Annotated in this window: 52 protein-coding genes and 3 tRNA genes (2 of these 55 cut by a window edge); 29 read left to right on the forward strand and 26 right to left on the reverse strand. The window is 59.7% G+C overall.

Annotated elements, in window-relative coordinates; all coding sequences use genetic code 11:
* From BKX98_RS10430 to BKX98_RS10445, 4 genes are all read right to left on the reverse strand, one after another.
* Positions 1-845, reverse strand: partial view of an acyltransferase family protein gene (locus BKX98_RS10430; RefSeq protein ID WP_233125345.1) — the 5' portion only. It extends 1,252 nt beyond the left edge of the window; 845 of the gene's 2,097 nt are visible here — the first part of the coding sequence; its start codon is at positions 843-845; the stop codon falls past the left edge of the window.
* Positions 846-954: 109 nt separating this feature from the next.
* The gene (locus BKX98_RS10435) at positions 955-1,446 is read right to left on the reverse strand and encodes a helix-turn-helix domain-containing protein (protein WP_038992774.1); all 492 of its coding nucleotides are present in this window, start codon (positions 1,444-1,446) and stop codon (positions 955-957) included.
* 140 nt (positions 1,447-1,586) lie between these two features.
* Positions 1,587-2,138, reverse strand: a complete 552-nt coding sequence (locus BKX98_RS10440; protein ID WP_073707273.1) for an LURP-one-related/scramblase family protein — start codon at positions 2,136-2,138, stop codon at positions 1,587-1,589.
* Positions 2,139-2,233: 95 nt separating this feature from the next.
* On the reverse strand, positions 2,234-3,514 hold the full coding sequence (locus BKX98_RS10445) for a M18 family aminopeptidase (RefSeq protein WP_073707166.1): 1,281 nt from the start codon (positions 3,512-3,514) through the stop codon (positions 2,234-2,236).
* Between the two features lie 241 nt (positions 3,515-3,755).
* Here BKX98_RS10445 and BKX98_RS10450 point away from each other — a divergent pair, with 241 nt between their 5' ends.
* Positions 3,756-4,142, forward strand: a complete 387-nt coding sequence (locus BKX98_RS10450; protein ID WP_073707167.1) for a lipopolysaccharide assembly LapA domain-containing protein — start codon at positions 3,756-3,758, stop codon at positions 4,140-4,142.
* Positions 4,143-4,211: 69 nt separating this feature from the next.
* On the opposite strand, the gene BKX98_RS10455 is transcribed toward BKX98_RS10450, so the two are convergent.
* The 7 genes from BKX98_RS10455 to BKX98_RS10485 form a co-directional block, all read right to left on the reverse strand.
* Positions 4,212-4,955, reverse strand: a complete 744-nt coding sequence (locus BKX98_RS10455; RefSeq protein WP_073707168.1) for a response regulator transcription factor — start codon at positions 4,953-4,955, stop codon at positions 4,212-4,214.
* On the reverse strand, positions 4,913-6,208 hold the full coding sequence (locus BKX98_RS10460) for a sensor histidine kinase (protein ID WP_073707169.1): 1,296 nt from the start codon (positions 6,206-6,208) through the stop codon (positions 4,913-4,915). Before BKX98_RS10460 ends, BKX98_RS10455 begins: the two co-directional genes overlap by 43 nt.
* Positions 6,209-6,242: 34 nt before the next feature.
* Positions 6,243-7,085 carry an ABC transporter permease gene (locus BKX98_RS10465; RefSeq protein ID WP_052253942.1) on the reverse strand — a complete coding sequence of 281 codons (843 nt, stop codon included), beginning with the start codon at positions 7,083-7,085 and terminating at the stop codon, positions 6,243-6,245.
* A gap of 4 nt (positions 7,086-7,089) precedes the next feature.
* On the reverse strand, positions 7,090-8,016 hold the full coding sequence (locus tag BKX98_RS10470) for an ABC transporter ATP-binding protein (RefSeq protein ID WP_073707170.1): 927 nt from the start codon (positions 8,014-8,016) through the stop codon (positions 7,090-7,092).
* Positions 8,017-8,165: 149 nt separating this feature from the next.
* Positions 8,166-9,197: a YdcF family protein gene (locus tag BKX98_RS10475; protein ID WP_083586747.1), complete on the reverse strand. Its 1,032-nt coding sequence runs from the start codon at positions 9,195-9,197 to the stop codon at positions 8,166-8,168.
* Between the two features lie 3 nt (positions 9,198-9,200).
* Positions 9,201-10,634 (reverse strand): NAD(P)/FAD-dependent oxidoreductase, encoded by a 1,434-nt coding sequence (locus tag BKX98_RS10480; protein WP_073707171.1) that lies wholly within the window; start codon positions 10,632-10,634, stop codon positions 9,201-9,203.
* Positions 10,631-12,094, reverse strand: a complete 1,464-nt coding sequence (locus BKX98_RS10485) for a glycosyltransferase family 87 protein (RefSeq protein ID WP_073707172.1) — start codon at positions 12,092-12,094, stop codon at positions 10,631-10,633. Before BKX98_RS10485 ends, BKX98_RS10480 begins: the two co-directional genes overlap by 4 nt.
* Before the next feature lie 240 nt (positions 12,095-12,334).
* Between BKX98_RS10485 and BKX98_RS10490 the strand changes: the two genes are divergently transcribed.
* The 7 genes from BKX98_RS10490 to BKX98_RS10520 all read left to right on the forward strand — a co-directional run bounded on the left by BKX98_RS10490 (position 12,335) and on the right by BKX98_RS10520 (position 20,493).
* Positions 12,335-13,519 carry an acylneuraminate cytidylyltransferase gene (locus tag BKX98_RS10490; RefSeq protein WP_073707173.1) on the forward strand — a complete coding sequence of 395 codons (1,185 nt, stop codon included), beginning with the start codon at positions 12,335-12,337 and terminating at the stop codon, positions 13,517-13,519.
* Between the two features lie 12 nt (positions 13,520-13,531).
* On the forward strand, positions 13,532-14,425 hold the full coding sequence (locus tag BKX98_RS10495) for an N-acetylneuraminate synthase family protein (protein ID WP_073707174.1): 894 nt from the start codon (positions 13,532-13,534) through the stop codon (positions 14,423-14,425).
* An 87-nt stretch (positions 14,426-14,512) separates the two neighbouring features.
* Entirely contained in the window at positions 14,513-15,508 is a 996-nt protein-coding gene (locus BKX98_RS10500; protein WP_083586748.1) for a glycosyltransferase family 2 protein, read from the forward strand.
* Positions 15,505-16,848 carry a polysialyltransferase family glycosyltransferase gene (locus BKX98_RS10505; RefSeq protein WP_083586749.1) on the forward strand — a complete coding sequence of 448 codons (1,344 nt, stop codon included), beginning with the start codon at positions 15,505-15,507 and terminating at the stop codon, positions 16,846-16,848. Before BKX98_RS10500 ends, BKX98_RS10505 begins: the two co-directional genes overlap by 4 nt.
* The gene (locus BKX98_RS10510) at positions 16,845-17,870 is read left to right on the forward strand and encodes a hypothetical protein (protein WP_073707175.1); all 1,026 of its coding nucleotides are present in this window, start codon (positions 16,845-16,847) and stop codon (positions 17,868-17,870) included. The genes BKX98_RS10505 and BKX98_RS10510 overlap by 4 nt, the downstream gene beginning before the upstream one ends.
* A gap of 8 nt (positions 17,871-17,878) precedes the next feature.
* Positions 17,879-19,111 (forward strand): DUF6716 putative glycosyltransferase, encoded by a 1,233-nt coding sequence (locus tag BKX98_RS10515; protein WP_073707277.1) that lies wholly within the window; start codon positions 17,879-17,881, stop codon positions 19,109-19,111.
* 296 nt (positions 19,112-19,407) lie between these two features.
* A complete protein-coding gene (locus BKX98_RS10520) occupies positions 19,408-20,493 on the forward strand; it encodes an inositol-3-phosphate synthase (protein ID WP_073707176.1) in 1,086 nt (361 codons plus the stop codon).
* Between the two features lie 186 nt (positions 20,494-20,679).
* Here BKX98_RS10520 and BKX98_RS17345 read toward each other — a convergent pair whose 3' ends face one another.
* Together BKX98_RS17345 and BKX98_RS10525 are read right to left on the reverse strand one after the other, a co-directional pair.
* A complete protein-coding gene (locus BKX98_RS17345; protein ID WP_255209577.1) occupies positions 20,680-20,802 on the reverse strand; it encodes a hypothetical protein in 123 nt (40 codons plus the stop codon).
* A gap of 583 nt (positions 20,803-21,385) precedes the next feature.
* On the reverse strand, positions 21,386-22,837 hold the full coding sequence (locus BKX98_RS10525) for a CCA tRNA nucleotidyltransferase (RefSeq protein WP_073707177.1): 1,452 nt from the start codon (positions 22,835-22,837) through the stop codon (positions 21,386-21,388).
* A 124-nt stretch (positions 22,838-22,961) separates the two neighbouring features.
* On the opposite strand from BKX98_RS10525, the gene BKX98_RS10530 reads away from it, so the two are divergent.
* The 5 genes from BKX98_RS10530 to trxA all read left to right on the forward strand — a co-directional run bounded on the left by BKX98_RS10530 (position 22,962) and on the right by trxA (position 28,376).
* Complete coding sequence (locus BKX98_RS10530) at positions 22,962-23,501, forward strand: NUDIX domain-containing protein (RefSeq protein ID WP_073707178.1); 540 nt, start codon at positions 22,962-22,964, stop codon at positions 23,499-23,501.
* Entirely contained in the window at positions 23,485-25,242 is a 1,758-nt protein-coding gene (gene murJ / locus BKX98_RS10535; RefSeq protein ID WP_223308844.1) for a murein biosynthesis integral membrane protein MurJ, read from the forward strand. Before BKX98_RS10530 ends, murJ begins: the two co-directional genes overlap by 17 nt.
* A gap of 126 nt (positions 25,243-25,368) precedes the next feature.
* Positions 25,369-26,958 (forward strand): hypothetical protein, encoded by a 1,590-nt coding sequence (locus tag BKX98_RS10540; protein ID WP_143181091.1) that lies wholly within the window; start codon positions 25,369-25,371, stop codon positions 26,956-26,958.
* 100 nt (positions 26,959-27,058) lie between these two features.
* Positions 27,059-28,024 carry a thioredoxin-disulfide reductase gene (gene trxB / locus BKX98_RS10545; RefSeq protein ID WP_066142780.1) on the forward strand — a complete coding sequence of 322 codons (966 nt, stop codon included), beginning with the start codon at positions 27,059-27,061 and terminating at the stop codon, positions 28,022-28,024.
* Between the two features lie 28 nt (positions 28,025-28,052).
* A complete protein-coding gene (gene trxA, locus BKX98_RS10550) occupies positions 28,053-28,376 on the forward strand; it encodes a thioredoxin (RefSeq protein ID WP_038992752.1) in 324 nt (107 codons plus the stop codon).
* Positions 28,377-29,296: 920 nt separating this feature from the next.
* Here trxA and BKX98_RS16855 read toward each other — a convergent pair.
* From BKX98_RS16855 to rpmH, 9 genes are all read right to left on the reverse strand, one after another.
* Positions 29,297-29,488, reverse strand: coding sequence for a hypothetical protein (locus BKX98_RS16855; RefSeq protein WP_143181092.1), 192 nt, complete (start codon positions 29,486-29,488; stop codon positions 29,297-29,299).
* Positions 29,489-34,006: 4,518 nt separating this feature from the next.
* On the reverse strand, positions 34,007-35,200 hold the full coding sequence (locus BKX98_RS10560) for a ParB/RepB/Spo0J family partition protein (RefSeq protein WP_038992747.1): 1,194 nt from the start codon (positions 35,198-35,200) through the stop codon (positions 34,007-34,009).
* A 197-nt stretch (positions 35,201-35,397) separates the two neighbouring features.
* Complete coding sequence (locus tag BKX98_RS10565) at positions 35,398-36,321, reverse strand: ParA family protein (protein WP_073707181.1); 924 nt, start codon at positions 36,319-36,321, stop codon at positions 35,398-35,400.
* A gap of 176 nt (positions 36,322-36,497) precedes the next feature.
* Positions 36,498-37,139, reverse strand: a complete 642-nt coding sequence (gene rsmG, locus BKX98_RS10570; RefSeq protein WP_073707182.1) for a 16S rRNA (guanine(527)-N(7))-methyltransferase RsmG — start codon at positions 37,137-37,139, stop codon at positions 36,498-36,500.
* Positions 37,140-37,185: 46 nt separating this feature from the next.
* Positions 37,186-37,713, reverse strand: a complete 528-nt coding sequence (locus BKX98_RS10575) for a R3H domain-containing nucleic acid-binding protein (protein WP_038992744.1) — start codon at positions 37,711-37,713, stop codon at positions 37,186-37,188.
* 2 nt (positions 37,714-37,715) lie between these two features.
* Positions 37,716-38,690, reverse strand: a complete 975-nt coding sequence (gene yidC / locus BKX98_RS10580) for a membrane protein insertase YidC (protein ID WP_038992743.1) — start codon at positions 38,688-38,690, stop codon at positions 37,716-37,718.
* Positions 38,690-39,067, reverse strand: a complete 378-nt coding sequence (gene yidD, locus BKX98_RS10585) for a membrane protein insertion efficiency factor YidD (RefSeq protein ID WP_038992741.1) — start codon at positions 39,065-39,067, stop codon at positions 38,690-38,692. Before yidD ends, yidC begins: the two co-directional genes overlap by 1 nt.
* Positions 39,067-39,420: a ribonuclease P protein component gene (gene rnpA / locus BKX98_RS10590; protein WP_073707183.1), complete on the reverse strand. Its 354-nt coding sequence runs from the start codon at positions 39,418-39,420 to the stop codon at positions 39,067-39,069. Before rnpA ends, yidD begins: the two co-directional genes overlap by 1 nt.
* 64 nt (positions 39,421-39,484) lie before the next feature.
* The gene (gene rpmH / locus BKX98_RS10595; protein WP_073707184.1) at positions 39,485-39,622 is read right to left on the reverse strand and encodes a 50S ribosomal protein L34; all 138 of its coding nucleotides are present in this window, start codon (positions 39,620-39,622) and stop codon (positions 39,485-39,487) included.
* Between the two features lie 516 nt (positions 39,623-40,138).
* On the opposite strand from rpmH, the gene dnaA reads away from it, so the two are divergent.
* The 11 genes from dnaA to BKX98_RS10645 all read left to right on the forward strand — a co-directional run bounded on the left by dnaA (position 40,139) and on the right by BKX98_RS10645 (position 51,186).
* Entirely contained in the window at positions 40,139-41,575 is a 1,437-nt protein-coding gene (gene dnaA / locus BKX98_RS10600) for a chromosomal replication initiator protein DnaA (protein WP_038992740.1), read from the forward strand.
* A 466-nt stretch (positions 41,576-42,041) separates the two neighbouring features.
* A complete protein-coding gene (dnaN, locus tag BKX98_RS10605; protein ID WP_038992738.1) occupies positions 42,042-43,169 on the forward strand; it encodes a DNA polymerase III subunit beta in 1,128 nt (375 codons plus the stop codon).
* 57 nt (positions 43,170-43,226) lie between these two features.
* Positions 43,227-44,390, forward strand: coding sequence for a DNA replication/repair protein RecF (gene recF, locus BKX98_RS10610; RefSeq protein WP_038992737.1), 1,164 nt, complete (start codon positions 43,227-43,229; stop codon positions 44,388-44,390).
* Positions 44,383-44,940, forward strand: a complete 558-nt coding sequence (locus BKX98_RS10615; protein ID WP_073707185.1) for a DUF721 domain-containing protein — start codon at positions 44,383-44,385, stop codon at positions 44,938-44,940. Before recF ends, BKX98_RS10615 begins: the two co-directional genes overlap by 8 nt.
* A 343-nt stretch (positions 44,941-45,283) precedes the next feature.
* Positions 45,284-47,287: a DNA topoisomerase (ATP-hydrolyzing) subunit B gene (gene gyrB / locus BKX98_RS10620; protein ID WP_210416711.1), complete on the forward strand. Its 2,004-nt coding sequence runs from the start codon at positions 45,284-45,286 to the stop codon at positions 47,285-47,287.
* A gap of 57 nt (positions 47,288-47,344) precedes the next feature.
* On the forward strand, positions 47,345-49,972 hold the full coding sequence (gyrA, locus tag BKX98_RS10625; RefSeq protein WP_073707187.1) for a DNA gyrase subunit A: 2,628 nt from the start codon (positions 47,345-47,347) through the stop codon (positions 49,970-49,972).
* Entirely contained in the window at positions 49,969-50,592 is a 624-nt protein-coding gene (locus BKX98_RS10630; protein ID WP_038992733.1) for a DUF3566 domain-containing protein, read from the forward strand. The genes gyrA and BKX98_RS10630 overlap by 4 nt, the downstream gene beginning before the upstream one ends.
* Before the next feature lie 121 nt (positions 50,593-50,713).
* A tRNA-Ile gene (locus tag BKX98_RS10635) sits at positions 50,714-50,787 on the forward strand.
* Between the two features lie 31 nt (positions 50,788-50,818).
* On the forward strand, positions 50,819-50,938 hold the full coding sequence (locus BKX98_RS17410) for a DLW-39 family protein (RefSeq protein ID WP_211286071.1): 120 nt from the start codon (positions 50,819-50,821) through the stop codon (positions 50,936-50,938).
* Between the two features lie 7 nt (positions 50,939-50,945).
* A tRNA-Ala gene (locus BKX98_RS10640) sits at positions 50,946-51,018 on the forward strand.
* Positions 51,019-51,113: 95 nt separating this feature from the next.
* Positions 51,114-51,186, forward strand: a tRNA-Ala gene (locus BKX98_RS10645).
* A 67-nt stretch (positions 51,187-51,253) separates the two neighbouring features.
* Here the strand turns inward: BKX98_RS10645 and BKX98_RS10650 are convergent.
* Entirely contained in the window at positions 51,254-52,396 is a 1,143-nt protein-coding gene (locus BKX98_RS10650; protein ID WP_198934363.1) for a glycosyltransferase family 1 protein, read from the reverse strand.
* A gap of 105 nt (positions 52,397-52,501) precedes the next feature.
* Positions 52,502-52,699 carry a hypothetical protein gene (locus BKX98_RS17270; protein ID WP_233125346.1) on the reverse strand — a complete coding sequence of 66 codons (198 nt, stop codon included), beginning with the start codon at positions 52,697-52,699 and terminating at the stop codon, positions 52,502-52,504.
* On the opposite strand from BKX98_RS17270, the gene BKX98_RS10655 reads away from it, so the two are divergent.
* Together BKX98_RS10655 and BKX98_RS10660 are read left to right on the forward strand one after the other, a co-directional pair.
* On the forward strand, positions 52,698-53,477 hold the full coding sequence (locus BKX98_RS10655; RefSeq protein ID WP_233125347.1) for a bile acid:sodium symporter family protein: 780 nt from the start codon (positions 52,698-52,700) through the stop codon (positions 53,475-53,477). The two genes, BKX98_RS17270 and BKX98_RS10655, sit on opposite strands and share 2 nt — an antisense overlap.
* 130 nt (positions 53,478-53,607) lie before the next feature.
* On the forward strand, positions 53,608-54,477 hold the full coding sequence (locus tag BKX98_RS10660) for a DMT family transporter (RefSeq protein WP_073707278.1): 870 nt from the start codon (positions 53,608-53,610) through the stop codon (positions 54,475-54,477).
* Positions 54,478-54,483: 6 nt separating this feature from the next.
* Here BKX98_RS10660 and BKX98_RS16860 read toward each other — a convergent pair whose 3' ends face one another.
* Positions 54,484-54,690 (reverse strand): hypothetical protein, encoded by a 207-nt coding sequence (locus BKX98_RS16860; RefSeq protein WP_128470857.1) that lies wholly within the window; start codon positions 54,688-54,690, stop codon positions 54,484-54,486.
* A gap of 171 nt (positions 54,691-54,861) precedes the next feature.
* Here BKX98_RS16860 and BKX98_RS10665 point away from each other — a divergent pair, with 171 nt between their 5' ends.
* Together BKX98_RS10665 and BKX98_RS10670 are read left to right on the forward strand one after the other, a co-directional pair.
* Positions 54,862-55,407, forward strand: a complete 546-nt coding sequence (locus tag BKX98_RS10665; RefSeq protein WP_038992728.1) for a peptidylprolyl isomerase — start codon at positions 54,862-54,864, stop codon at positions 55,405-55,407.
* A 232-nt stretch (positions 55,408-55,639) separates the two neighbouring features.
* The gene (locus BKX98_RS10670) at positions 55,640-56,365 is read left to right on the forward strand and encodes a rhomboid family intramembrane serine protease (RefSeq protein ID WP_066142746.1); all 726 of its coding nucleotides are present in this window, start codon (positions 55,640-55,642) and stop codon (positions 56,363-56,365) included.
* A gap of 482 nt (positions 56,366-56,847) precedes the next feature.
* Here BKX98_RS10670 and BKX98_RS10675 read toward each other — a convergent pair whose 3' ends face one another.
* Positions 56,848-57,465, reverse strand: coding sequence for a LysE/ArgO family amino acid transporter (locus BKX98_RS10675; RefSeq protein ID WP_052253937.1), 618 nt, complete (start codon positions 57,463-57,465; stop codon positions 56,848-56,850).
* A gap of 76 nt (positions 57,466-57,541) precedes the next feature.
* Here BKX98_RS10675 and BKX98_RS10680 point away from each other — a divergent pair, with 76 nt between their 5' ends.
* Positions 57,542-57,671, forward strand: the beginning of a protein-coding gene (locus BKX98_RS10680) for an ArgP/LysG family DNA-binding transcriptional regulator (RefSeq protein ID WP_073707190.1). The gene runs 749 nt beyond the window's last position; the window shows 130 of its 879 coding nt (coding positions 1-130); it begins with the start codon at positions 57,542-57,544; its stop codon lies beyond the right edge, outside the window.

The following is a 57,671-nucleotide window of genomic DNA, read 5'->3' on the forward strand; positions in this document are numbered from 1 at the left end:
CCCGGGAAGACCGTCTGTGCGTCGTAGCTGAAAGCAGCGAAGCAGATCGCTGCCAAGGCCACGAGCACGGCAAGGTTCCTGGCCTGCCAGCTGGTTGCCCAGGCCGGGAGCTTCAAGGCGCCGTTGGCGTGCGCCTGCACTGCCAAGGCCAGCAGTCCACCGACGGCGAGTTCCCAAATGCGCGTGGTGGTGATGAAGTATCCGGCGCTATTGCCTGAATAGCCGGCAAAGGCCGAGTACCCCAATGACAAAACGGTGGTGGCCCCGAACATGATCCAGAGCATGCGGCGCCGCGGAGCGAAAGCATCCGTGCCGCTAGCGTCCGGCCCCGGCTTGGCCATCAGGCAGGCGGCCAAAACCAGCAGCGGCCAGAACAGGTAGAACTGCTCCTCGACACCCAAGGACCAGAAGTGCTGCAACGGCCCGGGAGCCTGGTCCGCGGCCAGGTAATCGACGGAGTCGGCGGCGAGCACCCAGTTCTGCACCGAGAAGGCTGAGGCGATGGCTTGGGTGCCCAACTCGCCCCACAGGGTCTTGGGCAGGATCAGGAAACTTGCCGCGACCACTGCCAGGATCACCAGCATGGCCGCCGGGAGGATTCTCCGCGCTCGACCGGCAAAGAAGTTCGGGAGGCTGACCCGGCCGGTGCGTTCGGCCTCGCGCAGCAGGTGCGAGGTAATCAAGAAGCCCGAGATGACGAAGAAAATGTCGACGCCGATATAGCCGCCCGGAACCACGGATGGCTCAAGGTGATAGGCCACGACCAGCAGAACTGCCAAGGCGCGTAGCGCTTGGATCTCCGGACGGAAATTCTTGACCTGCGGGGAAATCGAACTCATAGTCATTGATCAGACCAGCAGGGGGTAAACGGCAGGTTATCAACGGGCAACAGGCACTCTAACGACCCGTGGGAACCTCATGAGCGGCCCGAGGTTCCCGCTTCAGAGCCCGCCCCTAGCTCAGTAGTTTCCGATTCGCCCTGGATAGCGGGTACTTGGCATCAAGCTTGGGATCGAGGCTCAACCGGAAGACGGCTTCAAGCAGGAGCTTCCCGACGCCCCAGTACACCGGGATCAGCAACCAGATGTACCAGCCGAAGTTGCCGGTGGTTGCCAAGATGACCGTGCCGAAAGTGACCAGGATGCCCACGCCGCGGAACACGAGCAGGATCCCCTTGGTGACCGAATCCCGGCGTTCTTGATCCGCTTGGGTTCGCGCTTCGAGCCCGTCCACGGCCTCAGAGAACTTTGGGGTTTGGACGCTCGTGAAGAGGTCTCCAACCGGCACATCCAGTGCCTTGGCAACCTGGGAGATGGTTTCCAAGCTCGCGTCGTTTCCGGCTTCGAGCCGTTGGACCGTCCTGACAGTAATGCCGCTTTCTGCGGCTAGGCGTTCTTGCGTCCAGCCCTTGATGCGGCGAAGCTGTGCGATGCGTGATTCATTCATGGGACTCACGCTAGCCAATGGCTTTGCGAAAGCACCACGACATCAACGCGAAAGTTACCCGACTGCAACACGACAGCGCCTCAGAACCGTTATTGGCCTGCTAAAAGGAAGTATTCCTGCCGGCGACTATTTCGATTCAGTCAGGAATTGCGCTGTTGCTTTTCACGGATCAAATCCAGCGCTAGCACCGAACCGATCACTGCTTGGCGTTGCTGCCTTGTGAGGTTTTCGGCCAGGCGCACGGCGTAGGTTGACTTCCCCATCAACGCGTTGCCCATTCCGGACCATTCCCGGGTCACGGTTCCCAGGACTCCCCCGGGACCGGTGATCTGGAAGTCGAAGTCCCAGATGCTGCCCAGCAGCTCGAGCTCTTCTCCCAGCATCGAGATGGAAACCTTCGTCTTGAAGAAGGTAATCCTCTTGACCAAGCTGGCCAGCGGGGAACCATTGCCGTCAAGGATTTCGAACCGATCGCGGCCCATGGTCATCGTGTCCTTGACGACGATCACCGGATTATCCGGACCATCGAAGACAGTAAGTTCGCGAGCCCCGACGAACATGCGCCCCAGCGTGCTTCCGCCGGTATCCACGTGGGCAATTTGCGTCCCGGAGGAATCCAGAATCGCGAAGTCGTTCTTCGAGAAGTTCTTCGTCTGCTGGAAGATCAACGTGTTCTGGGTGAAGATCGTCATGGTGCCGATTATGCCACCGATCAGGCGCGTCGGACGAGGTTCGAGCCGGGACACGGAAAGCCGGCCCGAAGGCCGGCGTTCCGCAATGCCATGCCCTAGGCTCCGAAGAACTCGCCAGAGACCTTGGACAGGTACCATGGGTCGTCGACGCCGCACATCTCGCGGGCCGAGTGCATGGACAGCAGCGCCACACCCACGTCAAGGGTGCGGATGCCCAGCCGGGTTGCGGTCAGCGGGCCGATGGTCGAACCGCATGGTACGCGGTTGTTGGATACGAACTCCTGGTAGGGAACTCCAGCGGCCTCGCACCAGTTGGCGAATGCGGCAGCACCCACCGCATCGGTGGCATAGCGCTGGTTGGCGTTGATCTTCAGCAGCGGACCGGCATTCAGCTGCGGGCGGTTGGCCGGATCGTGCCGCTCCGGGTAGTTCGGGTGAACCGCGTGGCCGGCATCCGCAGACAGGCATACCGAATTCGACAGCGCGCGGGCGGTGTCTTCAACCCCTGCTCCCATGGATGCCTGGATGCGGTTGATCAGTTCTTCCAGGAAGGGGCCGCAGGCGCCCGAGCGCGAGGAGGAACCCAGTTCCTCGTGGTCGAAGGCGGCAAGCATGGCAATGCGGTTGCCTGCTGGTTTGCGCGAATGTCCAATCAATGCGATCAGGCCTGCGTGCACCGAGGAGAGGTTATCCAGGCGGGAGCCGGCGAAGAAGTTCTTGCCTTCTCCGAAGACCTCGCCGCGCTGCGCTGGTGCGGTCAGGATGTCGTAGCCGGCGACCTGTGCCGGGTCGACACCTGCAGACTTCGCCAGGATCGCCAGGATGTCGGCATCCGCAAGGTCACCGGCGCCGAAGATCGGATTGGTGTGGGTCTGCTTGTCCAGGGTGAGGCCCTCATTGACCTGGCGGTCCAGGTGGATGGCCAGCTGCGGGATGCGCAGGATCGGTTCGGTCTGGGCCAGGTGCTCGGATCCATCCTTGAGCACCAGCCGGCCGGCAAGCACCAGTTCGCGGTCCAGCCAGGAGTTCAGCAGCGGTCCGCCGTAGACTTCAACTCCTGCCTGCCACCAGCCGTTGGAGCCGGTGGTCGGCTTCGGCTTGAGCTTGAAGCCCGGCGAGTCGGTGTGGGCACCGAGGATATGGAAACCGCTCGTCGCGGTGGCAGCTTCTGGCTGCACCCATGCGATGATCGCACCGTCGCGGACCACGTAGTAGGAGCCCGGGCCAAGGTTCCACGCCTGCTTCTCGTCCAGCGCCGTGAATCCAGCAGCGTCCAGGCGCTTGGCGGCCGAGGCCGCTGCGTGGTAGCTCGATGGCGAGGTTGCGACGTATTCGGCCAGATCTGCAATGTGGGCCATTGCTGCGGCTTGTGCCATGGCTGGTTGCTCACTTCTTTCTGTCAAGAGATGTTTGTCAGACGGTTCTTCAGGTTTTGGTTCCCGCCTGAAAAGTCGAGTTGCCTCCCAGCTTAGTAGCCTGAACCACATTTGCTGGTGTCCGACTGGACCTCCGGCCTCGCTGGCAACCTGCCGGACACCCCGATCCAGTCCTTGACTTGGCGGCTAGCTGTCGACGAAGCTGAAAGCAGTCCCGCCAGACGAGGAAAGCGAGTTCATCATGGCTACGGCTGATCGAACACCAGAGCAGAAGAATATTCCAGCAGCAGCACGCGAGGACGACGTGGAGCCCACCGCACCGGCGACTTCCACGGTCCAGCCGGCAAAACCTGCCGGCGCAGATAAGCTTCCGGTGACCAAGTTGGGCCGCATCTGGACTGCCACGATCTTCGGGTTGATCGTGCTGATCCTGCTGATCATCTTCATTGCCCAGAACCAGGAGCAGGTGACCCTCAACTACTTCGCGTACCAGGGACAGGTCAACCTCGGTCTGGCATTATTCTTCGCCGCAATTGGCGGCGCCCTCGTGGTGGCAATCGCCGGGGTGGCCCGCGTGATCCAGCTGCGCGCCACCGCGAAGAAGCGGAGCAAGGCCAAAAAGCGCTAGTAAACTTCACGGCCGCCGGCGGAACCCCTTCGGGTTCCACCGGCGGCCATTTTGCTGCCTCGGCGCCGCCTAGTAATCCAGGCCCTGGGATGGAATGACCAGCCCGGTCTCATAGGCGTACACGACCGCTTGGACGCGGTCGCGCAGGTGCAATTTGGTCAGGATGCGCCGCACGTGGGTTTTCACCGTCGCTTCGGACAGGAAGAACCGGTGGGCGATCTCGGCGTTGGACAGCCCCTCGGCGAGCGCACGCAGCACTTCCTGCTCACGCGGGGTGAGGTCATCAAGCAGCGGGTCGTGCGGAGTCTCGGCCGGCTGGCTGCGGTTCCCGGCGCCACCGTTGCGGACGTAGGTTTCCAGCAGGCGTGCGGTCACCCGCGGTGCCACGACTGCGTCGCCGGACGCCACCAGGCGCACCGCTTGGACCAGTTCTTCCGGGGCGACATCCTTGAGCAGGAATGCGCTGGCTCCTGCCTGCAGGCCCGAGAAGGCGTATTCGTCCAGGTCGAAGGTCGTCAGGATGATGATCTTCGTTTCCGGGTAGTCCTTGGCGATGCGTTCGGTGGCTTCCAGGCCATCCATGTTGGGCATGCGCACGTCCATCAGGACCACATCGGGTTTCAGCGCCGCGGTCTGGGCCAGGGCATCGAGACCGTCGACAGCTTCCCCGGCGATGGCGATATCCTCCTCGCCTTCGAGGATGAGGCGGAATCCCATGCGCAGCAGGGGCTGGTCATCGACCAGCAGGACCTTGATTTTCTCTTCCACGCTTATTCCTTCACTGCCTTCCGGCTCTCGTTCTGCAAGCTGCATTCGGGCAGCTGCAGGACCGCTTTGACGATCCATCCGCCGCTGGCTACCGGTCCGGCATCTACCGTTCCGCCAAAGAGCGCCGCGCGTTCGCGCATGCCGCGCAGCCCGCGCCCGCTGCCGATGCTCGGAACTCGCGTTGCATCGCCGTTGTCCATGATTTCCATGCGCAGTTCCCCGCGGCGTTGCTCCAGGCGCACCTGCACATCACTTACGTTACGGGCATAGCGCAAGGAATTGGTCAAGGACTCCTGGATGATGCGGAAGACCGTCAGCTGGAAGGTGGTGTCTTCCGGCAGCGGATCGCCCGCATGCGTATAGGTGACCGGCAGGCCCGCGGTACGGAATCCTTCGAGCAATTGCTCCACATTGCCGCCGGTAGGCTGCGGCGCGAGCTCCCCGGATTCTTCTTGGCGCAGCACGCCGAGCATGCGGCGCATATCTGCCAGGGCGGCGCGGCCGGTTCCGGAAAGCTCGTTGAGCACTTCATCGGCGCGGGCTTGATCGCGTTTGGCCACCACCCGCGCCCCCTCGGACAGGGCGATCATCACCGACAGCGAGTGGGCAACCACGTCATGCATTTCGCGGGCAATGCGGTTGCGCTCTTGCACCTGGGCCAGTACGGAGACCTGCGAAGCCCAGTGATTCAGCTCAGCTTCGTGGATGCGCGCGTTGCGCACGTTCATGCCTACCGCTGCGGCGGCGATGTAGAAGCCGATGATGAAGCTGCCCGAGACCGCGATGATGACGCGGGTGAAGATCGTTTCATCGATTCCATCCTGCGGGTCGAATTCCATGCCGGTCATGTCCGGGAAGCCCATCAGCACCATCAGGACGGTTTGGAAGCTTCCGGCCAGGATGGACAGCGGGATGGTCCGCTTCGCCGAATAGCTGGTGGCGACGGTATACAGGGCGATGATCATGCCTACCCCGCCCAGACCGCCCTGCGGTCCAGCAATCACCAGGGCCAGGCACTCGAAGAGGAACACCAGGATGATCACCGTCATCGGCGCCCTGCGCCGGTAGAGCAGGGCGGCGCTGACGGCGAGGGTGACGACCAGCAGGCCGGTCGCATTGGATTCGGGCATTGCCGCCACCACCAAGACGCCTGGCAGCGTGAGCAGCAGGTAGATGACTACCGCACCGATGACCACCAAGCGCGGGTGGGTACGCAAATAGCGGCGTATCCGGCCCATCCGCTTGGCGGCCAGTTCATCGAAGGTGACCACAGTTTCCTGCAGCGTCGGTTGGCTCATGCTTCCAGTCTAGTTTTCTCGGTCACGCTCTGGACTATTTGATGTCCCGCTTGGCCAGCAGGACCGCACCCAGCGCCAGCGGAAGCACAATCCAGCCTGCGACGCCCAGCAGCTGCTGCCAGCTTTCCAAGTCGGTGACGACGCTCGAAGGCGTCGCCAACGCCATGCCCAGCTGGTCGGGGGTGAACTTCGCGATGTGCTGTGCCCAGTCGGTGATGCTGGTCAGGATGGAAAGGATGATCGGCAAGACGAAGAACAAGGCAGCGAGGCTGGTGATGCCTCCAGCCGAATTGCGCAGCATCATCCCGAGCGCCAAACCGATCAGCGCCGCCATGGCCACCGCAAGCGCCCCGTACCAGAGAACCCGCTGGAAGGCGTCGCTGCCGAAATCCAGGTCCATCTGGTAGTTGTCGGCAATCGGCTTGCTGATGGCGAAGGCCAGAAGCGAGCTGACGATCTGGACGCCGGCGGTCACGACGGTGATCAGGATGGTCTTGGCAGCCAGCACGCGCAGGCGCTGCGGGCTGGCGAGGAAGGTGCTCACCGCTGAACCGGTGGTGAATTCCCCGCTGAAAAGCAGGACACCGAGCACGCCGAGGATCAGTTGGCTGAAGACCAGGCCCGAACCCATGAGCTCGGAGGCGAATCCCGGAGCCGCCAGGTCCTCCATGCCCGGCATCTGCTCCATGCCGCCCATGCTGGCCCGCAGCGATCCGATGCCCCAGGTGCCGATGGCCGCGATGGCCGCATAGAGCACGATGGCCAGCAGAATCAGGATGCGGGTGGAATTCAGGGAGAAGAAACGGATGGATTCGCTGCGCAGCACGCCGAAGAGGGAGACCTTGCCGCGCGGTGCGGTTGCTAATTTCTCAGACATGTCTTTACTTCCCGCCGCCAGTCTCGGCAACATTACTCGAGTGGTATTCGACGGCATCACGGGTCAATTCCATGTAGGCGTCTTCCAGGGTGCGCTGCAGCGGACGCAGTTCGCTGAGCACCACACCGTATTCCAGTGCGCGACGGCCAATGGTCACTGAATCGGGACCGGTGACTTCCACGCCATGCTCGTCGATCCGGCGAAGCTGGACGCCGTCTCCGTTCAGCGCGTTCATCAGCACCTCAATGTCTGCTGAACGCACAATTGTCTGGTCAAGGCCGTTATCGATGAATTCACTGATCGGCGCATCGGCCATGATCCGGCCACGGCCAATCACAATCAGGTGATCGGCGGTCTGGGCCATTTCGCTCATCAGGTGGGAGGAAATGAACACGGTTTTGCCTTCGGCAGCCTGTTGGCGGGCCAGATTGCGGACCCACGCCACGCCTTCGGGATCCAGCCCGTTGACCGGCTCATCGAGGATCAGGACCTGCGGATCTCCCAGCAGGGCGGTGGCAATGCCAAGCCGCTGGCCCATGCCCAATGAGAAGCCGCCGACTTTCTTGCGCTGGACGCTGGACAATCCGGTCACTTCCAGCGCTTCGTGCACTCGGGAAACCGGCAATCCTGCAGTAGCCGCCATGGCACGCAAATGCGCCAGCGGCGTCAGGGACTTGTGGACCGATTTGGCTTCCAGCAAGGTGCCGACTTCGGTCAGCGGATGCCTGGACTTCTTGAAATCGCGCCCGTTGACCAGCACTTCTCCGCTGGTAGGCGCTGCCAATCCCACGATCATGCGCATGGTGGTGGATTTGCCGGCGCCGTTGGGGCCGAGGAACCCGGTCACCATTCCCTGCTGCACCGTGAACGATGCATTATCGACCACGGTTTTTCCACCGTATTTCTTCGTCAACTGCTGAGCCTGGATCATGCTTCCAGCCTAGGGACTTGGCGCCCAGCTATCACCGCCCGCAATGCTGATTTAGGGCTCACCCGAAAGGGTGAGGGCAGCTGGGCCAATCGTGTGTCCATGCACCATATGGTGCATGGACCCACATTTCCACGGCAGTTGGAGGACGGTCATAGGTAGCTCGTCGTGAGGACGTACATCATTCCTGCGATGGCCAACGCGAAGGGCAGGGCCAGCAAGACCATCAGCTTCTTCTGATCCCGCACGATCGCTACGCATTCCCTGAGGAAGGCGCTTGGACGGTAGTAGGCCGCCGTCTTCCCGCCGAACGCACGGGCATCCAGGCCGAGCTGGCGTGAGGCCATCGCGGCCCGCAGTGCGTGATAGTCGCTGGTGACCAGCCACAGCTGGCCTTCCGGACGCTGGGCGCGAACCATGGCATCGGAATACCGCAGGTTCTCGATGGTGTCCCTGGCCCGGTCTTCCACCAGAATCTGCTCATCGGCGATGCCCTGCTCGCGCAGGTAGCGGGCCATGCTCACGCCTTCTGGCTCGACCTCATCACGGCCCTGGCCACCGGTAGGAACCATCAACGGGCGGGGATCCGCCTGCCGCTCATGCAGTTCGATGCCTTTGTCCAGTCGGCCGCGCAGCAGCGGGGTGACCTTGCCATCGATGGCGCGGGCGCCGAGCACCACCACGGCGGCGCCCTTGCCCTTGGCAGGGAATTTCGCGTGAACCCAGGCATACAGCAGCAGCATGGTGAACAGGCTCGCGGTGAAGACAGAGGCCATGAACAGGACGAAAGCGAGCGAATAGGTCCACCATGACTGGATCCGGATCAGCAGCACCGCAATGACCGGCAGGATGAAGACCGCGAGCCCGGCCGCCAAGGACAGCAGGTTCGCGGGCTTGGCACCTTCGCGCTGGCACATCAAGATCCCGTTGTAGATCAGGGCCGCGCCGAAGACCACGACCATCAGCGGGGTCAGCACCAGGACGATGGAGAACAGGAGCCCGAATCCGGGAAGCACGCTGGAGAGCAGGCCAGCCGCCGCCGAAATGCTGAAGAGCACCAGCGGCAAGAGCAGGACGGCGAGTCCCAGGCGGCGCGGGTCCTTGCGGTACTGCCAGATGAACAGCCACCAGAGCACTGCCAGGAAAACCAACCCGGGGAGTTGCTCGAATGCCGCGTCCATCATGTGTCAGTTCTCCGCTTTCCAGTTCTCGATTCCGTATTCCCGCTTGAGCATCGATTGGGCTCCGAGGAATCCACCCATGCCGTGCACCGACGGACCCGGGGGCGCGGCCGAGGACACCAGGTACAGGCCCTTGGATTGCAGGTACCACGGGTCCGGGGAGATCCGCGGCCGCTTGATGCTGCCCAGCAGGTCCATGGTTCCCCCGGAAAGATCGCCACCGACCAGCGCAGAGTTCTGCGCTTCCAGGTCCTTCGCGGTCACCACATGCGATTCGATGATGGTCTCGGCAAATCCCGGGGCTGCCTGTTCGATCATGTCCTCCAGTTCACGGCTCATGTCCACCGGGGAATCCAGCGGCACATGGCAGTAGGCCCAGATCACGTGCTGGCCCTGCGGCGCCCGCGAGTCATCGAATTGCGAGGGCTGGGCCACGATCATGAACGGCTTCGCCGCTCCCCTGCGCACCGCGGTGCGCTCGGCCTTCCCGACCTGCACGGCGCTGCCGCCCAGGTGCACGGTGCCAGCCTGGGCCAGCGTCGGATCGCGCCACGGAATCGGCTCCGAAAGCACGTAGTGCACCAGGCAGCTTCCCGGCGAGCGCCGAGTGCCGCTCAACGCGTGCGAAAGCCGTTCGGGCAGGTGCCCGGCTGACAGCTTGGCAGCGCTTTCGGCGGAGGTATCGAACAGGACGTTGCGTGCAGAAAGCTCATCGACATGCTCGATGCGGGTTCCGGTGAGGATTTTTGCTCCGTGCTCCATCGCCTCTGCGGCCAGCGCATCGCTGATGGCTTGGGAGCCGCCGCGCGGGATGGCCCACCCCTTGGCGTGCGCCGCCGCCGCCAGGAACAGCCCGGCCCCGGCATTGGCCGGCCCGCGCGAACCGCCGGCGACGTGGGCCGCGCAGCCTGCATAGAGCGCTGCGGCTCGCTCGAATTTCCCGGAGAAGAGGTCCTTCGCGGCCATGCCGGCCACCGTGCTGATGGCGAAGGTTGCCAATGCCGCCGGATGCGAGGGGACCTTGAACAGCGGGTTGAGCAGGGTGTTGCTGACTGCGTCGATCTGCTTTACCAGCGGCCCCAGCAGCCGGGTGTACATCTGGCCATCCGCACCGCCAAGTTCCTGCCCGGTGCGTTCCAGATCCCTGTACGCGTAGGCGGTCCGCCGATCCAGCACATGGGCAAAGGACAGCTCGGGGACGATGAAGTCCACCCGGTCATGGACACCGAGTTCATGCATCGCCTGGGATTGCATGGCCATCGGATGCACCGCGCTGCCCAGATCGAATTTCGCCGCTGAGCCATTGAGCGGCTGCGTTCTGGCTGCCCCGCCGATGGTGCCGTTGGCTTCATAAACCGTGACGCTCAATCCGGCCCGGGCGGCAACCGCCGCGGCGGCCAGCCCGTTGGGGCCGGCGCCGACTACTGCAACATCGCTCATGGCTTCTTGCCCGCCGCTTCTTTCTCCGGCTTGGCCTGGGGCAGCAGCCCGCGCAGGGTCCAGCGGTCTTCCAGCCCGGCAAACGGACCGGCCAGCGGATCGTCCTGTCCCACGGCGCGCACCGGGTCATGGCGCGGATCGAGCATCGAACGCACCACCAGGAACATCAGGTATCCGAGCATCACCATATGGGCCAGCACCAGTACCGCATAGCCGGTCTCCGGGAAGGCCTTCTGCACTTCTTCGGCAGAGAGGGAATCGAGGTAGTACCAGACCCCGTAGAAGTGGGCGATTTCCACCAGCATCCAGATCACGAACTCGCGCCAGCGCGGCAGGGCCAGTGCGAACAGCGGAATCAGCCAGACGACGAACTGCGGCGAATACACCTTGTTGACCATGACAAAGGAGGCGATGATCAAGAAGGCCATGGAAGCCAGGCGCGGAGTGCGCTTGGCCGCCAGCCCCAGCACCGCCACACCCGCGCAGCACAGGAAGAAGAGGATCAGCCCGTAGCGGGAAATCTGCTCCGCTTCGAAGAGCGGAACCCCTTCACGGTTATCGGCGATGACATTCCACGCGTGCCAGAAGCTGGAGAAGCCTGCCCCGCGTTCGGAGGAGAAATTGAAGAAGTGCATGAACGAGTCGGGGAACGCCAGCGCATAGGGAAGATTCACCAGCACCCAGGTCGTCGCGGCGGTTCCGCCGGTCACCCAGAAGGTCTTGAGCTTGCCGGTGCGGATGGCCAGCACCAGCACCGCGCCGAGGACGAAGAACGGATAGATCTTCATCGCCGCGCCGAGGCCGATCAGCACCCCCGCCAGCACCGTATGCTTCCGGGCGAAGGCCAGCATGCCCAGGGCCAGCAAGGCCACAGCCCACATGTCCCAGTTGATGCTGCCGGCCAGGATGATGCCCGGGGCGATCGCCACCATGGCGGCATCCCACGGACGGCGCCCGGTCATCCGCAGGGTGGCGACCACGGTTGCCATCCACAGGATCGCGACGAGCAGCAGGTTGATGTCGAAGTACAGCAGCGAACGGTTCTCGATCCCCGTGGGGATGATCGAGGCGACTGCCGAAGCCACCGAGCTCATCAGCACCGGGTACTCGAACTCAGCGGCGGCGCTGAACGGCGCCCAGGGGTTCTCGGCGAAGCCGCGGGCGGAGAACAGCGGGACCCAGTCGCTGTAGCACGCATAGATGTAGGGGTTGTTGCCGGTCCACCCGTTGACCCGGCACGGGTTCTTGGCAAGGAGCATCAGCAGCGCGCCCACGGTGGTCATCAGGATGATGACCCGTTCCACGCTGAAGAACCCGGGATCGACTCGGCCCGGGTCGCTGTGCCGTCCTAGCGGGCCGCCGATCATTGCGGTGAATTGCCGGAGGAACCCGTCAGCGCGTGAAGGCACGGTAATGCGCAGCGGGCCACGCGTGGGCTGTGACTGGTTAGGCTCGTGCATACCATCCAGCCTAGATGTTCTGCGCCCCAGCACCGGCGTGCACACTCGGATTTCATCAGACGCCTTGATCTTTTACCGAAGCGCAGTGCTCTTCCCGCCCCTGCCGCAACCCGCTCCCGGAAACGTAAAACGCTTGCTGACCTAGCATTCAGCAAACAGACAGGTGATTACACCGGCACTTCACCATGCGTTAACCCAGATACCCCCTCCCGGTTAACTTGTGCCCATAGCGTCTTATTCGTGAGCAAAACCAACCAGCGAAACGTCATGGCGATCATCCCCGCCCGGGGAGGATCCAAGGGCATCCGGCTTAAGAACCTGCGTGAGATCGGCGGCAAATCGCTGCTCGGCCGCGCAATCGAATCAGCCAGATCCGCGGCGGCAGTCAGCGACGTCGTGGTGAGCACCGACCATGAGCAGATCAAGGCCGAAGCGCTCCGCTACGGGGCGAGGGTCATCGATCGACCGGCAGATATCGCCGGCGACACGGCCAGCAGCGAGTCAGTTCTGCTCCACGCACTGGCGAATGCGGAATCCCAGCCAGAGATCACCGTGTTCATCCAGTGCACCAGCCCGTTCATCGATCCGGCGGACCTGGACGCAGCCATTGCGGCAGTGGCCTCGCAACGCGCCGACGTCAGCTTCGCGGCTGTTGCGGATCACGGTTTCCATTGGGGACTCGATCCGCAGGGCGAAGCGGTCGCCGTGGGGCACGACAAGCTGCACCGTCCGCGCCGCCAGGATCGGGAACCGCGCTTCCGCGAGACCGGGGCCTTCTACGTGATGGATACCCGCGGATTCCTCGAAGCCGGCCACCGCTTCTTCGGAAAGGTCCGGGTCCATGAGGTTCCAGCAGAGCACGGCATCGACATCGATACCGAGGCAGACCTGCTGCTCGCCGGGCTGGCCGTTCCGGCCAACCGGGAACCGATCGAAGTCGATGCGGTCATCACGGATTTCGACGGGGTGCACACCCCGGACACCGCATATGTCGATGAGCACGGGACCGAAACCGTGCGCGTCTCCCGCTCCGATGGAATGGGAGTGGCCCGGCTGCGGGCCGCCGGAGTGAAGTTCCTGATTCTCTCCAAGGAAACCAACCCGGTGGTCGCCGCCCGCGCCGCCAAGCTGAAGGTCGAAGTGGCCCACGGCATCGAAAACAAGGCCGAATACGTGGCCCGCTGGCTGGCTGACGAATCCATCAACCCGGCCCGCGTCGCCTACCTCGGCAACGACATCAACGATCTGGGCGCGATGGCGCTGGTCGGCTGGCCGATCACCGTGGCCGATGCCCACCACGACGTGCACCTGGCAGCACGGCACACGCTGACCCGCAAGGGCGGGCACGGAGCGGTACGGGAACTGGCCGAACTGGTTCTCGCCGCACGCACCGCCACCAAGAGTTCTCCAAGTTTCACCCACTGAAAGGCAATACCCATGACCTCCATGACTACCGACATCAAGCCAGTTGCCATCGGCGACGTCCAGGTTGGCGCAGGCCAGCAGGTCTACGTCATCGGCGAGATCGGCATCAACCACAACGGCGACATCGAGATCGCCAAGCAGCTGATCGACATCTCGGCCGAGGCCGGCGCCAACGCGGTGAAGTTCCAGAAGCGCACCCCGGACATCTCCACCCCGATGGACATGCGCGACAAGATCCGCTCCACCCCATGGGGCGACATGACCTACCTGGACTACCGCTACCGCGTCGAGTTCGACCAGGCCCAGTACAAGGAGCTCATCTCCTACGCCGCATCCAAGGGCCTGCACGCCTTCGCATCGCCATGGGACGTTCCTTCGGTCGAGTTCATGGAAGAGCAGGGTGCAGTCACCCACAAGGTAGCGTCCGCATCGGTCACGGACATCGAGCTGCTCAAGGCCCTGGCGGAAACCGGCAAGCCGATCATCCTGTCCACCGGCATGTCCACCATCGAGCAGATCGACAAGGCAGTGGAAACCCTGGGCACCAGCAAGCTGGTCATGATGCACGCGACCTCCACCTACCCGCTGCCTCCTGAAGAGGCCAACCTGCTCATGATCGAGACCCTGCGCGACCGCTACCAGGTCCCAGTGGGCTACTCGGGCCACGAGCGCGGCCTGCAGATCTCGCTGGCAGCAGTCGCCCTGGGCGCCGTGACCGTCGAGCGCCACATCACCCTGGACCGCACCATGTGGGGCTCTGACCAGGCTTCGTCGCTGGAGCCGAAGGGCTTCGAGTCGCTGATCCGCGACATCCGCATCCTGGAGCAGGCCATGGGCGACGGCGTGAAGAAGGTCTTCCCAGGCGAGCTGGCTCCGCTCTCGCGCCTGCGCCGCGTCGACGCCTAAGCACGCCAGCGTATCCGGCGGTTGGACTCACCGACGGGTCCAACCGCCGTTTATTTTTGTCTGCATGAGGAAGGCCTTGAAGCACAAATGAGTTTGATCCCCGGGCGCATTTCAGTGGTGATCCCCGCCTATAACCAAGAAGCTTATATTTGCGATGCCCTCTCATCCCTGGTCCGGCAGAAGCTGGGACGCTGGGAACTGGAAGTGCTCGTGGTTGATGACGCTTCCGATGACCAGACTGCCGATCTGGTGCGCGGCTACGAAGACCAGCTGCCTGGCCTGAAGCTGATCTCGCTGCCGGAGAATTCAGGGGTTTCTGCCGCCCGCAATGCCGGGCTGGAACAGGTCACCGGCGAATACTTCACCTTCCTCGACCCCGACGACTGGTACTCCCCCGAGCATTTGGAAGCCCTGGCGGAATCCTTGACCGAACTGCATGTGGACTTCGTGCGCTGCGACCATGTGCGCGTCACCGGCACCAACCGGGTCATCCACCGCGCCCCGCAGGCCCTGCGCGGCATGCCGCTGAACCCGGCCGACGACATCGAGCCGATCGATTCCCCGTCCATGGTGGACTACGCCTTCGTGTGGGCAGGCCTGTACCGCACCGAGCTGATGCGCACCCGCGAGCTGATGTACTTCGACGCGCAGCTGCACAGCGCCGAAGACCGGCTGTGGCTGTGGAAGCTGCACCTGAATACCGAGCGCTACTCCGTCGTCTCCTCCCCCGGGGTGTTCTACCGCCGCGGCCTGCCTGGCTCGCTGACACAGGTCTTCGACCATCGCCAGCTCGGCTTCATCCCCGCCTACTCGCAGATCCTCACCGAGGTGCGCCTGCACCCGGATGCGGATCGCCACCTGCCCAAGGCGATGCGCCAGTTCTTCGCCATCGTGTGCCATCACGAGAAGCGCGCGAAGAACTACCCGCCAGAAGTCCGCTTGGAGATGAAGCAGAAGCTGCGCCAGGTATTCACCACCGTTGACGCGCCAATGGCCCGCCAGGTCGCCCTCGAGATGGATGTTGCGCGCCGCCGCCATATCCTCTCCTTCCTCCAGCCAGGTCAGATCGGGGCCGCCAAGTGATCGCACTGATTGAAGCCAGCAGCTACTTCCAGCTTGCTTCTCTGGCCGCGATGGCCGATGCAGGACTGCTCCCCGAAGCAGATGAACGCATTCTCGTCCTGGCCAACGGCTCGCAGGTTCCGGAACTGACCACACCGCTGGATGAGGTTCCGGGCTTTGAGCAACTGGCCGCCCGCTTTGACCGGGTGGTGGATTTCGCCGCGCTGACCGCACCGCGCCGCCCGGCGCAGTTCAACCCGCGTGAGGACGAACTGCTGATTTTCGAGCGCCTGCTGCGCAGCGCCTGGGATCTGGGCAATGAACCGCTGACCTTGGTGCTGGAATCCATCCAGGTCAATCCCGCCCGCGCCCTGGCGCGCATCTTCTTCGATTCCCAGCTGTGGATCCATTCCGACGGCCTGATGTCCTATGGACCCACCCGCAACCGGTTGCCCATGCCGTTGCGCCAGCGGGTCATCGGCACCATCCACGTGGATCTGGTACCCGGACTTCAGCCGCATCTGCTCGCAGAGCTCGAGCCGCGGCGCGAGATCCTGGAGGCCGGCGGGTTGGCTGGCATCTTCGGCGAATTGGCCCAGGACGCCGAATTCGACCTGCCCTCCGGTGGCGCGCTCGTCCTCGGGCAGTACCTGGGTTCCCTGGGACTGATGGACGCCGAGGAAGAATTCGAGCTGCACCTCGAGATGCTCAACGAGGTGGCCCGCCGGGAGCTTTCCACCGTCCTGTTCAAGGCGCACCCCTCGGCCAGCGCCACCTCGGCGGCCCGCTTGGCTGCGGCAGCCAAGGACATGGGCCTGGATTTCCGGCTGGTCAACACGGATCATCTGGCGGAGACCGTAATCTCGGCGGTGAACCCAGCCGTGGTGATCTCCTGCTTCTCCACCGGCTTGGCCACCGCAAAGTACATCCTGAGCACGGAAGTCCATGCCGTGGGCACCGGCAGGATGCTGCAGGCGCTGGCTCCGTACGAGAATTCCAACCGCATCCCGCTGTCCATCATCCACGCGCTGTTCGTCCAGGACCTGCCGGTTCCGGCGCACGCTGGCGATGACGACCGGCTCACCGAACTGCTGGTCGCCGTGGCCTACTGCATGCAGGCCGCCCAGTTGCCGCACCTGCGCGAGCAGGCCGAGTCCTTCCTGACCGCGCACTACCCTGAGTTCTCGGCCCACTTCAAGCGCCGCCGCATCACCAAGCTGGACCTGCCTCCGCACTGGGCGCACATCAGCTCGCGCCGCTCGTTGCCCTCGAAGGTCCGCGGGGCTTCGCGCCGAGTGCTGCGCCATGGTTCCAAGCAGTTCGAAACGCTTTCCAAGTCCCTGAGCCGACTGGCAAAATGACACTCACGATGATGAAACTGACCCAGCATGACACCCACGAGGTGCCACGCCCCCGTTTCGGCACGGCGCACGTGTGGGTCGAGTCGCCCCTGCAACTGCTCTCCGCAGTGGAAACGCATGCCGCAGGACTGCTGGGCACCGACATCCGGATCATTCCGCGCCAGGGAATGCCACTGGAGGCCACGACCCAGGCCATGCTGGATCATGCCCCCGATGGGGTTCATTTCGAACCGGCGGCGCGCAAGCCTCCGCAGCCCAAAGGCGCTGCCGACCGATACGTCACCGGGGATGCCTATTCGGGCAAGATCCAGCGCACGCTCCTTGCCGGCGTGCGGGCCAAGGAAATCGTCATCATTGACGACGGCATGGCAACGCTGGCCCTGATCAAGCAGCTGATCTCCGACGAGCCCACCCCCTTGGTGCGCGCCCGGACGAAGAATTCGGCGGCCCGTGTCGCCATGGGGCTGGCGACCTGGCATCGCTTGCGCCAGCTGGCCCGCGAGGATCGCCTGCTGATTGTCTCGGCGCTGTTTGTCGACCCGGAATCCCGCCAGAAGATGGCTGATCTGGGGATCAAGTTCGCGCAGCACAAGTTCGAGTGGCTTGCTACCCAGCCGGTGGCCGAGCGGTTCATCGAGCCTACCCTGCTGATCGGTTCGGCCATGGTCGCCGATGAGCTGATCCATGAGCAGCCGTACTTGCGCTGGATCGAAGAGATCGCATCCGAAGGTCCGGTCGCCTACTTCCCGCATCGCCGTGAGACGCCGGAATTGCTGGCGAAGATTTCCAAGATTGACCAGGTAGTGCTCAAGGAGCACACTGTTCCCATCGAAATGCGTTTGCGCGCCCTGCGGCCGGGCCAGGAAATCCGGGCCCTGCCGTCCACGGTGATTCCATCCCTGCGCTTGCTGCTGGGTCCCGATGCCCGCTTCCTGTATCCGCAAGCCGTGCTTGACAGCTGGTGGACCCCTGGTACTCCCCTCGAGTTGCGTGAGCACCTATCCAGTTCGTTGAAGGTGTGAAGCAGCTGATGAAGCCATCAATTCTTGCCATTGCAGATTCCGATTCCTACCTGAAGCTCGCGACAAGTTTCCTGACCCGCCTGGGTCCCGCATGGGATCGCAAGGTGTATTTGGCGCGAACCCCGGTGATGCCGACGGCCGAGCAGATCGCCGCCGCCTTCGAAGGCACGGATCTGGATCCCGATGCCCTGCAGGTGATCTCGGTATCCCAGCTGGAAGCCGACACCGTGGACGAAGACATTGTCTTCGCGTCGGCGACCGGTCCGGTCGTTGCCGAAATCTACTCCCGGATCCTGCGCACCGAGCCGGTTGGCGGCCGCTGCACCGCACTGATTTCAGCCTTGCCCGGCGTTGCCTTCCCCGCAACGCAGAAGGGATGGAACTATCGCCGGGCCGGCGATGCGTTCATCTGCCATTCGCATGCCGAAGCGCGTGATTTCTCGTTCATGATCGAAGGACAAGAGGGGCATCAACCGACCATCATGGTCAGCAAACTGCCCTTCTTGCGCTCGGCGGGTTTCCCGCCGGAGCAAAAGCAGGTCGTCGAACGGCTGGTGTTCGCACCGCAGGCGAAGGTTCCGGCCCAAGAGCACGAACGCGAGTCGATCCTGCTGGCGCTCGAGCAGGCCAGCAGGATGAATCCCGAACTTGAGGTGCTCATCAAGCTCCGTGCCAAGGCTGGGGAGCCGCAGACGCATCTCGAGGCGTTCCCTTATGACTCGCTGTTCCAGAAGCTGCAGGCTGAACAGCGGATCGGCGCGGATTCTCGGTTGCGCTTCGATACCGGATCGATGAGCGAGGCGTTGACCGATGGCAGCGCCCTGGTGACGGTCTCATCGACAGCTGCCTTGGAATCCCTTGATCGCGGATTGCCCACGCTGATCCTCTCCGACTTCGGTGTCAGCGCCCAGATGATCAATACGGTCTTCGTGGCCTCCGGTGTGATTGGCACCTTGGATGATGTCATCGGCTTGAGCTTCGGGGAGCCGACCAAAGCCTGGTTGCGGGAAAACTACTTCCACCGGGTCGACCACAGCTTCGCCCAATCCCTCGAGATCCTCGCGCATCGGGCTCGAGCCGGCAAGCTGTTCACCGATCCGGAAGTACTGGCGCATATTCGACGCCAGCCTTTGCGCCACCGGCTCCGCACCACGTTGCCTGCCCCGCTGGTCAGGGTTTTGGTCAAGTTACGCCATCATTACCGGCATTCCCGCAAGAATGGGGCTAACTCTTTGTCATGAGCTAATAGCAGTTTGCTCATGAATACCATTTTATGCCTGCAATCATAGGTTACCTCAGTATCATTCTGCATTTTGCTCATGTACCGATTCTTGGCAATCCTGCACGGCAATCGCATCTCTGGCCCTCGGCGGCACTGGCCCGGGAGCCACTGCACAAGAGTTAATCGGTGATACGGGGCACGATTGGGAATGTTTGCGAGCCATTAAGACTTAAGATCATTATGGGCTAATTTGCGCGATGCGCTTCTGCGCGCCCAATTGCCCAAAGGTTTTATACATTTCTATAAGGAGTTCATGTGTCGGCGAACCCGATTCGCGTTGCCATCGTAGGCGTAGGCAACTGCGCCACTTCCCTTATCCAAGGTGTTGAGTACTACCGAAACGCCGATGCAGATTCCACCATTCCTGGTCTCATGCACGTGCAGTTCGGCCAGTACCACGTTGGCGACGTCCAGTTCGTTGCAGCCTACGATGTCGATGCCAAGAAGGTCGGCCTCGACCTCTCGGAAGCCATCCTGGCCAGCGAGAACAACACCATCAAGATTGCCGACGTTCCAGCCACCGGCGTAACCGTCCAGCGCGGCCACACCCTTGACGGCCTCGGCAAGTACTACCGCGAGACCATTGAAGAGTCCGCAGCAGAGCCAGTCGACGTGGTGCAGTCCTTGAAGGACAACCAGGTCGACGTCCTGGTTTGCTACCTGCCAGTGGGTTCCGAGCAAGCCGCCAAGTTCTACGCGCAGTGCGCCATCGATGCAGGCGTTGCGTTCGTCAACGCCCTGCCAGTATTCATCGCCGGCACCCCGGAGTGGGCGCAGAAGTTCACCGACGCCGGCGTGCCAATCGTTGGCGACGACATCAAGAGCCAGATCGGCGCAACCATCACCCACCGCGTGATGGCCAAGCTGTTCGAAGACCGCGGCGTGGTCCTGGACCGCACCTACCAGCTGAACGTTGGCGGCAACATGGACTTCAAGAACATGCTCGAGCGCGATCGCCTGGAATCCAAGAAGATCTCCAAGACCCAGGCAGTCACCTCGAACACCTCCGCCGCCCTGGGTGACGACGATGTCCACATCGGCCCGAGCGATTATGTTTCATGGCTTGACGACCGCAAGTGGGCGTTCGTCCGCCTCGAGGGCCGCAACTTCGGCGACGCTCCGGTAAATCTGGAGTACAAGCTGGAAGTTTGGGACTCGCCAAACTCGGCCGGCGTGATCATCGACGCCGTTCGCGCAGCGAAAATCGCCCTGGACCGCGGCATCGGCGGCCCGATCCTGTCCGCCTCGAGCTACTTCATGAAGTCGCCACCAGAGCAGTACGACGATGAGACCGCACGCAACAAGGTGGAAGCCTTCATCAGCGGCGACATCGAACGCTAATCTTCCGCTGCGGCGGGAAAGCAATGGCCAGGACTGATGTCCTGGCCATTGCTGTATTCAAAATTGCTTTGGATGCGGAGAAGCCCGCCGGCTTGCAGGCCGGCGGGCCTCTGGGCGATGCATTGCGAGTTCATCACTGGTACCTCGGATTCTAGTTAGCTGGCAACGGTAATGGCGTTGCCGGGCCTAGCGAATTCGCAGGTACATTTCTGGTGGCACATGGTTCTTCAGCTCGCGCTGACGCATGCGGCGATTGAACTCGGTGCTGTCAAGGTTGGTGAACTTGCGCTTGTCTTGACGCTTTTTCATTTGCTGTCCCTCCCTTCGGTCAAAGTCGAAGGGGAGGGAAGATCTTGTCGCGTGGTTGAAATTGCGCGAGCTTTCAGGCTTTCTGGTCCTGCGAAGATTAATTCCGAGGTGCGAACTGCCCGTTGAGCGGATGAGGAGAACAGTGGACTGGACATGAAAAAAGTTCCTAAGGGTGAGAGTCGATTACTGACCTGCAACCTCAGGAACTTGAGCGGGATTTACCGTGAGCTAGGAATCCGCTTGTCCGGAGGTTGGGGAAATGCGCTTGCGCAGACGAGTCATTGGAGAGCCGCCATTAAATCGCGCTCCGCGATGAGTCTCTGTGTACCAAGTCGTATTAATCATTTCGCCACCTCCTAAAATCTGCTCTCGGCCGGCCATGGATGCCATGCGGCCTGTCTGAAAATTTGTCTCGATCCGCAAGTCTCATTGAGACTTCCCAATCACAGTATTCAGCATACATGGATTATGCCCAATGCGCTACAAGCCAGAGCAAAAACTTTAAGCACTTTCCCGGGAATGGCGAAAGCACCTGGATCCACGCGGATTCCAGGTGCTCTTCCAATAGCATTCAGGCCAAAAGTTACCCCTCGGTAGGCGTTTCCTGGGCTTCGGGCTGCTCTTTCCACCACGCACGCAAGCGCTCCGTGGCGACCTCTTCGCCCAGTGGACCTTCGTCCATACGCAATTCCAGGAGGAACTTGTAGGCCCGGCCAACCACCTTGCCCGGCTTGATCTCCAGCAACCGCATGATCTGTTCGCCATCGAGATCAGGACGGATCGCCTGAAGCTCTTCCTGCTCGGCAATCTTGGCGATACGCGCCTCGAGGTCATCGTAGGCAAAGGCCAGGCGGTCAGCCTTCTTGCGATTGCGCGTGGTGACGTCCGAACGCGTCAGGCGGTGCAGATGCTCCAGCAAGTCGCCGGCATCGGTGACATAGCGGCGTACCGCCGAGTCGGTCCAGCCCGCCTCGCCATAGCCGTAAAAACGCATATGCAGCTCGACCAGGCGGGCCACTGACTTGGTGGTGTCCTTGTCGAACCGCAAGGCGCGCATCCGTGCCTTCACGAGCTTGGAACCGACCATGTCATGGTGGCGGAAGGAAACGGCGCCGCTGGGTTCGAACTTTCGGGTCGCTGGCTTGCCGATATCGTGCATCAGCGCCGCGAAGCGCAGCACGAAGTTCGGGCCGGGCACCGGTCCCGCTTCATCAGTTTCCAACACCATCGCCTGCTTCAGCACGGTCAGCGAGTGCTGGTAGACGTCCTTGTGCCGGTGGTGCTCGTCGATCTCCAGACGCAGGGCCGACACTTCGGGCAGCACCTTGTCCGCCAGGCCGGTTTCCACCAGCAGGTCGATGCCCGTGCTCGGGTCGGCCCCGTTGATCAGCTTGACCAGCTCGTCGCGGATCCGTTCGGCGGAAATGATGTCGATTCGATCGGTCATTTCGCTCATGGCGCGGCGAACCTCGGGGCTGACTTCAATCTCCAGTTGCGAAGCGAATCGGGCAGCACGCATCATGCGCAGCGGATCATCTGAGAACGAGATATCAGGCGCACCGGGGGTGCGAATGGAACCGTCTTCCAGGGAGCTCACGCCGTCGAACGGATCCACCAGCTCGAGATGGGGCAATCGCAGCGCCATCGAGTTCATGGTGAAGTCGCGGCGGAAGAGGTCATCGTGCAAATTATCGCCAAAGGCGACGATCGGCTTGCGCGACTCCTTGTCATAGGCGTCAGCGCGGTAGGTCGTGACCTCCAGCGTGTATTCGCCCTTCTTGAAGGCGATCGTTCCGAACTCGCGTCCTACATCCCAGATGTTATCGGCCCAACCGGAAATTGCCTTAATGGTTTCTTCCGGTCGTGCGCTCGTGGTGAAGTCCAGGTCCGGGGAGACGCGTCCCAGGTACAGATCGCGAACCGGCCCACCTACCAACGACAATTCATGGCCGGCCCGAACGAAACGGTCGGCCAAATCGAAAATGACCGAGGGCAGGATCTGACGCAGCGCGTCAGGCGAGGGAAGTGCATGCATAGTTACTTAAGCGTGCCAGAAATCCGGGAAGAATGCTTGAGATTTCGGCGAATTTGCCTGCGAGATAACTTACTTGTCCACGTCGATCAGGCGGCTAGCGGCACTTTCTCGATAGAGTGGTTCTATGAACCGACCGATCCCGTCTGCCCCGAAGCGCACTCCATTGACTGCGTCAATGGCTCGCGCGCAGGCAACTGGCGGTCATACGAGCTTGCCGACCGTGGAAGAAGTCTCTTCCGGAGGTATCGTCATCGACTTCGACGACCCCAAGTTGCCAGTGGCAATTATTGCCCGCTACAACCGTGGCGGACGGCTGGAATGGTGCCTGCCCAAGGGCCACCCGGAGGGCGTGGAAACCAACGAGGAAGCGGCTATCCGCGAAATCGAGGAAGAGACCGGCATTTCTGGACGCATCCTCGCCCCGCTGGGTTCGGTCGATTACTGGTTCACCGTGACGAATTACCGTGTGCACAAGACCGTGCACCATTTTCTGCTGGAAGCTACCGGCGGGCATCTGACGATCGAGAATGATCCCGATCATGAAGCCGTCGATGTTGCCTGGGTGCCGCTGGGTTCCCTGGGCAAGCGCCTGTCCTTCCCTAATGAGCGCCGGATCGCCGATCTGGCACGCGAGGTCCTTACAAAGCATGTCCCAGGTTCCTAATCCAACTGCCGGCTTCGACCAGCCAAACACCGGAGCCACGGACATCGTCGCCGAACCTCCCCGGCAGCCGATAGCCCAACCGGCAGGATCGCGTTCCAAGATCTATGCCCTGATGGCTTCCGGCACGATGGTTTCCCGCCTGCTGGGCTTCGTGCGCACGGCCTTGCTGGCGATGGCCATTGGTTCGGTCACCTCGGTGGCCGACATCTTTGAAAAAGCCAATGTCATCCCCACCATCATCTACATGCTCTTGGCCGGCGGCATTTTCAATGTCGTGCTCATCCCGCAGCTGATCAAGGCTTCCAAGGCCAAGGATCGCGGTGCCGCGTACACGTCCAAGCTGGTCACGCTGACCGTGGTGGGCATGGGGATCCTGACTTTGATCCTGACGCTGTGCGCCAGGCCCTTGATCACGGTGCTCACCAGTAACTGGACCGAGCCGATGATCGCGCTGGGAACTGCATTTGCCTACTGGTCGCTGCCGCAGATCTTCTTCTACGGGCTCTACGCGGTCCTGGGCCAGGTGCTGAACGCCAACGGCCGATTCGCCGCGTTCATGTGGGCCCCGGCGGTGAACAACGTCATCCAGCTGATCGTCATTGGCGCATTCATCCTGACCTTCGGCGCCTACTCGTCGGGCGACCCGATGCAGGAGTGGAACAGCATCAAGACCATGTGGCTGGCGGGCGGAGCCACCTTGGGCATCGTGCTGCAGTCAGTCGTGCTGTTCTGGCCGTTGAAGAAGACCGGGTTGAAACTGACCCTGGACTTCCAATGGCGCGGCATGGGCCTGCGCCATGTGGGCAAGCTGGCAATCTGGACGCTGGCGGCCATGGTGATCGGCAATCTTTCCTCGCTCGCCTACTCGAAGATCGTCTCCGGCGCTACGGCAGCTCGAGCGCAGCTGCCGTCCGAACAGGCCGCCTCGGTCGCCGGCGAGTACGCGCTGAACACCTCGCAGCTGATCACCGTGTTGCCGCATTCGCTATTCGCGCTGACTGTCGCCACCGTGCTGTTCAACGACTTCGCCCGGGCGTTCACCGAGAACCGCCGCAAGGATGTCGGCCAGCTGCTGAACCAGGGCATGCGCTCCACCGCCATCCCCATCGTGTTCTGCACGCTGGTCTTCATCGTGCTGGCCGGGCCGCTGGGCAGGCTGTTTGCCGGCAGCTCCGAGCATGCGGCGCAGGCCGCGGGCGCTTTGGGGCAGCTGCTGGTGCTCACCGCGCTTGGCCTGCCGTTCAAGTCCCTGCAGTTCTTCATGCTGCGTGTCTTCTACGCGGAAGAAGATACCCGCACCCCGATGCTGATCCAATCGGCCACGGCAGCGGTCGGCTTGGTCCTGGCGTTCACCGCGGCCGCCGTGGTTGACCCGCTGCATATCGCCGCCGCCATTGCCTTCATCTACGGCTTGACCAACGTGCTGACCTGCATCGGCACCCATTATCTGATCAAGCGCCGCTACGGCAGCTACGATGTTTCCTCGGTCATCGACACCTACATCCGAGTCGGGTGGATGGCTACGCTGTCGGCTATCGTCGGCTGCGTAGCGCTCTGGCTGCTGGGAGGATTCAGCTTCGGATTCGCCTACGATTCAGTAGTCAGCGCGCTGATTTCGGTGGCTGTTGTCGCCCTGCTGATGGGCATCGTGTTCATCGGCCTGCTGCACAAGACCAAGGTTCCGGAGCTCCAGTCGTTCCTCGGTCCGATCCTGCGCAGAATCCCGGGATTGAATCGCTGAAAATCCGCTGAAACTTGCTAGTGATTCTGGGCAAATAGGCACCAAATAGCCGGAGCTGACCGGTAACATGACAGGTGGTGGTCTGTGGACCGCCACCGAACCAAATTCAACCCCTTGGAGATGCACGTGTCGCAGCCAATCGATGTCGGCTCTGTCCTCAGCGGCCGCTACCAGGTAACTGAGAGTGTCCTTTCATCAGCTGAAGGAGACTTGGTACTCGGTGGCGTAGACCAGGTACTGAACCGCTCGGTCAGCATCATGGTGGCTTCCGTCGAGAATTCCTCGCAGCTGGCAACGAGCGCACGCGAGATCGCCATGGGCGAGCGCGCATCGAACGTCCAGGTGCTGGATCTGGGCATCACCGACTCCAACCAGACCTACCTAGTCGCCAATACCGCGCGGTCCTCGGACCTGCTGGACCTGGTTCTGGAAACCGACGACGCTCCATACGTTGAGCCGTTCTTCACCGATACCCTGGGCACCGAGATCTTTGGCGAGTCCCGCCAGGCTGTCCCCGAAACCTACGAAGACGACAACGAGTACTACGAGCAGCTGCAATACGAGGACGAACCAGAACATCAAGGCAAGATCGGTTCCGCCCTGGCTGGGGGCTTCGCGGGGCTGAAGAACCGCTTCGGCAAGAAGAACCAGGAACAGCCTGAAGAGGAGCAGTTCGACCAGACCGCGCCGAACGAACAGGTTCCCGACACCGTCGCCACCCCGGTTGCCCCTGCTGAAAATCCAACGGCCGAAGACAAGCCGAAGGTCACCCGTCTGGACGACGACGAACCTAACGTCACCGCAACCGCGGCGCTAGCCGCCGCAGCGCAGTCCAAGGGCAACACCCCGGCCAAGCCTGCCAAGGAAGAGCCGGCCAAGGAAGAAGAAAAGCCTGCAAAGAAGAAGGGCGCAGCAGCAGCGGCTGCAGCCGGCACAGGCGCAGCGGCTGCTGCAGGTGCCGCCGCAGCCGCGCCTAAGGCCTCGACCTTCCCGGCAGCAGCCAAGAACGCTCCCGCCCAAGACCCGCAGGTCGACGAGCAGGAAGAGGAAGAAAGCGGATCCAAGGGAACTCGCCTGCTCGTTGGCGCCGTATTGCTGATCGTGCTGGTCGTTGCCGTGGTCTTCGCCTTCAACTTCCTAGGTGGCGACAAGAACACCACCGCAGAGGGCGAGACGCCAACTGCCGTGGAATCCTCGGAGAAGCCCTCTGAGTCCGAGAAGGAACAGGAACCTACCGAAGAGTCCTTGCCTGCCCCGAAGGTCGATGACGTGTCCCGCCTCGTTCCCGGCAACCAGCAGCTGAATTCCGAAACCGATGGCAAGCTGGGCCAGATGATCGACGGCAACGCGTCGAGCACCTACGCCACCTACTCGTACACCACAGCTGATTTTGGCGGCTTCGCTTCCAACATGGTCTTCATCCTGGCATTGGACGAGAAGTCCAAGATCTCCGAGGTCAACCTCGAGGGCCTGAACGGCACCGGCGGCAATTACGAGATCCTCGTCGGCGACTCCGACGATCTGGGCGATGCCAAGTCGGTAGCCAAGGGCTCATTCTCCGGCCCTTCGGTATCGGTAACTGTCAAGGGCGACGACAAGGACTACATGGAAGGATCCCACGTATTCCTGGACATCACCGAGCTGCCTCGCAAGGCATCCGGTGGCAACGATTCGCGGCCATTCGGTCTGCAGATCGGTGAATTCTCCGCCAAGTAATAGAAGCGGAATTTTTTACGAAAGCAATGCGTTGAGGTGGATAGTGAGGTTAGACCTTGCTACCCACCTCGCATTATTAGAACGAAAGGGTTCTACCCCCGTGACTTCAGCACAGAACGACGAAATCCGCGACGTCATCATTGTCGGCTCCGGTCCGGCCGGTTACACCGCCGCGGTTTATACTGCCCGTGCGAATCTGAACCCACTAGTCATCGCAGGCTCAGTCACCGCCGGCGGCGAACTGATGAACACCACCGACGTGGAAAACTTCCCGGGCTTCCCCGAGGGCATCATGGGCCCTGATCTGATGGACAACATGCAGAAGCAGGCCGAACGCTTCGGCGCCGAGATCCTCTTCGATGACGTCACGGAAATGAACCTCGAGGGCGAAATCAAGACGCTGTCCCTGGCCGACGGCACCGTCTACCGTGCCCGTGCTGTCATCGTCTCCACGGGCTCTGCCTACCGCGAGCTGGGTCTGGAAGATGAAAAGCGCCTCTCCGGCCATGGCGTCTCCTGGTGCGCCACCTGCGACGGGTTCTTCTTCCGCGAGCAGACCATCGCCGTGATCGGCGGTGGCGACTCGGCCATGGAAGAAGCACTGTTCCTGACAAAGTTCGCTTCCAAGGTCATCGTGGTGCACCGCCGCAACGAACTGCGCGCCTCGAAGATCATGGCCGACCGCGCCTTGGCCCACGAGAAGATCGAGTTCATCTGGGACTCGGAAGTCGTCGGCATCAACGGCGCAGAGAAGGTCGAGGGCCTGGTTGTGAAGAACCGCACCAGCGGCGAGGAAACCACCGTGGATGTCACCGGCATCTTCGTAGCCATCGGCAACGACCCTCGCGTGGATCTGGTCAAGGACCAGCTTGAGCTGACTTCCGAAGGCACCATCGCCGTTGAAGGCCGCTCTTCCAAGACCTCGCTGCCAGGTGTCTTCGCTGCCGGCGACGTGATCGACTCCACCTACCGCCAGGCCATCACCGCAGCCGGTTCGGGCTGCGCCGCGGCCCAGGACGTGGAGCACTACCTGGCCAACGTTTCCGAAACCCTCGCTACCGCCTAACAGATTTCTCAGAAAGGGGTTGTCTCTCATGAGCAACGCAAAAGCAGTAACTGAAGCAACCTTCCAGGCTGATGTCCTGGATGCCGAAAAGCCAGTCATCGTCGATTTCTGGGCTGAATGGTGCGGCCCTTGCCGCCAGCTCGGTCCGATCCTGGATCAGATCGCAGAAGAGCACGCTGCGAAGGTCGACGTCGTGAAGGTCAACGTCGATGAGAACCAGGCAATTGCCGCCAAGTACGGCATCACCAGCATCCCTGCCGTGTACGTGTTCAAGGGTGGCGAGCATGTTGCCACTTCCATCGGTGCCAAGCCAAAGGCTGTCATCGAGAAGGACTTCGCAGAATACCTGTAAGTCGATACGTCATTGGAGTGGAGACCAACCGCAAGGTAGGTCTCCACTCCTGTTTTAACCGATGCCTTGTGAAAATCTTGCTAGTTCTCCCATTCCGGGGTAAGTTCCAGCCCTGACCCCAGCCCAGATGAGGGCTGTTCTTTGATTTGAAGACGTTTTGACGATTAACGTTGAAATATCAATATTTATACCTTGTTTTTTGATTCTTGGTACCATTCTAAGACTTAATGCATCAATACTTGGTTTCGATGAGTCGAGCTCGCACTTTCTGCTCGGATAATGGCTCGCCAAGTTCGAGGCCTGCGTCGGTGATTCAGTGCTGTTTGTTCCGGTGCATTTTGCAACCTGCTCTGCGTTGCAGGGACTACCCGTCGGCCAGCTCTCGATCCCGAATGCTTCGCCTCCGACTTTCAAGGAGTGGCAGCTGCATGCGGATTTAAAAACGCATGCAGCAGTCTTTTCTTTGAGAGAGCAGGATAATGCCGTTCAGTGTCGCCTTTGTAAAGGATCTTTCCATCATGCGACAGCCTGAGCTATCGAGCCGGGCTCTTGAATGTATTAGCTGCCCCGGAGTGCGTCGACCTTTCCTGTATCCAGAGCAGGGGATCCATCAGGACCGGCGGCAGAGTCTTTGCAAGGAAACTCCGGCGCTGTGGAGCTACACTCTTCAAAACCCGAGGCACCATCTGGCTCCGTTGGTAGGTGCTCAACGACCTGAGCCACGAGCAGATCTGCCAACACCTGTTCCCAGTCCGCAACGGTCGCAGAATCCTGTTTGACCAATCAGACCGGATCATTCACGCATGAGGGAACTGGTTCTAGACTCGACGCCCCAGCCGTTGATGCGCCGTGTCTGCGCCGACCACGCCAAAGACTCTGAATTGAATATTTGACTCTTTGAGGGCCACCAATATTGCCGTTCAGAGCCACCAGCTGAAAACGCCGTTATTCTCGATCAGAGCCACCTGATTTTCTCCTTCAGAGCCACCCTGTATAAACCCCTCTGTGAAGGGGCATGAGTTTCTGCCCACCGGCGGCCACGAATAATGCCCATTAAGGGTCAGCAAAACTGCCTGCTGCCCATAATCAGCCAATGTGGTATCAGCCGTCATGCACAGCAGTCTGCCCGTGCTGAGAGGGGCTACATCAAGGAACTCACCCCAGCACCAGCCAACACCTGCGTCAACCGAAAAGACTCACCGCTGGTCTGGCAAATGTGCGCCTGACGCAGCAACCGATCCACCGAGGACGTCGCCAGGGCATTGGGCATCAATTTACAGTGTCCTGATGCTCGATCAGTGGCTTTTGGAACCACCCAGCGTGGAAATTTCGCGTTCTATTATCGTGCTCATGGAGCAACAGTGAGACAGAGCATCCCCATTTTCTGCACGCAGTACAAGCAGTCGGACTACCCCGGCCGGCTGGTGGCTCTGAACAAGAATAATGGGTGGCCCTGAGCGGCAATACTGGTGGCTCTCAAAGCTTCTAATATTCATCTGGATCCACGGACAAGTGACGACATAGCTGCGTGACGGCAGAGACGGGCTCACTTGACTTAGTTCTCTCTCGATGACGTGGGCGTGCAAATAGGCCTGCGGTACGCGTCCACTGTCTCGGAAAATCAGCGCAAATCAAAGCGTCTACAGCCACAGACCCAACGCTATTGTCGCTCAGTTGACCCTGTTCTGGGCCAGCAGTGCGCTGCTCTTCTCAGCAAAGCCTCTGTGGGCTCGTGTAGCGATCTAGGAGCCTACGGAACCTCTTGGTCACTCGGAGTGGTAGATGGAAGGCTCTCAGTGGCGCTTCTGGTGCTCGTAGCGCTTACAGATGCGGTTTGATCATCACACTCCATGACTGCACTTGACGCTCATCGGACGTACCCCTGTTAGAGACAAGAACATACGAATGAAGCGCGCGGGACCCCTCGGCAGACCATGCGTGCTGGTCGGGATTACGTTCTGGTTATACGTCCAGATTCATTGATTGCGCGCCCTACACGGAATACTGTCCGCGTACGTCGAACATCGGATAGTTGCTCCCGTTGTCTCTTCCGATCTGCCTATGCAGTTCTAGTTATTGGCAACTCGGCTATCGCCAGGACATCCACCCCTATGATCATTTACCTGAGATCATTCGCCATTCCAGCCTGAACGGAACTTCCAGTGACTTGCGTGGTCATTCCATTGGGCATGGCGTTGGAAACGAGGTGTCGTTTAGGTGGTTCTCCTTGTTTCACGTGAAACACGTTTCCAGCGGTTAGTCTCGAAAGTCCTGTATGGTTCATCGATTAATGTTTCACGTGAAACGGTGCCAAAAAGCGGCTGTCTTCAGCCTGAGTCTAAGTGAGTATGTAGCCATTATGGAAGCCACCGCTCTTCCAACTCAGAGTCGCCCGAGGGGTACTCCATTATTGTCACTCGGAGCTACCAAACACTATCCCTCCAAATAACCCTGTATAAACTCCCGGTCAGTGCAACAGACTTTCTCGCAGAACAAGCCATGTTCAACGGCACGCGCGAATGACGCTCATGCCCCAGCTTTACGCCGAGGCTTAGTCGGGACGATTCTTCACGTCCACACCCGACGCATCTCCCGCAGCAGAGTCATAGAAGTAGGCGGCGCCTCCTTACAAAGCTGAGCGCGCCTTCAGGACAAGAGCGGCAAAAGCGCTACTAATTGCAATTCCTTGACCGCAACCAACTCTAAACGTGTTCACCCAACCGTACTGGAGCCTCGACCATACGGATCTAGGTTAGGCTGGCGCTTACCTCAAGCTTTGCACGACGACTACGTACGACAGGACAGGACCATCGAACCGCATTCAAGGGCTACAACAAGTTCTGATCCTCATACCATCATCATTTACTCGTAGACTTGGACAAGTCCAGAGTTGAGCACAAAGCACGCATAACCATAGAGACTGACGGCCAGAAGCCATCATGACCCTACACTCCCCCTTTCAAAGCCCAACGGTCCACAGTGTATCCATTTGTCATCTGCCTGCTGTTCAAGATGTTCCCTTTCGAAGAGCCCAGTCGCGATATGAGGTAGCGGTGATCCTGTCAGAACGGAATGGTGACTCCAGGCGCTAATTCTCAGAGGCGCAGAAGCATAGTAACGGGCGGCTCTGAACCGGAACTCTTTTGTGGCTCCAAAGGTTCAATTATTCATCACGACTTCAAGAACACTGCTCGCCCATTAGATTGCGGGTCCGGTTCATGCCATTCCCCTATCCGGCAGAATGTACTCACCAGATTCAGTCATGTACAGCAACCGAAAAGCTTGAAGTCGATGTCCTGAAAGCTGATTCGAATACAAATGAGTGACAGCCATCGAAACGAAGCCATTCAAGGACGTAGCGTGGATAAGAATCTCCGACTAATGCCCACTATGGCCATGAATGGATTGCGTCCGGCTCACAGCAACTCTTGAAAGTCTAGATCGTCTCCTGATCAGGTCTGCAAACCGCTCGTTGCTGGACTCTGCCAATTCGCTCTGTTCCGAGGCGAACGTAGAAATCCAAGCAAGCCAGACTACGGCCACCGAATATCACTCGTCCACGTTGCAGTTCCTGCAGATCCGTGGATGGGTGCGGCATGTTGATTGCTCGATAGGATTCTTCAGAGCCCTGGCCAACAGTCACAGCCAAGGGTATATCGATCGAACCGCCTGAGGGAGGGTCTATGTTTCACGTGAAACTTATTCTCATGAATCATGACGTAAGCGGACTAACAGCGAAGATGCCCGAGAGAAATTCTTTTCCTCGTTTCATAAGTCGGTTCATCATCTGCTCTTATGGCATGGCTATCAGGCTGACTATTCGAACAGCGACCTCACGGCGGTTGCAACACCGGACTGGTGTTTGTCGTTAGAGTAAACAATGCATCAGTCCAATGTTTAGGCCTAGACAGATTCGTGATCGACGCTAATCATTTCAAGGCTGCATTAGAAGACCACGCCTATTCCGGGTGGAGTCATCAAATCCTAGAGTCTGGATCGAGTACTGGAAATCAGTCGCAGCGAACTTATTATCTTTGCATGATCCAGTGAATGAAGGAGTAGTCTCCCTACCGACCGACACAGCAACTTCTCATCGAGCACAGTCTGATCGACATTTTCGTTCTATTCCATAGGACAGTTTCACTCGAATCATAGATCCGCAGAAAACTGATCATCTGAATCTTGGGGGCCTCTACAATTCCGATCTAGAGTCACCAGAGAGAAACGCCGCCGTTGTCTCTCATTGCCACCGAATATTTTTCGTCAAAGCCACCCCCTATAAGCTGCTCCCACCACGCAACCGACTGTATGGTGGACAGAACCTTTTTCAATGTACGAAAGTTCGAAGTCATGCGACTAATCCAGCTCGCGCTGAGAGTCTGCCAGACTGCGCCATCGCATCCACGCAAGGCATCTTTCACGACAGCGTAGGCGAAGACTTCAATGCCGCAGATATCGTCCTCGTAGCTGGAAGGACCTCGAGAAGCTGAGCGACGAGCAGGTCCTTCAACTACTCTTCCCGACTGCAACTAACAAGAAGGCGCGATGCCCAACCTGGGCTAGAACAGCTTCTTTACGTCCTACGAACGCTGCTTACTCCAACTCATGGTCACCTCCGACGTTGATGACAAAACGTCAGCATCGAATTAGGCTGGCTAGGAGCTTCCATGGCCTCGCACGAGCATCGTCGCCGGGCAACAGGCTCTGAGGATCTATTTGAAGCCTGCCTGCCGTTCAGCCGATACTTTACGTGGAGCTCTGCCTTCGCATAAGGCAGCCGTGAGTCGGTTATGGCTGGCCGGTGGCTCTGGACGAGAATTCTAGCGGCTCTCAAAGCCACGAATATTCACTATTGAGCCATTCGGGATATGGCACCTCCGTCAAGAATTCTGAGACTTTCCCGCGTAAGGGACGATCAGGTTCTCTCGGCTGAAGGACATGCATTCACTCTGTGGCTTGATGGTCACTACCCTTTTAACGTATGTCTTTGCTTGGAGCGCCCATCCTGTTCGTGAGCGAACCCTTGCCTAGTGATCAGCCTCCAAGTCGGGGTCGCAGTCCAGCAGTTAAGGTGCATAGGGCTACAGAATCAACCATGAACCAGGTACGCCATGTCAGCAAGACCTGACCTTCTTGAGCGTCCGGCAGACAGGAACATTTAGACGGTTTTGCTTCGGGGTGACGAGGTGCGGATGGTGCCCCAGTCGAGTTCGGTGCACTACTCTTCCCGAGCACTCCCCCAAAGGCTCATGACGGTTCTCTGCTCCTCCTGCAACTCCTTGGAAACGCACCAGGTGTCGATCGGTGCATCGTCAGTTGCGAGAGGTTTTTCGTTGCAACTCCGATGAAGGCCCTTGGGGAGGCGTGGACACAAACTGAGATGCACTTGGCGCAAAGCCTGGGTCTTCGCGTGGTACTGATTCTTCGGGCCGAAAGAAGTCATTGCATCCAGCCTTCAGGGTTGCACGTCCCGAGAGATTCTAATGCAGTGACAACATCCGCTGGCCAACCTCTCCTTCAACCTTCCTAAATACTGGCCACCGCTCCCCAATACTTGTTTCACGTGAAACAGCGTTTTGGAGATAGAGAAGGCGCATGTTTCACGTGAAACATGCGCCTTCTCTATCTAATTACGAGTTCATTGTCGGATCGATAACCTGCATGATGCGGTTCAGATCATCGACCGAAGCGAACTCGATACTGACCTTGCCCTTGCGGCTGCCAAGTTGAATCTTGACGTTAGTGTCCAAGCGGTCCGCAAGCGATGTCGCCAAGAAGTCCAAACGCTCATTACGCTGGGTCTCGCGCGCCTTCTTGGCTGGCTTGCGCGGCTTATCATCGCTCAGGGCAACTGCCTCTTCAGTCGCCCGCACAGACAGACCCTCGTTGATGATCCGCTGGGCCAACTGTTCAATGACTTCGTTGTTGGACAGTCCAAGCAAGGCCCGTGCATGGCCGGCCGAGAGAACCCCCGCTGCAACGCGACGTTGAACGAGAGGAGGGAGCTTCATCAAACGGATCGTGTTGGAAATCTGCGAACGTGACCGGCCAATTCGTTCGGAAAGCACTTCCTGCGTGCAGTTGAACTCTTCTAAAAGCTGTTGGTAAGCAGCAGCCTCTTCCAGCGGATTGAGCTGCGAGCGGTGCAAGTTCTCGAGCAGCGCATCGCGTAACAAATCGGTGTCTTGCGTGTCCCGAATGATCGCCGGGATGGTCGCCAGGCCAGCGGCCTGCGTTGCTCGCCAACGACGTTCACCCATGACCAGTTCGTATGGGGCGTCATCCTTCTCGCGCGAAGGACGGACAACGATAGGCTGAAGCAGTCCAATTTCACGGATGGAATGGATGAGCTCATCCATGTGCTCTTGGTCGAAGTTGGTTCGCGGTTGCTTGCGATTCGGGTGGATGAGCTTGACGTCGAGTTCAGCGAACTGCGCTCCAGGAACTTCAACTAGATCCGAAGAGTCTGGGGTGTCAGGCTTCGGCTGACTCTTCTTAGGTGCTGACTTCTCGGCCGATGCATCATCCTCGCGCACAGGAGAACTCTTCGTCCCAAGAGTTGTGTTCAAGCCAGGCATCGTAGCTCGAGCACGCTTTGCCGGCTTAGCAGCAGTAGTTGGTGCCTTCGGCGTTGAGGACTTGCGTCCCGGTTCGAAGAACATATCGACTGGACGTGCTGCCCGTGGCCTCGATGCTTCTGCGACAGGCTCTGCGGGCGATGTTTCACGTGAAACATCCTGCTTCTCCTCTGGAGCTGCGGTCGCCGGCGAGCTGGAAATGAGGGCACCTAGTCCCCTACCCAAGCCCCGCTTCTTGTCTGCCATGTTTTTCGCACGCCCTTTCATCCGAAATTTCAGCCCGAGACTAGTCTACTGTTTATTGGCATCGAACCGGGGATGCGCACAGTGCGTCACCCACGGCTTTCGCAATGAGTGTTAGTTATCAGCCACGGTGTCACGTCTGAAACAAACTAAAACCTAAGGTAAACGACTCTAGGGGGGGGAAATGCCCTTCTACGGGCCTACGCGCCCCGCTCAGCCATCTCTAGGGCTGCTTCGGAGTACGACAGGGCGCCGGTCGAGTTCGGGTCATAGGTAATAACGGTTTGCTGATAGCTCGGAGCTTCAGAAATTCGCACCGAACGCGGAATGACAGCCTTGAGCACCTGCTCCGGGAAGTGCTCCCGAACTTCGTTAGCTACCTGTGCAGCAAGATTAGTGCGACCGTCATACATGGTCAGCAAAATCGTCGAGACTGTCAGCTTGGAGTTCAGGTGCTTCTGGATCATCTCGATGTTCTTAAGCAGCTGACTCAGACCTTCCAGCGCGTAGTACTCGCACTGGATAGGGATGAGAACCTCACGAGCGGCAACGAAGGCATTGACGGTCAACAGGCCCAAGCTCGGTGGACAGTCGATGAAGACATAGTCCAGGCGAGGCAGTCCCTCGCGCTGGCGAGTCCGAGCGTAGTCGTCCAAGGCGCGCTGCAGGCGCTGTTCACGAGCTACCAGAGAAACCAATTCGATCTCTGCACCAGCCAAGTGAATCGTCGCAGGAGCGACCTGCAAGGTTGGCAGGTCTGGGCATGTAGCTACGACATCAGACAATGGAAGGTCGTTGATTAGCACATCGTAAATGCTGTCCACCTCAGCATGATGCTCGATACCCAGCGCGGTTGAAGCGTTGCCCTGCGGATCGATGTCGATCACCAGGACGTTCAGTCCCCCCTTGGCCAGAGCGGCTGCAAGGTTTACGGTGGTCGTCGTCTTGCCGACGCCGCCCTTCTGGTTGGAAATCGTGAAATAGCGGGTCTTCTCGGGCGTTGGCACCTTACGGGCCTCCAAAGCTTCGCGACGACGATGTTCACTAGCTATTTGAGTAGCCAGGGGCGAGGACGAGTCGTTGAAATCAAACGCGCTATCCGATGAATCCTTAGTCTTAGACAAAGGTAAAACTCCTCCTCGTGAAGTGGTGCGCCTAATACTCATAGCGTGCACCGATAATGTTTCACGTGAAACATTCAAAACAAGTCATGCAGATTGCGAAATGGCTTCATCCTCGAATGCACGAGGATAAAAGCCATTTCACTTCTATAACTATTTAACAGACTATCGCGTCAACCTTAGCCAACCTTGATGCGAACCACCGTTGTTGGTTCTGCAAGGATGGTTTCGCCCACAGTAAGCACTTCGGTTTCCTTGCCACCGAATTTGCGGATGGCCTTAGTTGCCTTGGCGATTTCCTCGGCAGCCGAGCGCCCCTTGATCGCAATCAGCTCGCCTTGACCGTGCAGCAGTGGAATGGTCAGTCCGGCCAAGTTGGTCAATGCGGATACGGCGCGGGCCGTGACATAGCGTGCGTTGACCACGTCAACCATCTGCTCTGCACGGCCACGCATTACGGTGACGTTGGTCAGACCCAGATCCTCAATTACCTCGGAAAGCCAGATGCAGCGGCGCTCCAGTGGCTCAATCAGAGTCAGCTTGAGGTCCGGGCGGGCAATTGCCAAGCAAAGCCCTGGAAGGCCTGCGCCGGAGCCTACGTCGGCTACCTCGGCATCCTTGTCCATAACCTCTTCGATCACTGCGCAGTTGAGCACGTGGCGGGACCACAGACGGGGTACTTCGCGCGGACCCAACAGCCCGCGCTCAATGCCAGAGGTCGCCAGATGCTCTACATAGCGCTTGGCAAGATCCAAGCGGTCACCGAAAATCTTCTCGGCAGCCACGGTCTCTTCTGCAGTAAGGCTGAGGTCCTCAGTCATTGTCGTTGGTCCTTAGGTCGATCAGCGCGCGGACGCGTGATGGTTCTTAGCTGTCCAGTACCGAGATGACGATATGGCGTCGGGTCGATTCGCCCTCGGATTCCGAGTGCAGTCCAGCATCTGCGATGACGTCGTGCACGAGCTTGCGCTCGTAGGCGCTCATCGGATCCAGATGGACCTTCTCGCCAGTTTCGCGAACCGAGGCAATGGCGTCCTCAGCAATCTTGCGCAGCAGATCTGCACGCTCTGCACGGTAGCCGGCAATGTCCAGGATCAGGCGCGAACGCTCACCGGTCGCAGTCAGCACTGCGAGCCGGGTGAGTTCCTGCAGCGCGTCGAGGACTTCGCCATCCTTGCCAACCAGGCTTTCCAGCGACGCGTCATCGTCCTCGGTAAGGATCGAAATGTAGGTACGTCCGCCACGGATTTCGATGTCGATGTCGCCGTCCAGATCAGCGATATCCAGAAGCTCTTCAAGGTAGTCGGCTGCGACGTCCCCTTCGTCCAGAACTTCCTGATCGTCATCGATCTGGTTTTCCAGGTCGGGCGCGTCGATATTCTCAGTTGCAGTCATGGCTACTTCTTCTTTCGACGGTTCTTGCGCTGCGGCTGATGACGCTGGCCCTTTGCCCGCTGCTCCGCTGCGGCTGCTGCAGCGGCGTCAGCGTCTTCCTTCTTCATGCCTACTGGAGGCAGGCCCTTGGCGGCACGGCGGGCGTTGAGCTCGCGCTCCGCTTCCGAGCCAGGGGTTGGGTTGTTGCGGATAACCCAGAACTGCTGGCCCAGGGTCCACAGGTTCGATGCGGTCCAGTAGATCAGCACACCGATTGGGAAGTTGATGCCACCGATGCCGAAGACCAGAGGCAGGATGTACAGCATCATCTTCTGCTGCTGCATGAATGGGCCCTGCAGGGCTTCCTGGCTCATATTCTTGGTCATCAGCTGGCGCTGGGTGAAGAACTGCGATGCGGTCATGGCAAGGATCATGACGACGGCAACGATGATGACGGCCCAGTTAATAGCGCCGGAGTTGATGGTGCCCAAGAAGGTCTCGGACAGTGGTGCACCCAGGATGGTGGAACCGTCGAAGCTGCGGATGTGCTCAGCGGACAGTGCGCCGATTGAACGGCCATCATCGCTAGCGCGCGATGCTTCATTCAGTACGCGGAACAGTGCGAAGAAGAATGGCATCTGCACGAGCAGAGGCAGGCAGGAAGACAGCGGGTTGGTCTTATGCTTCTTGAACAGCGCCTGCTGTTCCTGCACCATGGCCTGACGCGAAAGCTGGTCGGTCTTGCCCTTGTACTTTGCCTGCAGCTTGCGAAGGTCAGGCTGCAGTGCCTGCATCGCGCGCTGGGACTTAATCTGCTTGACGAAGACTGGGATCAGCAATGTACGGATCAGCAGCACGAGGAAGATGATCGACAGGGTCCAGGTAACACCTGAATCCGCGTTCATTCCAATCGCGGTGAACAGTTCGTGGAAGGCCCACAGAACCCACGAGACTACGTATGTAAACGGAGTCAGTATCGTGTCTAGGAAGTTGTTCATCAGTGGTCGAGCTCCTTGCGGCCGCTTTCCGCGGCGTCTTCATCGTCGGGAATCACAGGATGATTCAGAACTATGATCCTCGGCAGTTTGCCTTCTGGCCAAATCCTCGGTCCCTCAGGAACGTGGTCGACGCCTCCGTGGGACCACGGATTGCACCGGAGGATCCGCCAAGTGATCAAGCCGGCGCCTTTGACAACACCGTGCTGAGTCACCGCTTCGAGCCCATAGGCAGAACAGCTAGGAAAGTATCGGCATACATCGCCGTACAGCGGCGAGATGATTTTTCGGTAAGTCTTGAGCAACCCGATTACGATGTTGCGTGGGATATCGATGATGAACCACAGCAAACCGGTACGCGGAGCTGAATCCTTGCGCATCAGCGCGCCTCGATCTTGCGCAAAACAGCGGAGAAGGCTGAACTGATCTGGGCGTTGAGTTCTTCCCAGGAGAGTTCGGCAGAGCCAGGAAGTGCACGGAAGACGAAATCGACATTCCCGTCCACGCGCCGAAGCTCATGGGCGATCTCTCGCATTCGTCGTTTGGTGAGATTCCTTTTAACGGCAATACCTACAGCCTTGGAAACAATGAATCCAAACCTGTCGCCGAGGAACTCTTCGGTTACTCGGGGGCGTGCATATAGCACGACGTTCCGGCGTCCGCTTCGGACACCGGAACGTACAGTGGCTGTAAGGTCTTGCGCTAGGCGCAGTCGCTGATTCTTAGGCAACATCTGTTTCGCGTTGCTCTTTAGCTGAGCTCGTTGAAATCATGCTGCCAAGAGCTGCTTCGCAAATTTATGCGGACAGCTCGGCGCGACCCTTGCCGCGACGTGCCGAAAGGATGGCACGACCTGCACGGGTACGCATACGAAGGCGGAAGCCGTGCTTCTTCGAACGACGGCGGTTGTTAGGCTGAAAAGTCCGCTTGCTCACGGTGACACTCCAAAACGATTTAGATGATGCGTACTACCCGTTGACCAGCTAGCTCGATAACAACAGGATGACGCTCGTGTTTTCTTATAAAATGCGCTTTCTCGCGGGCTCTTCCAAAATGAGCAAGTCGCAAAAAGGTGCGCATAGGACTGAATAACAATAGAAAAATATGCGCCCTGGGTCAAATTGGCGCGCAACTTTAGCCCCGGCTCCCCTGCTCGGGTGCCAGCCTGTGAATAATCTACCTCAAAGTTGTGGATTACGGCTGTGCATAACGAAAGAAACTTCACATATTTCCACAAAACAGCTAGTCATCTCGCGACGAAAAACGCTTGATTTCATGGGAAAACCTGTTTTCCACAGTAATAACACCCTGATTTTCCACGCAGCTGTGCATAACTGTGTGGATGATGGATAGAATCAATGCAGACGTGGTCCAAAAAACGACGTTTAGGAAGCCTGGGAACGGGATTCTTGTGACCAAGATTGCATTCGAACGGAAGCGGGGCGCCCTTAGTGAGCAGCGACGAGACCAATAGCATTGGTAGCTCTTGGCGCCAAGTCATCCGGAAGATCGAAGATGATGACCGGGTCAAGGCGCGTTACCGCGCCTTCGTATCGCTGGCTAAACCGCAAGGTCTCATCGGCACCACGCTCTTGGTTGCGGTGCCCAATGACCTCACGCGAGATATTCTGCAGACCCAGTTGCGCGAGCCGCTGGATGACGCATTGCGGGAAGTATTCCAGGATGATATCCGCTGCGCCGTCAGCGTTGATCTCTCGCTGTCGGATGAGCTGGAAGAAGAGGAGCCTGAGGCCAAGCCTGCTGCGCCGTCCGCTCCGGCGGTTGTCGAGACTCCTGGTCCTCGCCCGCAGCCGGCACCGCAGCCGACTCCGCCATCGAACTCTCAGGAGTTCGGCCGCCTGAACCCGAAGTACATCTTCGATACCTTCGTGATCGGTTCGTCGAACCGCTTTGCCCATGCGGCAGCCGTCGCTGTTGCCGAAGCGCCGGCCAAGGCCTACAACCCGCTGTTCATCTACGGCGATTCCGGTCTGGGCAAGACCCACCTGCTGCACGCCATCGGGCACTACGCACGCCATCTCTACAAAGGCATCCGCGTGCGCTACGTGAATTCTGAAGAGTTCACCAACGATTTCATCAACTCGATCCGCGACGACGAGGGTGCAAGCTTCAAGCAGACGTACCGCAACGTCGATATTCTGCTCATCGACGACATCCAGTTCTTGGCCAACAAGGATGCTACCCAGGAAGAGTTCTTCCACACCTTCAATGCGCTGCATAACCACAACAAGCAGGTGGTCATCACCTCGGATCTGCCTCCCAAGCAGCTGCAGGGCTTCGAAGATCGCATGCGTTCGCGCTTCGAGTGGGGCCTGCTGACCGATATCCAGCCGCCAGAGCTCGAGACCCGTATCGCAATTCTGCGTAAGAAGGCGGACGCCGAGAACCTTTCGGCGCCAAGCGACGTCATGGAGTACATCGCTTCACGCATTTCCACGAACATCCGCGAGCTCGAAGGTGCGCTGATCCGCGTCACCGCTTTCGCGTCGCTGAATAACCAGCCGGTGGACCTGGCCTTGGCCGAAACCGTGCTCAAGGACTTGATCAGCGAAGACGGCGCACAAGAAATTACGCCGTCGACCATCATCAAGCAGACCGCCGAGTACTTCGGGCTGAGCATTGATGAGCTGAACAGCAAATCCCGTACTCGTACTTTGGTCACCGCACGCCAGATCGCCATGTACTTGCTGCGTGAGCTGACCGACATGTCATTGCCGAAGATTGGTGCAGAACTGGGCGGCCGCGACCACACCACCGTAATTCATGCCGATCGCAAGATCCGCGAACTGATGGCTGAGCGTCGAGCGATATTCAATCAGGTCACCGAGCTGACAAACAGAATTAAGCAGAGCCAGCGGGAGCACTGAAGCAGAGAAATCACAGGTGTGGATAAAACTGTGGATGATCTGGTGAAGGATTGCGGATAAGTTCACGAACCATGTGGATGTTAAAAATCGTGAAACTGAGTATCAACAAGTTGATGAAACCGAGTCTCACGTTCAACCACAGATTGTTCACATGCACAATTGCCGGAAGATCTAGGGTAATGGGCCTTATCCACAGTATCCACAAGGGTTATTAACACTTCTCCTTTAAATCCTTAATCCTCCAAATAACGAGTCCACTGTTCACCCTCGAGCCAAAACTTGTGCAGAACAGATTTTTTGTTGCATCGTCCACACTTCGTTCACTGAGCTGACGTTGCGCTATCAGGGCGTGGCAAGATTAGATGGATAGAACGTGCAACTACCTGCTCTATGCTTAAGAACTTGGCGAGGGAACTACCTTCTTGGCCTGACTTAAGACTTATGGGTTCCGAAAGGCGGATTTTTCGTGAAGTTCAGCGTTGAAAAGGATGTATTGGCGGACGCCGTATCCTGGACTGCCCGGTCCCTGGCGCAGCGACCACCATCACCTGTTTTGGCAGGCATCCTCATCACGACCCACGAAGGCCTTGTTCGCCTCGAGGGATTCGACTATGAGATTTCCTCGCATATCGAGATCCCTGCAGATATTTCCGAGCAGGGCTCGATCCTGGTATCCGGCAAGCTCTTGGCAGAAATTACCCGCTCTCTGCCCAACTCCACCGTCACCCTGGAAACCGATGGCTCGAAAATCTCGCTGACCTGCGGCCGTTCACGATTCCACTTGGCCACCATGCCAGTAGACGAATACCCAACCCTGCCTGAACTCCCAGCTATCGCCGGCACCATCGATGGCCAGGCATTCTCCGAAGCTGTTTCGCAGGTTATTGTCGCCGCTTCCAAGGACGACACCTTGCCGGTACTCACCGGCATCAAGGTTGAGATCGAAAATGATCTGATCACCTTCTTGGCCACGGACCGCTACCGTCTGGCTCTGCGTGAACTCAACTGGACCCCGATCCAGGCAGAAATCTCGACGTCCTTCCTGATCAAGGCGAAGACGCTCAGCGAAGTTGCCAAGACTCTCTCGAGCTCCGGCGAACTGAAGCTTGCCATGAGCGAGAACGGTGAGATGGTTGGCTTCGAAAGCTCCAACCGCCGGACCACCTCGCTGCTGATCAACGGCGAATACCCGAAGATCCGCTCGCTGTTCCCGAGCGATACGCCAATTCATGCAACCGTCCGCACCAGCGAGCTGATGGAGGCTGTACGCCGCGTATCGGTAGTCGCCGAACGCAATACCCCAGTTCGCATGGCCTTCACCGATGGCCAGCTGACCTTGGATGCTGGCACCGGCGAAGACGCGCAGGCTGAAGAAGCCATCGTTGCCTCGCTTCGCGGCGAAGACATCGTGGTTGCCTTCAACCCGACTTTCCTGTCCGAGGGCCTGAACTCCTTCAACACCGATTTCGTGCGCTTCTCCTTCACCAGTGCTCCGAAGCCGGCCATGCTGACCGGACAGAAGAAGCTGGATGAGGAAGACCAGGACCAGTATCGCTACCTCGTGATGCCGGTTCGATTGCCAAACTCGAACTAAGCCAATTCGTGGTCGATGGCTCCGGCCATCAGCCACCTCGTTTCTGTCAGGACCCCGGTGTATATATCGCAGCTTTCACTCACGAGCTTCCGCTCGTATGCGCAGGCCGACGTGCACCTAGCCCCGGGGATCAACGTCTTGATCGGCCCCAACGGGGTCGGCAAGACCAATATCGTTGAGTCCATCGGCTATCTGGCCAATCTTTCGTCGCATCGAGTCAGCAATGACGCGCCCCTGCTGAATTTCGGTTCCGAGCGCGCGCTGATCCGGGGCACTGTGCATCATGGCCCGCAGACCACGGTGCTCGAGGTCGAGATCACCAGCGGCAAGATCAACCGGGCGCGCATCAACCGGGCTAACCCGGTTCGCGCACGGGAGATCCTTGGCATGGTGCGCACTGTACTCTTCGCCCCCGAGGACTTGGCTCTCATCAAGGGCGATCCGTCCAACCGCCGCAAGTTCCTGGACGAGCTTCTGGTAACCCTGCGCCCGGTGGAGGCCGGCACCAAGAACGACTACGAGCGCATCGTGAAGCAGCGCAATGCCCTGCTCAAGTCCATTCGCGGCAAGTCCACCCTGAGCCCCTCGCAGGAGAACACGCTCAAGGCCTGGGATCTGCAACTGGCATTGGCCGGCGCTCGGCTGATGCGCGGACGCCTGGACGTCTTGGCCTTGATCCGCCCGTACATGCAGGCCGCCTACGCAGATCTGGCAGATGGCGCCAAGGAAGCGCGCGCCATCTACCGTTCCTCGCTCGAGGGCGAACTCGACGAGAACAGCCTGCCAGCGGATGATCTTGAGTCCCTGGAGCAAGAAGAGATCCAGGAACTGCTGCTGAACGCCATCGAAGCGAATCGCAGCCGTGAAGTCGACCGCGGAATTTCGCTGTTCGGACCGCACCGCGACGATCTGACCCTGATCCTGGGTCCAACTCCTGCCAAGGGCTATGCCTCGCACGGGGAAACCTGGTCCTTTGCCTTGGCCTTGCGCCTGGCCGCCTACCGTGTTTTCGGCGATGACGATCCGCGTCCTGGATCAGGCCCCATCCTGATCCTGGATGATGTCTTTGCCGAGCTCGACACCACCCGCCGTGATCGCTTGGCGCACATCGTTGCCGGAGCCGAGCAGGTGCTGGTGACCGCCGCCGTTGTGGAAGATGTCCCCGAAGCGCTGAAGGGACATTTCTTCCAGGTTTCACCTGGCCAGGTTGTCGATGCATGAGCCATCGGAACGAGATGAACACCGCTTCGATCCAGAGATCGATGCGGCCAAGGCGCTGCTCAACCGCATGCGCAAGCTCGCCGAGGAACGCGGCGAGCGGCGCATCGATGCCGCCCGCATGGAAAGGGCGCGCAAGCGCAAGGCCGCCCGCCGCGGATTCGCCGAGGAAAGGCCGGAATCTGCCGAGGGAGCGGTTCGCGACCCGCGCGCCATTGGCGAAGTGGTCTCCCGGCTGTCCAAGTCGCGCGGCTGGAACACCCAGGTCGCTGTGGGCTCGGTGCTCGGACGCTGGGAGGACATCATCGGCGTGGAGAACGCGAAGCACTGCAAACCTGAATCCTTCGAGGACACCGTGGTGGTGATGCGCTGCGATACGACAGCGCGAGCAGCACAGATGCGCCTGCTCACCCACGACATCCTGAAGAAATTCGATGCCGAGCTGGGGCCCGGGATCGTCACCGTGCTCAAGGTGCTGGGTCCCAACGCTCCCTCCTGGCGCCACGGCATGCGTTCGGTGGCCGGCCGGGGGCCGCGCGACACCTACGGATAGAAATTGCTGGCATGGCATATGGCGCACTCACGGACCCGGAGGCTGGATCCCCCCTCACTTGATCGCCGCAACTGCCTCAGAACGTCAATTACCAGCTTTTGGTGGGCGATTTAGGCCTCAAAGTCACCGTTTATTTTGGTCTACGCGGTAGAATTAGAGGTAGTGAATTGACTCCGTTGCGGGCAAGGCCCGCGCCGGAGTCCCTCCAGACCATGATTGCCCGACGCGCAGAATCCGTCGCAGAGGGCCATCGCGCGCTAAATTCGAGGAGTTCGTAGCACCCGTGTCTACCGAAAATGCTTCACCGCAGGAACCGGCTGAAAGCCAGGTTCCCGCGGAATCGATGACTTCCAAAGTCGAACACACATATGGCGCCCAGGATATTACCGTCCTCGAAGGACTCGAAGCGGTACGCAAACGCCCGGGCATGTACATCGGTTCCACCGGCCCGCGAGGCCTGCACCACTTGGTCTACGAAGTCGTCGACAACTCCGTCGATGAGGCGCTGGCAGGCTACTGCGACACCATCAACGTCACGCTGCAGGCCGATGGCGGCGTACGCTGCGAGGACAACGGCCGCGGCATTCCGGTAGACATCCACCCCACCGAGGGCAAGCCAACCGTCGAGGTCGTCATGACCATCCTGCATGCCGGCGGCAAATTCGGCGGCGGCGGCTACGCGGTCTCCGGCGGCCTGCACGGCGTGGGCATCTCCGTGGTGAACGCGCTGTCCGAGAAGGTCAACACCATCGTGCGCCGCCAGGGCCACGCATGGCGCATCGGTTTCGCCAACGGCGGCCACACCGTCCAGGAGCTGACCAAGGGCGAGGAAACCGAGCTGACCGGCACCAGCCAGACCTTCTACCCGGATCCGGAAATCTTCGAGACCACCGAATTCGATTTCGAGACGTTGCGCGCCCGCTTCCAGCAGATGGCCTTCCTGAACAAGGGCCTGCGCATCACCCTCACCGACGAGCGCGTCCAGGAGATCGAAGAGCCTGAGGCCGAAGTCGAAGAGGAAATCGAGAACCAGGTAGTCAAGCCGCGCACCGTGGACTACCTGTACAAGGACGGCCTGCTGGACTACGTCAAGCACCTGAACGCGGCGAAGAAGATCGAGCTGGTCCACGACGAGGTTATCGCCTTCGAATCCGAAGATGCAGCTCGAGGCATCAGCCTGGAAATCGCGATGCAGTGGACCAGCGCCTACGCCGAATCCGTGCACACCTACGCGAACACCATCAACACCCATGAAGGCGGCACCCACGAAGAGGGCTTCCGCGCCGCACTGACCGGCCTGCTCAACCGCTACGCGCGCGATAACAAGATCCTGCGCGAGAAGGATGACAACCTCACCGGCGAAGATGCCCGCGAAGGGTTGACCGCAGTCATCTCGGTCAAGCTCTCCGAGCCCCAGTTCGAAGGCCAGACCAAGACCAAGCTGGGCAACTCGATCGCCCGCGGCTTCGTCCAGGGAGTGGTCAACGAGGAGCTGGGCGACTGGTTCGAGCGCAACCCGAACGTGGCCCGCGACATCATCCGCAAGGCCCAGCTGGCGTCGCAGGCGCGCCTGGCCGCCCGCAAGGCCCGCGACAACGCCCGCCGCAAGTCCCCGATGGAATCGTTCGGCATGCCGGGCAAGCTCTCGGACTGCTCCTCAAAGAACCCTTCCGAGTGCGAAGTGTTCATCGTGGAGGGCGACTCCGCAGGCGGCTCCGCCAAGCGCGGCCGCGACCCGCACACCCAGGCCATCCTGCCGCTGCGCGGCAAGATCCTGAACGTGGAGCGCGCCCGCCTGGACCGCGCGCTGGGCAACGCCGAAGTGCAGGCGATGATCACCGCCTTCGGCACCGGCATCGGCGAAGAATTCGACATGGCCAAGCTGCGCTACCACAAGATCGTGCTGATGGCCGACGCCGACGTGGACGGCCAGCACATCACCACGTTGCTGCTGACCCTGATCTTCCGCTTCATGCGTCCGCTGATCGAGCACGGCTACGTCTACCTGGCGGCTCCTCCGCTGTACCGCATCAAGTGGTCCAACGCCGCCCACGACTACGTCTTCTCCGACAAGGAACGCGACGACGCGCTGCTCGCCGGCCAGGCCGCCAATAAGCGCCTGCCAAAGGACAACGGCATCCAGCGCTACAAGGGCCTGGGCGAGATGGACTATTCGGAACTGTGGGACACCACCATGGATCCGGAGCACCGCACGCTGCGCCAGGTCACCATGGACGACGCGGCAGCCGCCGACGAAGTCTTCTCCGTGCTGATGGGCGAGGATGTCGAGTCCCGGCGAAACTTCATCCAGCAGAACGCCAAGGACGTGCGCTTCCTGGATATCTAGCCGGCCGCAGCCACCACAGATATCCACCGAAGACTTTTTGACTTGTAAGGGAAGAAATTGAGCGACGAGCAAACCCCACAGGACGCGCCAATGGACGGCGAGATCATCGATGCGGTCCACGACGGCGGCCGCATCGACCAGATCGACCTGCAGACCGAAATGCAGCGGTCCTACCTCGACTACGCCATGGCAGTCATCGTCGGCCGTGCGCTGCCGGATGTGCGCGACGGACTGAAGCCGGTGCACCGCCGCGTGCTCTACGCGATGTACGACGGCGGCTACCGCCCGGAGCGCGCCTACAACAAGTGCGCCCGCGTGGTCGGCGAAGTCATGGGCCAGTACCACCCGCACGGCGACACCGCGATCTACGATGCGCTGGTGCGCCTGATCCAGGACTGGGTCATGCGCTATCCGCTGGCCCTGGGCCAGGGCAACTTCGGCTCGCCGGGCAACGACGGCGCCGCCGCCCAGCGTTACACCGAAACCAAGATGGCCCCGCTGGCCATGGAAATGGTCCGCGATATCAACGAGAACACCGTTGATTTCCAGGACAACTACGACGGCAAGAACCAGGAACCCACGGTCCTGCCGGCCCGCTTCCCGAACCTGCTGGTCAACGGCTCCTCCGGCATCGCCGTGGGCATGGCCACCAACATCCCGCCGCACAACCTGCGCGAGGTCGCCGAGGGCGTGCAGTGGTACCTGAAGAACCCTGACGTCTCCCGCGAAGAGCTGCTCGCCGAGCTGATGCTGCGCGTGAAGGGCCCGGACTTCCCGTCCGGCGCGATGATCCTGGGCACCAAGGGCATCGCCGACGCCTACCGCACCGGCCGCGGCTCGATCACCATGCGCGCCGTGGTCAACGTCGAGGAAATCCAGGGACGCACCTGCCTGGTGGTTACCGAGCTGCCGTACATGGCCAACCCGGACAACCTCGCGGTGAAGATCGCCGAGCTGGTGCGTGACGGCAAGATTTCCGGCATCGCCGACATGCGCGATGAGACCTCCGGCCGCACCGGCCAGCGCCTGGTCATCGTGCTCAAGCGCGACGCCGTGGCCAAGGTGGTGCTGAACAACCTGTACAAGCACACCGAGCTGCAGTCGAACTTCTCCGCCAACATGCTGGCGATCGTCGACGGCGTGCCGCGCACCCTGCCGCTGGACGGATTCATCCGCCACTGGGTCACCCACCAGATCGAAGTGATCGTCCGACGCACCGAATACCGCTTGAAGAAGGCCGAAGAAGAAGCCCACATCCTGCGTGGCCTGCTCAAGGCACTGGACGCCCTGGACGAGGTCATCGCGCTGATTCGCCGCTCGGCCACCACCGAGGCCGCCCGCGATGGCCTGATGGAACTGCTGAGCATCGACGAGGATCAGGCCCGCGCCATCCTGGACATGCAGCTGCGCCGCCTGGCCGCTCTAGAGCGCCAGAAGATCCAGGACCGCCACGCCGAGCTCGAGCGCATGATCGCCGAATTCCAGGCAATCATCGCTTCCCCAGCCCGCCAGCGCGAGATCGTCTCCGAAGAGCTGCAGGAAATTGTCGACAAGCACGGCGACGACCGCCGCACCAAGGTGCTGATGGGCTACGACGGCGACATGAGCGTCGAAGACCTGATCCCGGAAGAGGAAATGGTCGTCACCATCACCCGCGGCGGCTACGTCAAGCGCACTCGCATCGACAACTACCGCTCGCAGGCCCGCGGCGGCAAGGGCATCAAGGGCGCGAACCTGCGCGGGGACGACGTGGTGGAGCACTTCTTCGTCACCTCGACCCACAACTGGCTGCTGTTCTTCACCAACCACGGCCGGGTCTACCGCACCAAGTGCTACGAGCTGGCCGAAGCCGGCCGCGACGCCAAGGGCCAGCACGTGGCCAATGTGATGGCCTTCCAGCCCGATGAGCACATCGCCCAGGTGCTGGATCTGCGCACCTACCAGGATGCCGCCTACCTGATGCTGGCCACCCGCAACGGCCTGGTGAAGAAGACCCGACTGGAGGACTACGACACCAACCGCACCGCCGGCGTCATCGCGATCAACCTGCGCGACGGCGATGAACTGGTCTCCGCGCAGCTGGTCAGCGAATCCGACGATGTGATGCTCGTCTCACGCCTGGGCCAGTCGGTCCGCTTCACCGCCACCGATACCGCCCTGCGCCCAATGGGCCGCGCCACCAGCGGCGTCACCGGCATGAAGTTCCGCGACGGGGATGAGCTGCTGGCAGCGGACGTGGTCCGCGAGGGATCCTTCGTGTTCACCGTGACCAACGAAGGCTACGCAAAGCGCACAACGGTCGAGGAATACCGCGTGCAATCCCGTGGTGGCTTGGGCATTAAGGTGGCCAAGCTCAATGAGGAACGCGGCGAGCTGGTTGGCGCGCTGATCGTCGACGAGACCGATGAGGTCTTGGTGGTGATGGGCTCGGGCAAGGTGGTCCGCTCCGCAGTTTCGCAGGTTCCTTCCAAGGGCCGCGACACGATGGGCGTCATCTTCGCCAAGCCGGACAAGAAGGACCGCATCCTCGCCGTTGCCAAGAACTCTGAGACCGGGCTCGAGGAGAACTCGGAGGAAAATGCCGTAACGTTGGACGCAGAAAACACGATCGACGAGTCATCGGCTGCGCCAGAAACTGATTCCGGCGCCGAAAACGAAGACAACACTAACGGAGGTAACGCATGAGCACGCCCTCGACGCCACGCCCCAGCGGCGGTGCCCCGAAGAGCGCAGCGCCGCGACCTACCCAGGTAAAGCGTCCGGCTCCGACCGGTACAGGCTCCCGCCCGGCTAGCGCCGGCGCACGACCAGCGGCAGGACAGTCGCGTCCAGCGGGCCAGCGCCCGGCGGGATCGCCGCAGCGCCCTGCAGGCCAGCGCCCAACCGGCCAGCAGCGTCCAGCCAATGGCCAGGAACGCCTGGTTCGCCCAGCCCCCAAGGCCAAGGTCCGCAAGGCCCGCCTGCTGGTATCTAAGGTGGAACCCTTCTCGGTACTTAAGCTGGCCTTCCTGCTCTCGGTCGCCTTTGGCGTGATCACGGTGGTTGCAGCCGTAGGCATCTGGGCCGTACTGGACTTGACCGGAACCTTTGATTCGTTCAACCAGCTGATGCGCGACGCCATCGGCGCCGACGGAAACTTCGACCTGCGCGACACCATGTCGCTGGGCCAGGTGGCTTCCTACGCGACAATCATCGCCGTGGTGAACGTTGTGGTGATTTCCGTGGTCTCCATGCTTGGCGCGGTGCTGTACAACATTGCAGCTTCGCTGGTCGGCGGCGCCGGGGTTACCCTCACCGACGACTAGGAACACCCCTTGTCGAGCCCGGGATTCGTGCTGTGATGCATGACACCCGGGCTCGATTTGTATCTTTCGGGGAACACCGGTAAAGTTTTATTTCGTTCCGAAGGGAACAAAACAAAAGCAAGGGCGTATAGCTCAGGCGGTTAGAGCGCTTCGCTGATAACGAAGAGGTCCCAAGTTCAAGTCTTGGTACGCCCACGGAAACCTTGCTGGAGGGAAAGAGGAAGCAATGAAAAAGTTCCTGGTTCTCGCATCGATCGCGACTGCTGCAGTAGTCTTGGTCAAGAAGGCGAAGGCTTCGTCGGAAACAAAGGAAACCTGGCATCAGGTAGCCGATAAAGTTTCCTAAAGCTTTTGGGGCCTTAGCTCAGTTGGTAGAGCGTCTGCTTTGCAAGCAGAATGTCAGGAGTTCGATTCTCCTAGGCTCCACAAAAGAAAGTGGCGGAAAGTGAAAACTTTCCGCTAATTCTTTTTGATTGGTTCAGCTGAATTGATCACGGGGCGGAAGCTTCAGAATTGCATACGGGGCCTTAGCTCAGTTGGTAGAGCGTCTGCTTTGCAAGCAGAATGTCAGGAGTTCGATTCTCCTAGGCTCCACATTTGCCAAAAGGCGGAAAGCGACAGCTTTCCGCCTTTTGCGCATCTGAAAGACTTTTCTGTCCAGCTAGTGCCGGATCCTGGCCATCCGGACCTGCTCATAGTGCCCAAGCAGCTGCTGGCCAATGCCGTGCCAAGAACGATCCTGGACACTGCTCAGCGCGGCGCTGGCAAAAGCCAGGCGTTTTGCATCGTCGTACGCCAAGTCGCTGACGCGGCTGCGCAGTTCATCAAGATTCCCCGGCTGGTAGAGCCAACCGGTGCGCGAGGAATCCACCAGATCCAGCGGTCCCCCACGTCCTACGGCTACCACAGGCACGCCGCAGGCCATCGCTTCCTGAATGGTCTGGCAGAAGGTCTCCGAGGCTCCGGGATGGACGAAAATGTCCATCGAGGCCATGACCTCGCTCAAGCGCTCCCCTGAAAGGAAACCGGTGAAGTGGGCATTGGGGAGCAAGCTGCGCAGTTCGTCCTCGAGCGGGCCGGAACCGACAATCACCAGGCGGGTATTCTCAAGGTCCGCCAAGGCCTGCAGGTCGGCAACCTGCTTCTCTGCCGCCAGCCGGCCGACATAGCCAATGACCACCTCGTCATTCGGGGCGACCGCCTGTCTGAAGTGCTCGCTGCGCCGTCGTGGCGTGAACTGGGCTGTATCGACCCCCCTGCCTGAAATGGCCAGGCGCTGGACGCCCAGGGATTCGAGCTGCTGGTAGGAAAACGTACTTGGCACCAGCGTCAGGTCCGCGCCGGTGTGGATCGCTCTGACGTGCTCCCAGAGCCTTTGGGTAAGCCATGGCATCTTATAGCGCGCCGCGTAGCTTGGAACCTCGGTCTGATACAGCGCCACCGTGGGCAAGTCCAGCTCTTGTGCGGCGCGCAGCGCCTGCCAGCCCAGGATGAACGGGCTAGCCAGATGAACGACATCTGCTCTCTCTCGAGCCAGCAATTTGCGCAGCCGGCTAACGCTGGTAGTAGCGACCCGCACCTCCGGATAGCTGGCCAACGGCATGGAAGGAACCGTGAGGATCTTGAAGCCCTGGTAGATCTTTGGCACGCCGTGGCCCGACAACTCCCCTGCCAGCGAGCCTGCGGGGGTGATGACGACGGCTTCATGGCCCGTCTGTCTCAGGTGGTCCAAGGTCTTGAGGATTGAGTTGGTCACCCCATTGAAATGGGGAAGGAACGATTCAGCGACAATTGCTACCTTCACGTCTCCAGCATGAGGATTGCCAGTGACACCCAAGTTAATATGGCTAGGGCAAAGGATTAACTTCAGTTGTCTCGTTGTGGCGGCACCTCATTAGTGGCAGACTACCTAGGTGCCGAATGAACAGCCCAGCCCTTTCAACGTCGAGGCGAACGCCAAAGAAACCGAAAGAAACTCCCGCATTGCGGTACTGCTCTTCCCTGTGCTGATATTGCTCGGCGGATTATGCGGAATGCTCATGCCCCAAGCGTTCTTGGGACTTTCCAGTTGGATCAATCCGCTGCTGATGGTGATCATGTTCTGCATGGGGCTGACCTTGACCATGCCGGATTTCGCGTTGGTGTTCAAGAATCCCTTGCCGGTACTGTGCGGTGTCGCAGCGCAGTTCATCATCATGCCTTCGATGGGCTGGCTGGTAGCCACGATGCTGCAACTTGAACCGGCATTGGCAGCCGGCCTGATTCTGGTTGGCTGCGCGCCCGGAGGCACGGCTTCCAACGTGGTTTCGTACTTGGCTCGCGGCAATGTTGCTCTGTCCGTCGCCATGACTTCGGTGTCGACCTTGCTCGCACCTTTGCTGACTCCAGCGCTGGCCTTGTGGCTCGCTGGCCACTACATGCCGGTCGATGCGGGATCCATGGCAATCAGTGTTGTCGAGATCGTCTTGATCCCGGTGGTGCTGGGCATCTTCCTGCGCATGCTGTTCAATCGGTTCGTGGACAAGGTCAGCGGTGCGCTGCCATGGCTGTCGGTGCTGGCCATTACATTCGTGGTGACGGTCATCGTCGCGGGCAGCGCGCAGACAATCGTGACGGCCGGGCTGCTGGTCTTGGTGGCGGTAGTCTTGCATAATGCACTGGGCCTGGCATTGGGATATGCCATCGGCATCCTCCTGCGGGTTCCCGAGGATTCCCGGCGCACGATTGCCATCGAAGTCGGCATGCAGAACTCGGGTCTTGCCGGAGGGCTGGCGAAGCAATACTTCTCGCCGGAGGCGGCGCTGCCGGGTGCCGTATTCTCTGTTTGGCATAACTTGTCCGGCGCATTGATCGCTGCATACTGGCGGAGAAAAACGGTAAAATAGACAGAAAACATGGCGTTTTGCAGTTCATATGCCGAATTGTGCATATTTTGACTCTTCCACGGAATCGCCGGTTTCGCCGGCTTCGGCATATGAATGAAGCCCCTGCGTTCGGAAACTGTAATCTGGGTTGGTGACCATCTTGCTTGCCCTGGTCGGAATCCTCGGTATTTCGGCATCCGGCCCCATAATCGCCGCCTTCCCGGGTGTCCCGGTTCTCTCCATGGCCTTCTGGCGCAATGGCGCTGCCGCGGCTGTGCTCAGCGCACCGGCGCTGCGCAAAAATTCAAAAGCCTATCTGCAGATGACCGGGCGGGAATGGTTCTTCACCGGGATTGCCGGCGTGGCTCTTGCATTGCATTTCGTATGCTTCATGTATTCGATGCGGCTGACCAGTGTGGCTGCCGGTACGGCGCTGGTGTGCATCCAAGGTGTCTGGATCGCGATTTACCAGGTTCTGCGCGGCACCAAATACCGGACCCAGGTTTTCCTTGGCATGGGCGTTGCGCTGCTTGGTGCCATCATCATCACGGGTTTCGATATGGGACTGGGGCGGGACGCCATCATTGGCGATCTGCTGGCCTTGGCCGGCGGCATCTTGGCCGCGGTATACACGCTGGCCGGATCCGTGGCACGAAGGACCTTGGGAACTGCAACATATGCCTCGAGCTGCTATGCGTTTACCGCCGTCGTGCTATTGATCCTGTGCCTCGTGACTGGGACCCCTATCTGGGGTTTTGACGCTCGAGGATGGATAGGGATCATTCTGCTGACGCTTTGCGCCCAGATCTTCGGCCATACCGCCATGAATCACTTGCTCAGCGTGCTCGGTCCGCTGACGGTTTCGACGCTGATTCTGCTTGAGATCCCTGGAGCAGCAATCCTGGCGGCATTGTTCTTAGGCCAGGTAGTTTCTATCGCTACCTATGTCGGGTTGGCGGTGATACTCGTAGGGCTTGCCCTCGTGATCCGAGGGCAAGCCCAACCAAAAATTGAAGCCTAGCCAGGATTACTTGTCATCTTCGAGGATTTCGCGGATTTCTTCCACGCTTGCTTCCCTTGATTCAGCAGGCTGGTGCGGCTGTGCAGGAAGCGGCTCGTTCTCCCATGGATCCTCAATAGGCTTCGAGGCTTTCCACACGGCAACCAGCACCGCGACAAGTCCCGCAATCAAGCCAACGGCTAGTACTTTTCCTGCTTTGCTCTTCTTGCTCATGCATTGCTCCCGATCCGAAGAAATTCACACTAACCGACAGTTCAAGACTAGGCAGTTCCATGCCAAGTAGCCAGCATAAGCGGACCAGCAGCCTGAAAGTCATCCAAATTTTCACTCAACGCGTACGTCAGTATTTAGCGGGTCGAGCATAGATCATGGAAGAATGAGGGCATGACCGCAAACGCAACTCATAAAGCCACGATTCACACTACTTTGGGCGATATCGTTGTCGAGCTCTTCGGCAACCACGCACCGAAGACCGTAAAGAACTTCGTTGGCCTGTCGACCGGTGAGCAGGAGTGGGTACACCCAGAATCCGGTGACAAGAAGTCCAACACCCCGCTGTACAGCGGAACCATCTTCCACCGCATCATTTCCGATTTCATGATTCAGGGTGGCGACCCACTGGGCCAGGGCTTCGGCGGCCCAGGCTACCAGTTCGATGATGAGATCCACCCAGAACTGAACTTCAACGAGCCTTACAAGCTGGCTATGGCCAATGCGGGTATCCGCATGGGTCGTGGAACTAACGGTTCGCAGTTCTTCATCACCACCGTTCCTACCACCTGGCTGCAGGGCAAGCACACCATCTTCGGTGAAGTTGTCGATGCAGATTCCCGCAAGGTCGTTGACGCATTGAACGCCGTTGCTACCGATGGCCGTGACAAGCCACTGGAAGACGTCGTCATCAACTCGGTCGACATCGAGACCCTGTAACAGCACAGGCGCACCACCACGAGGCTCCGGCGATTCCTAGCAGGCATTGCCGGGGCCTCGGGCATTTAATCCTTACTCCCCCAACGCAAGGCAGGTACCGATGTCCTTCGGACAGGTTTCCCCAGAGGGCCAAGCTGCTCCTACGTGCTTTCGGCATCCGCAGACGGTGTCCTATGTTTCGTGCAACCGCTGTGGGCGCTCGATCTGCCCGCAGTGCCAGGTCTCTGCACCCGTGGGTGTGCACTGTGTGGACTGCGTAGCGCAAGCCAATAAGAACCTGCCACAGCAGAAAACCCAGTTCGGTGGCCGGGCCCGCTCCGGCGCCCCTGTTGTCACGTACACGTTCATCGGCCTGAACGTGCTGGTGTATCTGCTGCAGTGGATCATCCCCGGATTCACTAATCAGCTTGTACTCGCCCCCGCTCTGGCTGCCTATGAGCCATGGCGCCTGATAACCAGCGCCTTTGCCCACTCCACGAGTTCCTTCCTGCACCTGGCCATGAACATGTACGGTGTCTACATCTTCGGGACGATGCTCGAGCCGCGAATGGGGCGGCTGCGCTTCACCTGGCTATACCTGCTCAGTGCCTTTGGCGGCTCACTGGGAGTTCTCCTGCTGAGCGATCCGCTCAGCGCCACGCTCGGAGCTTCAGGCGCATTGGCGGGACTATTCCTCGCGACTTTCGTCGTGTTCCGATCCAATAAGCAGGCACTTCGCTCCATGGGAATCATCCTTGCCTTGAATGTGGCTCTGGGCTTCGTGATTTCCGGTATCTCGTGGCAGGGACACCTGGGCGGCGCGATTTTGGGTATTCTCGGAGCCTGCTGCATCGTGCTTATCCCGAGAAGTAATCCACAACGTGCGCGAACGCAGATACTTTTGCTCACTGCCCTCTCGATTGCGTTGCTAGCCGCGGTCTACATTTCCACCGAAGCTGTGAAGTGGCCCTTGGGGTAATTCGAAAAAACGACGAACCGTTTATCCACACTGCTTATCCACACTGTTAATAACTTACAAGCGTGTAACTCTCTGCGCATAAAGGTTATTAACAGCTCTGCTCCCCCTTGATATCAAGGGTATTCGCCTTCAAGCACGCAATACTCACAGCTTTGTCCCCAACTGTGGATAACTTTTAAACAACCCCTGTAGATAGTGCATATACGAACCCCAAGTCTGTTAATAACTTTGGGTTCGAAAGTTTAAACGAATCTGGCAAATCGCGGCGTAAATGGCGAACCCAAGCCTTATCCACAATGGAAATCCACAGTGTTAATAACTTACAAGCATGTGATTTCACGCCTTGGAAGCGCACTTGACTTGGTAGCCTTGAAGAAATCCACTCAATATCCCCCATTTTTCCCCAGCTGTGGATAACTTTGTGAACAACTGTTCATTAAAGTTGTGCACAAAGACTGTGGATAAAAGTTCTAGCCTGTGGATTACTTGGTGAAGACTGGAAGGATCAGCATGCTCGCGAAGATGAGCATGACGAAACCGATGGCTATATCCAGTACTTGCCACGCTTTCGGCTTTGCGAAGAGCGGGGCCAGGAACCGCGCGCCATAGGCGAGTGCGAAGAACCAAGTAAAGCTGGCAAGGATGGCACCAATGGCGAAGTGAGGTGCGCCCGCGGCTTGGGAAGTGGCCATTGACCCCAGAAGCAGAACCGTATCGATATACACATGCGGGTTCAGCCAGGTGAGGGCCAAAGTCGTTCCGACGATTGAAGCGACCGATGTTGCGCCAGGCAGTGCAGAGACCTTCAGCGCTTCGGGCTTCAACGCCCGACGGAAAGCGAAAATCGCGTAGCTTGCCAAGAAGATGAAACCGCCAATTCGCGCAATCATCAATAGCCAAGGCGCTCGCTCGACCAGTGCTCCCATGCCACTGGCGCCGGCGGCAATCAATACTGCGTCTGACAACGAACACACCAGCGCAGTGATGAAAACATGTTCTTTCCGTATTCCTTGGCGCAAGACGAAAGCGTTTTGCGCACCAATGGCGATGATGAGGGACAAGCCCGTGGTGAAGCCGAAGAACAAGGGTCCAGAGAACATGTAAAAACTGTAAGAGAATCCTTAAACTGCGTCGAACTTAAGTTCCTGAATCTACATTAGAGTTCCTTATGTGAATATGGATGTGGAACAACTTGAAACCCTGCTGGCAGTTGTGGATGCGGGAAGTTTCGATGATGCCTCAATTGATCTGGGTATTACCGCCTCGGCGGTCAGCCAGCGCATCAAAGCGCTGGAGAATCGTTTGG

It is taken from the genome of Glutamicibacter sp. 0426 (assembly GCF_001906485.1).
Lineage (GTDB): Bacteria > Actinomycetota > Actinomycetes > Actinomycetales > Micrococcaceae > Glutamicibacter > Glutamicibacter nicotianae.

What these genes read in the sequence shown, in the direction of transcription:
- BKX98_RS10435 (WP_038992774.1), bottom strand. Translation starts at nt 1,446, where the DNA reads ATGAATGAATCACGCATCGCACAGCTTCGCCGCATCAAGGGCTGGACG.
- BKX98_RS10440 (WP_073707273.1), bottom strand. Translation starts at nt 2,138, where the DNA reads ATGACGATCTTCACCCAGAACACGTTGATCTTCCAGCAGACGAAGAAC.
- BKX98_RS10445 (WP_073707166.1), bottom strand. Translation starts at nt 3,514, where the DNA reads ATGGCACAAGCCGCAGCAATGGCCCACATTGCAGATCTGGCCGAATAC.
- BKX98_RS10450 (WP_073707167.1), top strand. Translation starts at nt 3,756, where the DNA reads ATGGCTACGGCTGATCGAACACCAGAGCAGAAGAATATTCCAGCAGCA.
- BKX98_RS10455 (WP_073707168.1), bottom strand. Translation starts at nt 4,955, where the DNA reads ATGCAGCTTGCAGAACGAGAGCCGGAAGGCAGTGAAGGAATAAGCGTG.
- BKX98_RS10460 (WP_073707169.1), bottom strand. Translation starts at nt 6,208, where the DNA reads ATGAGCCAACCGACGCTGCAGGAAACTGTGGTCACCTTCGATGAACTG.
- BKX98_RS10465 (WP_052253942.1), bottom strand. Translation starts at nt 7,085, where the DNA reads ATGTCTGAGAAATTAGCAACCGCACCGCGCGGCAAGGTCTCCCTCTTC.
- BKX98_RS10470 (WP_073707170.1), bottom strand. Translation starts at nt 8,016, where the DNA reads ATGATCCAGGCTCAGCAGTTGACGAAGAAATACGGTGGAAAAACCGTG.
- BKX98_RS10475 (WP_083586747.1), bottom strand. Translation starts at nt 9,197, where the DNA reads ATGATGGACGCGGCATTCGAGCAACTCCCCGGGTTGGTTTTCCTGGCA.
- BKX98_RS10480 (WP_073707171.1), bottom strand. Translation starts at nt 10,634, where the DNA reads ATGAGCGATGTTGCAGTAGTCGGCGCCGGCCCCAACGGGCTGGCCGCC.
- BKX98_RS10485 (WP_073707172.1), bottom strand. Translation starts at nt 12,094, where the DNA reads ATGCACGAGCCTAACCAGTCACAGCCCACGCGTGGCCCGCTGCGCATT.
- BKX98_RS10495 (WP_073707174.1), top strand. Translation starts at nt 13,532, where the DNA reads ATGACCTCCATGACTACCGACATCAAGCCAGTTGCCATCGGCGACGTC.
- BKX98_RS10500 (WP_083586748.1), top strand. Translation starts at nt 14,513, where the DNA reads ATGAGTTTGATCCCCGGGCGCATTTCAGTGGTGATCCCCGCCTATAAC.
- BKX98_RS10510 (WP_073707175.1), top strand. Translation starts at nt 16,845, where the DNA reads ATGACACTCACGATGATGAAACTGACCCAGCATGACACCCACGAGGTG.
- BKX98_RS10515 (WP_073707277.1), top strand. Translation starts at nt 17,879, where the DNA reads ATGAAGCCATCAATTCTTGCCATTGCAGATTCCGATTCCTACCTGAAG.
- BKX98_RS17345 (WP_255209577.1), bottom strand. Translation starts at nt 20,802, where the DNA reads ATGAAAAAGCGTCAAGACAAGCGCAAGTTCACCAACCTTGACAGCACC.
- BKX98_RS10525 (WP_073707177.1), bottom strand. Translation starts at nt 22,837, where the DNA reads ATGCATGCACTTCCCTCGCCTGACGCGCTGCGTCAGATCCTGCCCTCG.
- BKX98_RS10530 (WP_073707178.1), top strand. Translation starts at nt 22,962, where the DNA reads ATGAACCGACCGATCCCGTCTGCCCCGAAGCGCACTCCATTGACTGCG.
- murJ (WP_223308844.1), top strand. Translation starts at nt 23,485, where the DNA reads ATGTCCCAGGTTCCTAATCCAACTGCCGGCTTCGACCAGCCAAACACC.
- trxA (WP_038992752.1), top strand. Translation starts at nt 28,053, where the DNA reads ATGAGCAACGCAAAAGCAGTAACTGAAGCAACCTTCCAGGCTGATGTC.
- BKX98_RS16855 (WP_143181092.1), bottom strand. Translation starts at nt 29,488, where the DNA reads ATGACGGCTGATACCACATTGGCTGATTATGGGCAGCAGGCAGTTTTG.
- BKX98_RS10560 (WP_038992747.1), bottom strand. Translation starts at nt 35,200, where the DNA reads ATGGCAGACAAGAAGCGGGGCTTGGGTAGGGGACTAGGTGCCCTCATT.
- rsmG (WP_073707182.1), bottom strand. Translation starts at nt 37,139, where the DNA reads ATGACTGAGGACCTCAGCCTTACTGCAGAAGAGACCGTGGCTGCCGAG.
- BKX98_RS10575 (WP_038992744.1), bottom strand. Translation starts at nt 37,713, where the DNA reads ATGACTGCAACTGAGAATATCGACGCGCCCGACCTGGAAAACCAGATC.
- yidC (WP_038992743.1), bottom strand. Translation starts at nt 38,690, where the DNA reads ATGAACAACTTCCTAGACACGATACTGACTCCGTTTACATACGTAGTC.
- yidD (WP_038992741.1), bottom strand. Translation starts at nt 39,067, where the DNA reads ATGCGCAAGGATTCAGCTCCGCGTACCGGTTTGCTGTGGTTCATCATC.
- rnpA (WP_073707183.1), bottom strand. Translation starts at nt 39,420, where the DNA reads ATGTTGCCTAAGAATCAGCGACTGCGCCTAGCGCAAGACCTTACAGCC.
- BKX98_RS10615 (WP_073707185.1), top strand. Translation starts at nt 44,383, where the DNA reads ATGCATGAGCCATCGGAACGAGATGAACACCGCTTCGATCCAGAGATC.
- gyrB (WP_210416711.1), top strand. Translation starts at nt 45,284, where the DNA reads ATGACTTCCAAAGTCGAACACACATATGGCGCCCAGGATATTACCGTC.
- BKX98_RS10630 (WP_038992733.1), top strand. Translation starts at nt 49,969, where the DNA reads ATGAGCACGCCCTCGACGCCACGCCCCAGCGGCGGTGCCCCGAAGAGC.
- BKX98_RS17410 (WP_211286071.1), top strand. Translation starts at nt 50,819, where the DNA reads ATGAAAAAGTTCCTGGTTCTCGCATCGATCGCGACTGCTGCAGTAGTC.
- BKX98_RS10655 (WP_233125347.1), top strand. Translation starts at nt 52,698, where the DNA reads ATGGGGCTGACCTTGACCATGCCGGATTTCGCGTTGGTGTTCAAGAAT.
- BKX98_RS17270 (WP_233125346.1), bottom strand. Translation starts at nt 52,699, where the DNA reads ATGCAGAACATGATCACCATCAGCAGCGGATTGATCCAACTGGAAAGT.
- BKX98_RS16860 (WP_128470857.1), bottom strand. Translation starts at nt 54,690, where the DNA reads ATGAGCAAGAAGAGCAAAGCAGGAAAAGTACTAGCCGTTGGCTTGATT.
- BKX98_RS10665 (WP_038992728.1), top strand. Translation starts at nt 54,862, where the DNA reads ATGACCGCAAACGCAACTCATAAAGCCACGATTCACACTACTTTGGGC.
- BKX98_RS10675 (WP_052253937.1), bottom strand. Translation starts at nt 57,465, where the DNA reads ATGTTCTCTGGACCCTTGTTCTTCGGCTTCACCACGGGCTTGTCCCTC.